This window comes from Nocardiopsis sp. CNS-639 (genome assembly GCF_000381685.1).
Lineage (GTDB): Bacteria > Actinomycetota > Actinomycetes > Streptosporangiales > Streptosporangiaceae > Nocardiopsis > Nocardiopsis dassonvillei.
The window spans coordinates 1-57671 of record NZ_KB906858.1 but is presented as its reverse complement, the minus strand read 5'-3'; the positions used below and the strand labels follow the sequence as shown (position 1 = coordinate 57671).

Annotated in this window: 47 protein-coding genes and 1 other RNA gene (1 of these 48 running past the window's edge); 20 read left to right on the top strand and 28 right to left on the bottom strand. The window is 73.7% G+C overall.

Features of this window, described 5'->3' with window-relative positions; genetic code table 11:
- Together G011_RS0109590 and G011_RS0109585 are read right to left on the bottom strand one after the other, a co-directional pair.
- Positions 1-952 carry the start of a S9 family peptidase gene (locus G011_RS0109590; protein WP_019608271.1) on the bottom strand. 1085 nt of this gene lie to the left of the window's left edge, so the window shows 952 of its 2037 coding nt (coding positions 1-952); its start codon is at positions 950-952; its stop codon lies off the left edge, out of view.
- Between the two features lie 308 nt (positions 953-1260).
- Positions 1261-2280: a ferrochelatase gene (locus G011_RS0109585; RefSeq protein ID WP_019608270.1), complete on the bottom strand. Its 1020-nt coding sequence runs from the start codon at positions 2278-2280 to the stop codon at positions 1261-1263.
- 144 nt (positions 2281-2424) lie between these two features.
- Between G011_RS0109585 and G011_RS0109580 the strand changes: the two genes are divergently transcribed.
- Entirely contained in the window at positions 2425-3723 is a 1299-nt protein-coding gene (locus G011_RS0109580) for a D-arabinono-1,4-lactone oxidase (RefSeq protein WP_026338171.1), read from the top strand.
- 107 nt (positions 3724-3830) lie between these two features.
- Here the strand turns inward: G011_RS0109580 and G011_RS0109570 are convergent, their stop codons facing one another.
- Positions 3831-4919: a hypothetical protein gene (locus G011_RS0109570; RefSeq protein ID WP_019608268.1), complete on the bottom strand. Its 1089-nt coding sequence runs from the start codon at positions 4917-4919 to the stop codon at positions 3831-3833.
- Positions 4920-5490: 571 nt separating this feature from the next.
- On the opposite strand from G011_RS0109570, the gene sepH reads away from it, so the two are divergent.
- Positions 5491-6930, top strand: coding sequence for a septation protein SepH (sepH, locus tag G011_RS0109565; protein WP_019608267.1), 1440 nt, complete (start codon positions 5491-5493; stop codon positions 6928-6930).
- A gap of 55 nt (positions 6931-6985) precedes the next feature.
- Here sepH and G011_RS0109560 read toward each other — a convergent pair whose 3' ends face one another.
- A complete protein-coding gene (locus G011_RS0109560; protein ID WP_019608266.1) occupies positions 6986-8938 on the bottom strand; it encodes a PH domain-containing protein in 1953 nt (650 codons plus the stop codon).
- Positions 8938-9510, bottom strand: a complete 573-nt coding sequence (locus tag G011_RS0109555; RefSeq protein WP_081461781.1) for a PH domain-containing protein — start codon at positions 9508-9510, stop codon at positions 8938-8940. Before G011_RS0109555 ends, G011_RS0109560 begins: the two co-directional genes overlap by 1 nt.
- A gap of 222 nt (positions 9511-9732) precedes the next feature.
- On the opposite strand from G011_RS0109555, the gene G011_RS0109550 reads away from it, so the two are divergent.
- Together G011_RS0109550 and G011_RS0109545 are read left to right on the top strand one after the other, a co-directional pair.
- The gene (locus G011_RS0109550; protein WP_019608265.1) at positions 9733-10707 is read left to right on the top strand and encodes a daunorubicin resistance protein DrrA family ABC transporter ATP-binding protein; all 975 of its coding nucleotides are present in this window, start codon (positions 9733-9735) and stop codon (positions 10705-10707) included.
- Positions 10704-11537, top strand: coding sequence for an ABC transporter permease (locus tag G011_RS0109545; RefSeq protein ID WP_019608264.1), 834 nt, complete (start codon positions 10704-10706; stop codon positions 11535-11537). The genes G011_RS0109550 and G011_RS0109545 overlap by 4 nt, the downstream gene beginning before the upstream one ends.
- 171 nt (positions 11538-11708) lie before the next feature.
- On the opposite strand, the gene G011_RS0109540 is transcribed toward G011_RS0109545, so the two are convergent.
- Positions 11709-14993: a BTAD domain-containing putative transcriptional regulator gene (locus G011_RS0109540; protein ID WP_019608263.1), complete on the bottom strand. Its 3285-nt coding sequence runs from the start codon at positions 14991-14993 to the stop codon at positions 11709-11711.
- A 310-nt stretch (positions 14994-15303) separates the two neighbouring features.
- Here G011_RS0109540 and G011_RS0109535 point away from each other — a divergent pair, with 310 nt between their 5' ends.
- The 3 genes from G011_RS0109535 to G011_RS0109525 all read left to right on the top strand — a co-directional run bounded on the left by G011_RS0109535 (position 15304) and on the right by G011_RS0109525 (position 21222).
- Entirely contained in the window at positions 15304-15960 is a 657-nt protein-coding gene (locus G011_RS0109535; RefSeq protein ID WP_019608262.1) for a YbhB/YbcL family Raf kinase inhibitor-like protein, read from the top strand.
- Between the two features lie 353 nt (positions 15961-16313).
- Positions 16314-18518 (top strand): hypothetical protein, encoded by a 2205-nt coding sequence (locus G011_RS0109530; protein WP_026338169.1) that lies wholly within the window; start codon positions 16314-16316, stop codon positions 18516-18518.
- A 340-nt stretch (positions 18519-18858) separates the two neighbouring features.
- Positions 18859-21222, top strand: a complete 2364-nt coding sequence (locus tag G011_RS0109525; protein WP_019608261.1) for a SulP family inorganic anion transporter — start codon at positions 18859-18861, stop codon at positions 21220-21222.
- Here the strand turns inward: G011_RS0109525 and G011_RS32055 are convergent.
- From G011_RS32055 to G011_RS0109500, 6 genes are all read right to left on the bottom strand, one after another.
- On the bottom strand, positions 21171-21320 hold the full coding sequence (locus G011_RS32055; protein ID WP_013153920.1) for a hypothetical protein: 150 nt from the start codon (positions 21318-21320) through the stop codon (positions 21171-21173). The genes G011_RS0109525 and G011_RS32055 overlap by 52 nt on opposite strands.
- A 372-nt stretch (positions 21321-21692) precedes the next feature.
- Positions 21693-22078: RNase P RNA component class A (gene rnpB, locus G011_RS30565), an RNA gene on the bottom strand.
- Between the two features lie 52 nt (positions 22079-22130).
- Positions 22131-22772, bottom strand: coding sequence for a histidine phosphatase family protein (locus G011_RS0109515; protein ID WP_019608260.1), 642 nt, complete (start codon positions 22770-22772; stop codon positions 22131-22133).
- Positions 22769-23530: a zinc ribbon domain-containing protein gene (locus G011_RS0109510; protein ID WP_019608259.1), complete on the bottom strand. Its 762-nt coding sequence runs from the start codon at positions 23528-23530 to the stop codon at positions 22769-22771. Before G011_RS0109510 ends, G011_RS0109515 begins: the two co-directional genes overlap by 4 nt.
- Positions 23531-23628: 98 nt before the next feature.
- Positions 23629-24492, bottom strand: a complete 864-nt coding sequence (locus tag G011_RS0109505) for a Nif3-like dinuclear metal center hexameric protein (RefSeq protein WP_019608258.1) — start codon at positions 24490-24492, stop codon at positions 23629-23631.
- A 53-nt stretch (positions 24493-24545) separates the two neighbouring features.
- Complete coding sequence (locus tag G011_RS0109500; RefSeq protein ID WP_026338168.1) at positions 24546-25508, bottom strand: YafY family protein; 963 nt, start codon at positions 25506-25508, stop codon at positions 24546-24548.
- Positions 25509-25570: 62 nt separating this feature from the next.
- On the opposite strand from G011_RS0109500, the gene G011_RS32855 reads away from it, so the two are divergent.
- Together G011_RS32855 and G011_RS0109490 are read left to right on the top strand one after the other, a co-directional pair.
- Positions 25571-26983, top strand: coding sequence for an FAD-binding oxidoreductase (locus tag G011_RS32855; RefSeq protein WP_019608256.1), 1413 nt, complete (start codon positions 25571-25573; stop codon positions 26981-26983).
- 173 nt (positions 26984-27156) lie between these two features.
- The gene (locus G011_RS0109490; RefSeq protein ID WP_019608255.1) at positions 27157-28020 is read left to right on the top strand and encodes a deoxyribonuclease IV; all 864 of its coding nucleotides are present in this window, start codon (positions 27157-27159) and stop codon (positions 28018-28020) included.
- Positions 28021-28038: 18 nt separating this feature from the next.
- Here the strand turns inward: G011_RS0109490 and G011_RS0109485 are convergent, their stop codons facing one another.
- Positions 28039-28701 carry a helix-turn-helix domain-containing protein gene (locus G011_RS0109485; RefSeq protein ID WP_019608254.1) on the bottom strand — a complete coding sequence of 221 codons (663 nt, stop codon included), beginning with the start codon at positions 28699-28701 and terminating at the stop codon, positions 28039-28041.
- A gap of 99 nt (positions 28702-28800) precedes the next feature.
- Positions 28801-30111 carry an MFS transporter gene (locus G011_RS0109480; RefSeq protein ID WP_019608253.1) on the bottom strand — a complete coding sequence of 437 codons (1311 nt, stop codon included), beginning with the start codon at positions 30109-30111 and terminating at the stop codon, positions 28801-28803.
- A gap of 230 nt (positions 30112-30341) precedes the next feature.
- Here G011_RS0109480 and G011_RS0109475 point away from each other — a divergent pair, with 230 nt between their 5' ends.
- Both G011_RS0109475 and G011_RS0109470 read left to right on the top strand, forming a co-directional pair.
- Entirely contained in the window at positions 30342-30692 is a 351-nt protein-coding gene (locus G011_RS0109475; RefSeq protein WP_019608252.1) for a hypothetical protein, read from the top strand.
- A 393-nt stretch (positions 30693-31085) separates the two neighbouring features.
- On the top strand, positions 31086-33449 hold the full coding sequence (locus tag G011_RS0109470) for a Tex family protein (protein WP_036552457.1): 2364 nt from the start codon (positions 31086-31088) through the stop codon (positions 33447-33449).
- A gap of 295 nt (positions 33450-33744) precedes the next feature.
- On the opposite strand, the gene G011_RS0109465 is transcribed toward G011_RS0109470, so the two are convergent.
- From G011_RS0109465 to G011_RS0109455, 3 genes are all read right to left on the bottom strand, one after another.
- Positions 33745-35778 (bottom strand): CocE/NonD family hydrolase, encoded by a 2034-nt coding sequence (locus G011_RS0109465; protein WP_019608250.1) that lies wholly within the window; start codon positions 35776-35778, stop codon positions 33745-33747.
- The gene (locus G011_RS0109460; protein WP_019608249.1) at positions 35778-37076 is read right to left on the bottom strand and encodes an acetyl-CoA carboxylase biotin carboxylase subunit family protein; all 1299 of its coding nucleotides are present in this window, start codon (positions 37074-37076) and stop codon (positions 35778-35780) included. The genes G011_RS0109465 and G011_RS0109460 overlap by 1 nt, the downstream gene beginning before the upstream one ends.
- Positions 37077-37285: 209 nt before the next feature.
- Positions 37286-38791, bottom strand: a complete 1506-nt coding sequence (locus tag G011_RS0109455; protein WP_019608248.1) for a carboxylesterase/lipase family protein — start codon at positions 38789-38791, stop codon at positions 37286-37288.
- Between the two features lie 199 nt (positions 38792-38990).
- Between G011_RS0109455 and G011_RS0109450 the strand changes: the two genes are divergently transcribed.
- Positions 38991-39947: an NADPH:quinone oxidoreductase family protein gene (locus tag G011_RS0109450; RefSeq protein ID WP_019608247.1), complete on the top strand. Its 957-nt coding sequence runs from the start codon at positions 38991-38993 to the stop codon at positions 39945-39947.
- 162 nt (positions 39948-40109) lie between these two features.
- Here the strand turns inward: G011_RS0109450 and G011_RS0109445 are convergent, their stop codons facing one another.
- Positions 40110-40403, bottom strand: coding sequence for a GNAT family N-acetyltransferase (locus G011_RS0109445; RefSeq protein WP_019608246.1), 294 nt, complete (start codon positions 40401-40403; stop codon positions 40110-40112).
- 150 nt (positions 40404-40553) lie between these two features.
- Between G011_RS0109445 and G011_RS0109440 the strand changes: the two genes are divergently transcribed.
- The 4 genes from G011_RS0109440 to G011_RS0109425 are packed head-to-tail and all read left to right on the top strand — an operon-like array spanning position 40554 to position 44323.
- Entirely contained in the window at positions 40554-41309 is a 756-nt protein-coding gene (locus G011_RS0109440; protein WP_019608245.1) for an SDR family oxidoreductase, read from the top strand.
- Position 41310: 1 nt separating this feature from the next.
- Positions 41311-42087 (top strand): SDR family oxidoreductase, encoded by a 777-nt coding sequence (locus G011_RS0109435; protein WP_019608244.1) that lies wholly within the window; start codon positions 41311-41313, stop codon positions 42085-42087.
- On the top strand, positions 42084-43109 hold the full coding sequence (locus G011_RS0109430; RefSeq protein ID WP_019608243.1) for a phosphotransferase family protein: 1026 nt from the start codon (positions 42084-42086) through the stop codon (positions 43107-43109). The genes G011_RS0109435 and G011_RS0109430 overlap by 4 nt, the downstream gene beginning before the upstream one ends.
- A 2-nt stretch (positions 43110-43111) precedes the next feature.
- Positions 43112-44323 carry an acyl-CoA dehydrogenase family protein gene (locus G011_RS0109425; RefSeq protein WP_019608242.1) on the top strand — a complete coding sequence of 404 codons (1212 nt, stop codon included), beginning with the start codon at positions 43112-43114 and terminating at the stop codon, positions 44321-44323.
- Positions 44324-44417: 94 nt separating this feature from the next.
- Here G011_RS0109425 and G011_RS0109420 read toward each other — a convergent pair whose 3' ends face one another.
- The 3 genes from G011_RS0109420 to G011_RS0109410 all read right to left on the bottom strand — a co-directional run bounded on the left by G011_RS0109420 (position 44418) and on the right by G011_RS0109410 (position 46364).
- Positions 44418-45032 carry a TetR/AcrR family transcriptional regulator gene (locus tag G011_RS0109420; protein ID WP_019608241.1) on the bottom strand — a complete coding sequence of 205 codons (615 nt, stop codon included), beginning with the start codon at positions 45030-45032 and terminating at the stop codon, positions 44418-44420.
- A gap of 98 nt (positions 45033-45130) precedes the next feature.
- Entirely contained in the window at positions 45131-45886 is a 756-nt protein-coding gene (locus G011_RS32955; RefSeq protein WP_019608240.1) for an HD domain-containing protein, read from the bottom strand.
- Positions 45887-45947: 61 nt separating this feature from the next.
- Positions 45948-46364: a VOC family protein gene (locus tag G011_RS0109410; RefSeq protein WP_013153941.1), complete on the bottom strand. Its 417-nt coding sequence runs from the start codon at positions 46362-46364 to the stop codon at positions 45948-45950.
- 85 nt (positions 46365-46449) lie between these two features.
- Here G011_RS0109410 and G011_RS0109405 point away from each other — a divergent pair, with 85 nt between their 5' ends.
- Both G011_RS0109405 and G011_RS0109400 read left to right on the top strand, forming a co-directional pair.
- Complete coding sequence (locus tag G011_RS0109405; RefSeq protein ID WP_019608238.1) at positions 46450-47046, top strand: TetR/AcrR family transcriptional regulator; 597 nt, start codon at positions 46450-46452, stop codon at positions 47044-47046.
- Between the two features lie 103 nt (positions 47047-47149).
- Positions 47150-47641: a GbsR/MarR family transcriptional regulator gene (locus G011_RS0109400; RefSeq protein ID WP_019608237.1), complete on the top strand. Its 492-nt coding sequence runs from the start codon at positions 47150-47152 to the stop codon at positions 47639-47641.
- A 13-nt stretch (positions 47642-47654) separates the two neighbouring features.
- On the opposite strand, the gene G011_RS0109395 is transcribed toward G011_RS0109400, so the two are convergent.
- From G011_RS0109395 to G011_RS0109380, 4 genes are read right to left on the bottom strand one after another with little or no spacing between them, the layout of a single operon-like run.
- Positions 47655-48437: an ABC transporter ATP-binding protein gene (locus tag G011_RS0109395; protein WP_019608236.1), complete on the bottom strand. Its 783-nt coding sequence runs from the start codon at positions 48435-48437 to the stop codon at positions 47655-47657.
- The gene (locus G011_RS0109390) at positions 48434-49540 is read right to left on the bottom strand and encodes a FecCD family ABC transporter permease (protein ID WP_369757323.1); all 1107 of its coding nucleotides are present in this window, start codon (positions 49538-49540) and stop codon (positions 48434-48436) included. Before G011_RS0109390 ends, G011_RS0109395 begins: the two co-directional genes overlap by 4 nt.
- Positions 49537-50562, bottom strand: coding sequence for an iron ABC transporter permease (locus G011_RS0109385; protein ID WP_036552453.1), 1026 nt, complete (start codon positions 50560-50562; stop codon positions 49537-49539). Before G011_RS0109385 ends, G011_RS0109390 begins: the two co-directional genes overlap by 4 nt.
- A gap of 8 nt (positions 50563-50570) precedes the next feature.
- Positions 50571-51602, bottom strand: coding sequence for an iron-siderophore ABC transporter substrate-binding protein (locus G011_RS0109380; protein WP_026338166.1), 1032 nt, complete (start codon positions 51600-51602; stop codon positions 50571-50573).
- 290 nt (positions 51603-51892) lie between these two features.
- Here G011_RS0109380 and G011_RS0109375 point away from each other — a divergent pair, with 290 nt between their 5' ends.
- Positions 51893-52117: a hypothetical protein gene (locus tag G011_RS0109375; RefSeq protein ID WP_013153948.1), complete on the top strand. Its 225-nt coding sequence runs from the start codon at positions 51893-51895 to the stop codon at positions 52115-52117.
- A 252-nt stretch (positions 52118-52369) separates the two neighbouring features.
- Here G011_RS0109375 and G011_RS0109370 read toward each other — a convergent pair whose 3' ends face one another.
- Positions 52370-54043, bottom strand: a complete 1674-nt coding sequence (locus tag G011_RS0109370; RefSeq protein WP_019608232.1) for an alpha-glucosidase — start codon at positions 54041-54043, stop codon at positions 52370-52372.
- Between the two features lie 248 nt (positions 54044-54291).
- Between G011_RS0109370 and G011_RS0109365 the strand changes: the two genes are divergently transcribed.
- A complete protein-coding gene (locus G011_RS0109365; protein ID WP_019608231.1) occupies positions 54292-55098 on the top strand; it encodes a cyclase family protein in 807 nt (268 codons plus the stop codon).
- Between the two features lie 214 nt (positions 55099-55312).
- On the opposite strand, the gene G011_RS0109360 is transcribed toward G011_RS0109365, so the two are convergent.
- Positions 55313-56533 carry a PP2C family protein-serine/threonine phosphatase gene (locus G011_RS0109360; protein ID WP_019608230.1) on the bottom strand — a complete coding sequence of 407 codons (1221 nt, stop codon included), beginning with the start codon at positions 56531-56533 and terminating at the stop codon, positions 55313-55315.
- A gap of 124 nt (positions 56534-56657) precedes the next feature.
- Positions 56658-57671, bottom strand: a 1014-nt coding sequence (gene clpX, locus G011_RS29645; protein WP_019608229.1) for an ATP-dependent Clp protease ATP-binding subunit ClpX, incomplete at its 5' end; no start/stop codon positions are given.

Here is a 57671-nt window from a genome sequence, read left to right as displayed (position 1 = left end):
ACAGCTCGTGGTCGGCGAGCAGGTCGCGGCCCTGTCCGGTGGCCAGGTCGACCAGCCAGGCGGTCTCGTCCCGGGGTTCGCCGTCGTAGTCGCCCTGGGAGCTGCGCACGAGCAGGACGTGGCGGCCGTCGGGGGAGACGAGCGGGCTGTCGAAGTCGTGGTCGGGGTCGGTGGCCAGGGTGCGGCGCCGGCCCGTGGCGGTGTCGATGGCGACGACGTCGGTGCGCCGGGCGCCCCGGCCGACGGGGACCTGCCACTCGGTGACCAGGGTGGCGCCGTCGGGGGTGAGATCGCCGCTCGCGCCCAGGAGCGCCATCCCCGCGTCGGGGGTCAGGTCGCGCGGGTCGCCGAGCCTGGCGTCCTCGTCCGCGGGCGGTTCGGCGACCAGGTAGCGGGGGTGCCCGGGGCCGATGTCGCTGTCCCAGGAGCGCACGGGCAGCGCCTCGTGCAGGATGGCGGTGACCCCGGCCTCCTCGCGGGCCTTGCGCGCCTCCCTGTCGGCCTCCTCGTCCTCGCTGCGGGGGAGGGTGTCGGCGGTGAGGGCGACCAGGCCGGAGTCGCGGGCGACCGTGAAGGAGCCGATGCCGCCGGGGCGGGAGGCGACCTGGCGGGCCTCGCCGCCGTCGGCGGGCAGGAGCCACAGGGCGGTGCGGGCCTTGGCGTCGGCCTCGGCCTCGGGGTCGGGGCGGCCGGTGGTGAACAGGACCGAGCCGTCGGGGAGGAAGCCGACGCCGCTCTCGCCCTTGGCCGAGCGGGTGAGGCGTCTGGGGGCGCGCCCGCCCTCGGACTCGGGGGCGGTGTCGATCTCCCACAGGGCGCTGCGGAAGGACTTGGCGTCGGGGGCGAGGCCGCTGACGGGCGCGACCAGACGGGTTCCGTCCGGCGAGAGGCGCAGTCCGTTGACACGGCGAAGTCGGACGTACTCCGGCAGTTCATACCAGGAACGGACCAAGACACATACTCCCTGAACGTCGGCGTGGGGTCGGGGCGGACACCGTCGAGCGGGCCGTGGGGCGACTGTGGTCCCCCGCCCCCGCGGGCGGTGTCAGCAGCGTTTACTCACCTTCCCACACGTCCGGGACGGCGGGTCGGGTCGGGGCGCGCATCCCGTGAGAGGCCGCGGGAGGCCCTCCACTCCAGGATGACCCGCCCGGGGCCGTCGCACCAAGCCCTTTCGCCGACCTGTGGACAACCCCGCGCCGAGCCGCGCCGGGACCGCCGGCCGACGGCGGGGACCCGTCGGCCGCGCAGTTCAGCGCCTCAGGCCGGGCACGAGCAGTCGGTGCAGCGCGCGAGCGAGCTCAGGCGCCGGGGCTCGGCCCGTTCGGCGTACTCGCGGACCAGGTCGGTCACCATGGACACGAACGCGGGGTGCGTGCCGGGGCTGAGCGCACGCTCGTAGCCGATGCCGAGCTCCTTGGCGGTGTCGCGGGCCTCCACGTCGAGGTCGAACTTGACCTCCATGTGGTCGGAGACGAAGCCGTGCGGGACCACGACCACGGCGGGCACGCCCTCGGCGGCCAGCTCCCCGATGCGGTCGTTGACGTCGGGCTCCAGCCAGGGCTGGCTGGGCGGGCCGCTGCGGCTCTGGTAGACGACCTCGTACGGGTAGTCGCGGTCGAGCCGCCCGGCCACCAGGCTCGCCACCTCGGCCAGCTGGGCGCCGTAGGCCCCCTCGGGGCCGAAGGCCTGTCCGGGGCCGCCGCTGGCCTCGGCCATCGCCGTGGGGATGGAGTGCGCGGAGAAGAGCAGGTGCGCGCCCTCGCGCTGCTCCGCGGGCAGGGCGTCCAGGGCGGCGCGGGTGTGCTCGACCAGCGGTTCGACGAACCCCGGGTGGTCGTAGAAGGGCCGGATGAGGTCCACCTCGGGGGCGTCCTCGCCCAGCGCGGCGCGGGCGCGGGCGATGTCCTCCTCGTAGGCGGTGCGGCTGGACCAGTTGCAGTACGCGGAGGTGGGCAGCGCCAGGATGCGGCGCACGCCGTCCTCCTTCATCCGGGCGAGGGTGTCGGTGAGCATCGGGGCCCAGAACCGGTTGCCCCAGTAGACGGGCAGGTCGATCCCGTTGGCGGCGAAGTCGGCGGTGACCGCGGCGAGCAGGTCGCGGCACTGCTGGTTGATCGGGCTGACACCGCCGAAGAGGAAGTAGTGCTCGCCGACCTCGGCGAGCCGCTCACGGGGGATGTTGCGGCCCCGGGTGACGTTCTCCAGGAACGGGATGACCTCGTCCTCCCCCTCCGGGCCGCCGAAGGAGATCAGCAAAAACGCGTCGTAGTAGCTCACAGCTCTTATGAAACCAGCTCCGCCGGACCGGCTCGCGCGACCCCCCGGATGCGTGTCCTGTGGTCTTGGCCTCCCCCGCCCGGGGGCCGGGTCCGGGGGAACCCGGCTCTGGCCGCGCGGGTGACCGGTCGGTAATGTCACCGCATGACAGATGTGATGTGGCACACATGGGCGGGCACCCACCAGGCCCGGCCCAGGCGCACGGCGGCTCCGGGGAGCACCGCGGAGGTCGCCGCGGCGGTCTCCTCGGCCGCCGCCGAGGACCTGCGCGTCCGCATGGTCGGCACGGGTCACTCCTTCACCGACGTGGCCGTCACCGACGGCCTCCTCCTCTCCCCCACCTCCCTGACCCGGGTGCGCTCGGTCGATCCCGCCGCGGGCACGGCCACCGTCGAGGCGGGCCTGCCCCTGTGCGACTTCAACGACGTGCTGGCCGGGCACGGGGCAGCCCTGGCCAACATGGGCGACATCGCCGTGCAGACCATGGCGGGCGCGGTGCAGACCGGCACCCACGGCACCGGCCGGGACGCGGGCGGGCTGGCCTCGCAGGTGGTCGGCATGGAGATGGTGCTCGCCGACGGTTCGGTGGTGGAGTGCTCGGCCGAGCGGGAGCCGGAGCTGTTCCAGGCGGCGCGGGTGGGCCTGGGCGCCTTCGGCGTGGTCACCGCGCTGACCATGGCGGTGCGCCCGGCCTTCCTGCTGCACGCGCGCGAGGAGCCGATGCGGTTGGAGGAGGTGCTGGAGCGCCTGCCGGAGCTGCGCGCCGACAACGACCACTTCGAGTTCTACTGGTTCCCCCACACCGGCAACACCAACACCAAGCGCAACAACATCAGCGCGGGGCCGGCCCGACCGCTCTCGCCCTTCCGCGCCTGGCTGGACGACGAGTTCCTGTCCAACACACTCTTCGAGCGCGTCAACCGGGTGTGCCGCCGCTTCCCCCGCGCGGTGCCCGCGGTGAACCGGGTCAGCTCGCGCGCGCTGACGGCGCGCAGCTACACCGACGCCTCGTACCGGGTGTTCGCCTCGGTGCGCGACGTGCGGTTCGTGGAGATGGAGTACGCGATCCCCGCCGAGCACCTGGCCGACGTGCTGCGCGAGGCCGGGTCGATCGTGGACCGGGGCGGCCACCGGGTGAGCTTCCCGGTGGAGGTGCGCTTCGCCCCGGCCGACGACGTGTGGCTGTCCACCGCCTACGGGCGCGACACCGCCTACGTGGCGGTGCACATGTACCAGGGCACCCCCTACGACGCCTACTTCGCCGACCTGGAGTCGCTGTTCACCTCCGTGGGCGGGCGCCCCCACTGGGGCAAGATGCACACGCGCGACCGCTCCTACCTGGAGGGCGTCTACCCGATGCTGGGCCGGGCCCTGGCGGTGCGGGACCGCGTGGACCCCGGGCGCCGGTTCGGCAACGCCTACCTGGAGCGGGTGCTGGAGTAGCCGCGCGGCACGACCGGCCCGGGGCCGCCGTCGACGCGCCGGCCGCCCCGGGCGCCTCGCGGCGGCCGGCCCCGACGGCTGAGGGGCCCGGCCGCCGCGAGGCGCGCTCAGCCGGTCTGGGGCACGGCGGGCGGGGGCGCGGGGACGGCCTCCTCGCCGCCCTGTCCGCCGGTCCCGGGGCCGGGGACCTGCCCGCCCGGGTCCTGGGTCCCGCCGCCGTCCTCCGGCGGTTCGGTGGGCTCGGTGGTCCCGCCGGTGCCGCCGGGGACCTCCTCCTCCGTGCCGCCGCCCTCGCCGGTCCCGTCGTCCTCGGGCGCTCCGGTCTCGGGGGCGGGCTCGGTCGGCTGGCCGGTGCCCGGGACCTGCTCCTGCTCCCCGAACGAGGGGTCGGGGGTGTCGTCGCCGTTCCCCTGGTTCTCGGGCTCGTCCTCCTCGGCCGGGGGCGCGTAGGTGGAGCCGCCGAACAGCGTGGGCGCGCTGGGCTCCTCCGAGCCCTGGGTCCAGGAGGTCAGCGAGCGCCCGGTGAACAGCTCGAACACCAGGATGACCAGCATGGCCAGGGCGAAGACCGCGGCGGCCGGGATGACCAGGGAGCGCCAGCCGCGCCGCCGACCGTCCTCGCGTTCGCCGGCGTCCCCGACTTCGCCGTCGGAGTCGCCGTGATCACCGGAGTCGTCCGCGCCCGGAGGCCACGGGCCGACGGCGGGCATCCGCGCTGTGGCGCCGGGGTCGGCCGGTGTCCGGGTCCGGCCGTCCAGCGCGGGCAGGGCCATGGTGCGGGTGGCGTCGGCGTCCTCCTCACCCCGGGACGGGGGCGCGGTCCCGGTTTCGGAGACCTGCCGGAGCAGGGCGGTCTCGGAGATGCCCTCGGGCGGCGGCGCCACCGGAGCCCCCGGGGCGTTGGGTACCGCAGCGGCGCCCCTGGGACCGGAGGCCCGCCCGGCCAACTGCCTGGCCTGCTCGCCGCCGCGTGAGAACCAGTGCTGCAGCAGCGGGCTGACGAGTGTGCTGAGCGCGGCCATGACGGCGGCGCCGATGACCGTGCCGTACACGTTCAGGTAGGAGGCCGCGGTGGCCGCGGCCAGCGTCGCGGCTCCGGCACCGGCGACCTGGGAGACGCTCAGGTCGAACTTCTTCCTTCCATTGGCGTCCTCCTCCCCTTCTTCCTGGTCGTCGTGGTGTGCGGTCCGACCCATCCGGTCGTCCCCCCTTCGTCGGCCGCGCACGGGCGCGACGGGACTGTCAGCGCGGGATGGGCGTGTGGTGGGGCATACAACCCCACAGACCCCGAACTTCACATTTCGCCCATAGCTTGATAACTCAGGCTAAGGGCGACAGGTTTCCGATAACGCCATGAAATAAGAAGCATCACTCTCTGGTACACATCGGCGTGTCGAGTTGCGTCCCGGAGGGTCCGTGTACCCGTGGAACGGTCCGGGATCGGAGTTTTTCCCAGACCTGGGGTGATTCGGGAGACGCGGGATACCATCACGGCTGAGCCCTCGTGCGGGATCGGCGACATTCCCCCGCGATCGCTCCCGGTCGCGGAAGGGTCAGCGTGCCAAGATTGGCACCGAAGCGACCGTGAGGGCCCCGGGTACCCCCGGGGCGGCTCCCACCGCGGCGACAGCCGCGGATCGGGAGGCGGGCACACAGTTCGGACATGCCGGGCGCGGTACTGGCCGAACAGTTGTCGGCCGACCAGACTTGGAGAACGCGGGGGTGGGTCGCGGGACCTGCCCTCGACGGGACGCGAAAGGGAGGGCGATGCACGAGCTTCGCCTCGTGGCCGTGAGCGAGGACGGCACCTACCTGGTGCTCGCCAGCGCCGGCCGTGGAACCCGTTTCACGCTGCCCGTCGACGACCGCCTCCGCGCCGCAGTACGCGGCCAGTTCTCCCGGCTCGGCCAGTACGAGATCGAAGTGGAGAATCCGTTGCGCCCCAAGGAAATCCAGGCCCGTATCCGGTCCGGCGAGACCGCGGAGGCCATCTCCGAGATCTCCGGTATCCCCATCGAGAGGGTCCGCTGGTTCGAGGGCCCCGTCCTCCAGGAACGCGAGTACATCGCCCAGCAGGCCCAGCGCGCGAGCGTGCGCGCGCACGGCGACGCCGCCCCGGGCCCCTCCCTGGAGGAGCTGGTCACCAAGCGGATCGGCGCGCACCAGTTGGAGACCGGTGACGCGACGTGGGACTCGTGGAAGCGCGAGGACCGGTCCTGGCAGCTCAAGCTCGTGTTCCTGCACGGCGGCGAGGAGCGCGTCGCCCACTGGCTGTACGAGCCCAGACACAACAGCGTGGCCCCCGCCGACGAGGAGGCCGCCCGGTTCTCCTCACCCGACCCCGAACCCGTCTCCTCCCCCGGCGCGACCGTGACGCCCTTCGCCCCGCGCCGCACCGAGACCGCCTCGGACCTGCCCCGGCCCGAGTCCCAGCCGTCCTCCGAACGCGAACGCCCCGCGCCCCTGCGCCCGTCCTCCGCCGCGCACCGGGACGAGCCGCCTCGCCCGGCGCCGCCCGCGCGTCCGGCCGCCGCCGAGCGCCACCCCGCCGAACGCCGTCCCGTCGAGCGGGAGCGGGCCCCGGAGCGGCCCGCCGAGCGCGAGCGGGCCACCGGACGCCAGCCACTGGAGTGGGACCGCTACCCGGAGCCGCAGGCGGAGCGGTACGAACGGCCGCGCAGGGAACAGCCCGTCGAGCGCCCCGCCGCGCGGGCGGAACCCGAGCGGTGGCCCGCGTACGAGCGCGGGGCCGAGCCAGAGCGGCGGACGCGGAGCGAACGCTGGTCCGAGTCCGAGCGGTGGCCCGAGACCGCCGCCCGCGACGAACCCCCGGCACGGGAGCGCCACCGCCCCGAGCGGCGGACCGAACCGGCCGCCTACGACGAGCCCGCGGTCGAGGAACAGCGCCGTCCCGAACGCCGGGCGGACTGGCCGGAGGCCCGTCCCGCCAGGCCGGTCGAGCCCGAGGCCGCCCCGCCCGCCGCGGAGGGCCCCGCCCAGCAGCGTCCGGCCCCGCGCCGCCGCCGCGCCACCATCGACCTCAACGACAACGGCGTCCCCCGCCGCGCCGCCGAACAGCCGCCCGCGGCCGCGGTCCCGGCCGCCGCCAACAGCGTCCCTTCCGCGGCCAAGCGCAAGGGACGCGGCCGACGCGCCTCGGTCCCGTCGTGGGACGAGATCATGTTCGGCTCCAAGAAGGACGAGTAGGGCGCTCCCGCGTCCGCGGGGAGGGGTCGGCCGCACGGTGCGGCCGACCCCTCCCTCACGTCCGCTCCGGTCCGCGCGGGTCCGGCCGCACGCCCCCGCCGTCCGGCCCCGCGTCCCGCGGGTCGACGAGGAAGGGGCGCACCATCTCGGGGGTGACCCGGGCGGCGAAGGCCACCGACTCCTCGAACGAGGCGTCCTGCGCGGTGTAGCCGCCCGCGCCCGCGCCGACCGTGACCTGGAGGTCGGCCAGCGAGGACGGGCGCTGGAAGAGGGTCTGGGTCCAGGTCCAGCCGATCACCGCCGAGTGCTCCACCGTCGCCTGGGAGCGGCGCAGGGAGCCCGAGCGCACGCTCACCCGCTCGCCGTCGTGGCCGTGGCCCAGGGAGCGGTACCGGTCCACGCCCAGGGGCACGCCCAGCACCGCCAGGACTCCGGCCGCCCAGGCCGGCCACGCCGCGTCCACGGCCAGGGCGACCGCCAGGAGCAGCACGAAAGGCCCCGAGGAGCGGGTCAGGCGGCGGTACAGGGCGGCGCGCGGATGCCGGTTCAGGCCGCCCCGGTACCGGGCCAGCGCGCGGTCCACGACGTCCTCGACCACCGCGCGGGGCCCGATCGGCAGCAGCACCGCGCGGTTGGCGGTGTCGCCCAGCCCGGTGACGATGGCCCGCAGGCGCACCGCCCCGCGCAGGCGTTCGAGGGGGTTGTCCAGGAGCTCGTACCCGCGGATGCGGCGCTTCTCCAGCGTCACGCTGCGCCGGGTGAGCAGTCCCCGCTCGGCGACCAGGGAGCCGTCGCGTTCCCTGAGGGTGAAGCCCCAGTGGGTGAGCGCGTAGGAGACCACCGCGAACACCGGCATCAGCAGCACCAGCGCACCGGCGAAGAGGGCCGCGGACAGCAGGATCAGGTTGTGGTCGGAGGTGGTCACCCAGTCCACGAAGTAGTCGGTGGCCAGTTCCCCCGCGGTCTGCTGGACCATCCCGAACAGGGTGGCCAGGACCGCGAACGGGGTGAGCAGGTACCCCAGGCTCAGCGTCCCGTACAGGTACCACGAGCGGGGCATGGCGAAGTGGGTGACGGTGTCGTCGCCCCCGGGGTCCCCGGGCCTCTCCCCGGGTTCCGGGGCGCCCTCGCCCGCGCCGGGCCCGCCCGGCGCGGCGGGTGACGCGACGGCCCCGGTCCCGCGACCGGTGAGCACCGCCCTGCGGTGCAGCAGCACCCGGCGCAGACGGTCGGCCTCGCCCGCCGACACGGCGTCGAGCTTGCCGTCCTCGGTGGCGCCCGCGGAGCCCGCGGCGGCCTCGACGTGGACCACGGCCACGCCCAGCAGCCGGTGCAGCAGGGTGCTGGTGACGTCCACGCCACGCACCCGCTCCAGCGGGATGGTGCGCTGGGAGCGGCGGAGCAGGCCCCGGCGGATCTCCAGCCGGTCCCCGGCGACCTCGTAACGGGTGGTGCGCCAGGTGACGATCCCGCCCACGAGCAGGGCCACGACGGTCGCTCCCGTGGCGGCGAGCACCCAGGCGTTGAACCCGCCGAGCACCAGCCCGGCGATGATCGGCACCAGGAGGCCCCTGAGCTGGTTGATGGGGCCCACGACCACGCTGCGGGGGCTGAGGCGGCGGGCGCGCTCGGCGCCGAAGGCCTCCGCGCCCCCGCCGTCCTGCCCGCCCCACCAGTCGCGGGGGCCGTCGGGACGCTCCCGCGCGGGCTCCGGGGGTGTCTCGGGGCCGGGGCCGGGGAGCGCGTGGGCGCCCGGGCCCTGGAAGGCGTGGGCGCCGGAGCCCGTGGGCGTGTGAACGCCGGGGCCCCACGCTTCGTGCCCGGAGCCCCGGGACCCGTGGGCGCCGGGGCTCCAGGGAGCCCGGGGGTCGGCGGTCGGGCCGCGGTCGGCGGCCTCCTCCGCGCCCCGGTCCGAGTGCGCGGGGCCGCTTCCGGGAGCGACCCAGCCGCCGTGGTCGTCGGGCTCGGCCGGGTCCGGCGGGCCGTGGTGTTCGCCGTGTCCGTCCATCAGGTCGCGTCGTCCCGCAGCGTGCCGGCGCGCACGGCCAGTTCCTCGCTCAGCAGGCGCGCCTCCTCGGCGTCCAGCCCCTCGATCGTGGACGACCCGGCGTAGGAGGCGGTCTGCACCTCCAGCGTCGCCACGCCGAACAGGCGCTCCAGCCACCCCTGCGTGTGGTCCACCGTCTGCAGGCGGTTGACCGGTACCAGCTGCCAGGAGCGGCTGACCCAGCCCGCCCGGGTGTAGATGACGTCCCCGGCCACCTCCCAGCGGTGCACCCGGTACCTCCACGAGGGGACGACGGCGATCCTGACCAGGGCGTAGAGCGCGTAGACCCCCGGCAGCAGCCAGGCGTTGTCCCTCGCCCACGGGGGGATCCACGCCCAGTCCAGCGACGAGGCCGCCCAGGCGACCGCCGACAGCATGAGCAGGACGACCACGCTGGCGAACATCAGACGCAGGGTCCACACACCGATCGCCCGGCCGCTCACGCGGCGCAGCGGCGGACGCAGCCGCGCGGTCGCCTCGTGCCCGGAGGGTCGCGGCGGCTCCTGGGGGCCGGGGGTTGCGGGGGTGTCCATCACGCGCACGAGTCTAGGGCCTCGCCCCGCGCCAGCCCCTTCCACCGCGGGCCGCGGACGCGGCGGCGGCGCCCTCCGCGCGGGCCGCCGACGGAAGGCGCGCGCCCTGACACGCGCTGACGAAGACGTCCGTTTCCTGGAGGTTTCTCCGTCATGCGCTGTCAGCGTTCTGTCAGACCGGTTGGCCAGACTTGACAGCAGACGTTGACACATGGAGGAGAGATGACTGACGCCATCCGCGCGGAGGGCCTGGTCAAGCAGTTCAAGGGCAAACGGGCCCTGGACGGCGTGGACCTGAGGGCCAGGACGGGGGCCGTGCTGGGCGTCCTGGGACCCAACGGCTCCGGGAAGACCACGACGGTGCGCATCCTGGCGACCCTGCTGCGCCCCGACGAGGGGCACGCCGAGGTGGGCGGCTTCGACGTGGCGCGCCAGCCCCACGAGGTGCGCCGCCTGATCGGGCTGACCGGCCAGTACGCGGCGGTCGACGCCGACCTGACCGGAACCCAGAACCTCGTGCTGATCGCCCGGCTGCTGGGCTTCGACCGGGCCGGGGCTCGGGCGCGGTCGGCGGAGCTGATGGAGCGCTTCGAGCTCTCCGACGCCGCCGACCGCCCCGCCAAGACCTACTCGGGCGGCATGCGCCGACGGCTGGACCTGGCCGCGAGCCTGGTCGGCCGCCCGTCGCTGCTGTACCTGGACGAGCCGACTACCGGCCTGGACCCGCACAGCCGCAACGGGCTGTGGGACGTGGTGCGCGGCCTGGTCGACGACGGAGTGACCGTCCTGCTCACCACCCAGTACCTGGAGGAGGCCGACCAGCTGGCCGACGACCTCATGGTGCTCGACCACGGCCGGGTGATCAGCGAGGGCACGCCCGAGGAGCTCAAGAGCCAGGCGGGCAACCAGGTGCTGGAGGTGCGCACCGTCGAGACCGGACAGCTGTCCCTGGCCACCAGGATCATCGAGGCGGTCACCAGCACGCCGGTGTCCTCCGACGGGCTGCTGGCCAGCGTCCCGGTCACCGACTCGGCGGTCCTGCCCGAGGTGGTGCGCCGCCTGGACGAGCAGGGTGTGGCCGTCGCCGAGCTGTCACTGCGCAAGCCCAGCCTGGACGAGGTCTTCCTCGCCCTGACCGGGCACGCCGCCGAGGAGGAGGCCCCCCGGGGAGCCGTTGAAGAAGGGACACCAGCATGAGCGCCGTGACGACCCGGACGCCGTCGGCGCGGCCGGAGGACGCACCGACCACCCCGAAGCGGATCAGTCCGCTGATCACCGTGCGCAACGGCCTTCAGCTGGCCTGGCGCAGCGTACTGAAGATCAAGGCCAACCCCGAAGAGGTCTTCGGGTTGATGTTGCAGCCGGTCATGTTCGTGACCCTGTTCGTCTTCGTCTTCGGACAGGCGATGATGGGCGACTGGCAGTCCTACCGCGACTTCCTGATGCCCGGCATCATCGCCCAGTCGGTCATCTTCGCCACGCTGGGCACCGGCTTCTCCCTCAGCGAGGACGTGGAGAAGGGCATCTTCGACCGGTTCCGGTCGCTGCCCATCGCCCGCTCGGCCCCGCTGACGGGCGCCATCCTCGGCGACCTGGTCCGGTACTCGATCACCGTGGTGATGGTGCTGGTGGTGGGCATGGCCATCGGGTTCCGCCCCGAGGGCGGCGTGGTGGGCGTGGTCGTGGCGGCCACCCTGGTGCTGCTGTTCGCGTTCGCCCTGTGCTGGATGTCGGCCTTCATCGGCATGATCGTGCGCACCCCGATGGCGGTGCAGGCGTTCGGGATGATCCTGATGTTCCCGCTGACCTTCAGCAGCTCGGCGTTCGTCAGCCCCGACGACATGCCCAGCTGGCTGCGGGTGGTGGCCGCCAACAACCCGGTCACCCACGTCGTGGACGCCATGCGCGCCCTGATGCTGGGTTCGGGCGAGGCCACCGGCCCGGTGCTGTGGACCGTGGTGTGGGCCGCGATCATCACCGCGGTCTTCTTCCCGCTGGCGGTGTGGGCCTACCGGCGCCGCACCTGACCGGTTCCCGACCAGGACAGGTCGCGCGGCCGCCCCGGCTCCTCCGGGGCGGCCGCGCGCCGTTCGGCGGCGCCTCCACGGACGGGGAACGGCTTCCGGGCCACCGCCTCCGCCCCGCCGGAGCACGCACACCCCGCCGGGAGGCCGGCCCCGGGCACGGCTGGCCGGGGGTCAGGCGCGCTCCGCGCCACCGGGCGCGCCCTCGGCCAGCCAGGCGTCCACGAGCCCGTGGATCCGGTCGGCGCTCACATCCCGGACCCCGGCGAGGACGAGGTCGTACTCCCGTCCGCCCAGCTCCCGGCGCGCGCTCTCGCGGGCCCGCACCACGAGGGGCGTGGCGGTGTCGGGCATGCCGCGCAGCACCTCGGCGCAGGCCAGCAGCCAGGCGCCGCGCCGCGGGTCGTGTCCGACGGCCATCACGGCGAAGGTGTCCAGGACCTCCGCGCACACCGGGCCCAGGCCGTGGTCGGCCAGCCGCCAGGCGCGCCGGGCGTGTTCCCAGGCCTCCCCGGTGTCACCGGCCCTCCAGGCGACGGTCGTGTACAGGGTCCGCCAGCCCGCCTCCACGTAGACGGGCGAGAACCCGCCCAGGCCCTTGAGGTCCTCGCCCGCCCGGTCCAGGACCGCGCGGGCCGCGTCCGGCTCCCCCGCCTCCCGCAGCCACTGGCCCTCGGCCAGGCGCAGCAGCACCATCTGTTCCTTCTCCACGGGCCGCTCGGAGCCGAGGAGCCCCCGCAGGTCCTCACGCGCGGCCTCCAGGTCACCGAGGTCGGTGAGGACCTGGGCCCGGCGAACGCGGAACATCCAGTCCAGCGCCTCCAGCCCCGCCTCCTCGGCCCTGCGCACGCCGAGGGTGAGCAGGTCGCGGCAGCGGTCGAGGTCCTCGAACCGGTACAGGTCCACGGCCTGGACGAGCGCCTGGCACTCGCCCCAGGTGTCGCCGCACGCGCGGAACTGCTCCAGGGCGGCGTTCGCGCGCTCCATGGACCGCCCGGTGCGCCCGTTGACCGCGTCGAACAGGGACAGCAGCACCCCCACGAGGGCCCGCATCCATGGGTCGGCCTGGTCAGCCGCGACGGCGAGGCGTTCGTGGGCGGCGCCGGTCGTCCCCTCCAGCAGCGCCGTGTAGACCAGGCCGTAGACGAGCATGGGGTGCTCCTCGGCCCGCTGTCCGGCCTCTTCCAGGACGGCCTCGACCTCGCGTATGCGCTCCAGCACCGTCTCGTGGTCGGTGGTCGTGTCGGCCCGCTGGAACAGGCAGCTGGCGTAGGCCACGGCGCGCCCCTCGGGCACCCGGTCGCCGACCATGTCCAGGACGTCCACGGCCCACTGGTGGAGCTGGCGCCAGGAGCCGCACAGGGTCCAGTACCACTGGGTGCACTCGACCAGGTCCAGGGCCAGTCCGGCGTCGCGCCGCTCGACGGCCCAGCGCACGGCGGCGCCGCAGTTGTCGGCCTCCGCGGCCAGCCTGGCGAGCAGCTCCCCCTGGCGCGGGCCGCGCAGCAGCGGGTCGGCCCAGCGCCACAGGTCGCGGACGTGGCGGGCGTGCGCGTCGCGCACGCGCTCCTCCTCGCCGCTGCTCGCCAGGCGTTCGGCGGCGTAGGCACGCACGGTCTCCAGTTGCCGGTAGCGGGGCGGGGTGTCGTCACGGTCGGGGTTCTCGGCGACCACCAGGGACTTGTCGACCAGGGCGAACAGGACGGTCCACGCGTCGTGGCCGCCGATCTCCCCCTCGGTGCCGGGGTCGGCGCAGACCCGTTCGACGGCCTCCAGGGTGGCTCCCCCGGCGAAGATCGACAGGCGGCGCAGCAGGCGGCGCTCGGGTTCGTCGAGCAGGTCCCAGCTCCAGTCGACGACGGCGCGCAGGGTGCGGTGGCGCGGCAGCGTCGACCGGGCGCCTCCGGTGAGGAGCCGGAAGCGGTCGCGGAGCCGGTCGGCGAGCTGGGCGGTGCTCATGGAGCGCAGGCGCGCGGCGGCCAGCTCCAGGGCCAGCGGCAGGCCGTCCAGCTCGCGGACGACGCGGACGACGTGGGCGGCGTTGTCGGGGGTGACGCGAAAGCCCGGACGCACGGCGGCGGCGCGTTCGGCGAACAGGATGACCGAGGAGCAGGCGGCGGCCCGGTCGGCGGAGGCCCCCTCGGGCGGCATGTCCAGGGAGGGGACGGTCAGGAGCTGTTCGCCGGGCACCCCCAGGGGTTCGCGCGAGGTGGCCAGGATCCGCAGGCCGGGGCAGCGGGCCAGCAGCGTCGCCACGGCGGAGGCGACCTCCTCGACGATGTGCTCGCAGTTGTCCAGGACGAGGAGGACGGGGCGGTCACCGACGAAGGAGACCACCCGTTCCAGGAGCGGAACGAGGGTGGCGGGGGCGTTGGGGGCCGCGGAGCGCGCCTGGAGCACGGCGTGCTCGCGCAGCTCCAGCGCGGAGGCCAGTGCCTGGGGGACGTCCGCGGCCGTCCTGGAGGCGAGTTCGACGAACCAGCCGCCGCGGGAGAGCAGGGAGGGAGCCCGCGCGGCCAGCGCGGAGGCGCTCTCGATCGCCAGACGGGTCTTGCCCGCGCCGCCGGGGCCCAGCAGGGTGACCAGGCGTTCGCGGATCAGCAGGTCGACGGCGGTGTCCACCTCGGTGTCGCGCGGCACGAAGCTGGTCAGGGAGGTCGGCAGGCGCAGGGGCGGGGCCGGAGCCGGGGGCGGGGCGGAGGGCTCGGCGGCAGGGGACGCGTCGAGTTCACCGCGCAGCAGCCTCAGGTGCAGGTCGCGCAGTTGGGGCGAGGGGTCCAGGCCCAGCTCGTCGGCCAGGTGGGAGCGGAAGCGCTCGTAGGCGGCCAGGGCGTCGGCCGTGCGGCCGGTGGCGGCCAGCACGCGTACGAGGAGCGCGAGGGGGCCCTCGCGGTGCGGCTCGCTTCGGCACAGGGCCTCCGCCTCGGGCAGGACCTCGGCGTACAGCCCCAGGTCGGCCAGGGCGGTCAGGCGGTCCTCCAGGGCCGCTCGGCGGGTCTCGGCCAGGCGCAGCGCCGTGTCCTCGGCCAGACCGTGCGCGGTCAGGTCCGACAGGGCCGGTCCGCGCCACAGGGCGAGGGCCTCGCCCAGGTCGCGGGCGGCGTCGGCGGCCCTGCCCGCGGCGAGCCCGGCCCGCCCCCGCCTGACCAGGGACTCGAACTCGGCCAGGTCCACCTGGCCGGGCTCGACCGCCAATCGGTACCCCGAGGCGTCCCCGTCGATGCGCGCGCCCTCGCCCAGCGCTCGGCGCAGGCGGGAGACCAGGGCCTGGAGGGCGTTGCCCGCCGCAGCGGGCGGGCTCCCCGCCCAGACGGCGTCGGTGAGCTCGTCGTTGGCGATCCGCTGGCCGGGCCGGAGCAGGAGGAGGGTGAGCAGCGTGCGCAGGCGCGCACCGCCGATGGCGACGGGTCGCCCGGTCGCGTCGTGGACCGCTAAGGGCCCGAGGATGGAGAACCGCACCGACCCATGATCACCGATCGTACGGACGAACGCTCTCCGTGAGGAGCCGTTCCCGTCCCGTTCCCGCCGGGCCGCGACCGGCGGGGGCGCGGCCGGGGTCGCGGGCCTTCGCGTCCCGCGCGGGAGCGCACGGGCGCGGACGGGAGACCGAACGCCCGCCTGACCGCAGTAGGGTTCGCTGGGGAACGTGTCGTCGGCGCCCGCCCGCGGAGCCGCCCGTTCCCCGCCGGTCCGGCGCCGGGTCTCCTCCGAGCGCCGCACCCGCGTCACCGAGATGTTCGCCTCCACGGCCCGAAAAGCAGGAGTCCCATTGTTCCCGGCCCTCCCCTTCCCCCGGACCACCGGTGCGCCGAGTGCGGCCCGCCCGTCCCCCGGTACGCGCGCCGGCGCGGTGGCGGCCGGGGCCGTCGTGGCCCTGACCACGGGCTGCGGGATCCTCTCGCCCGCGCAGAACGGCGACATGCCCGACGACATCAACGTCACCAGCCCGCTGATGCAGGAGGGCGAACCGCTTCCCGCGGCCTACTCCTGCGAGGGCGCGGCCGAGACCACCGCGGAGGGCGAGGGCGACACGGGCGGCTCCGAGGACCCCGAGGAGGCCCAGCAGGCGTACTCGCCGCCGCTGAGCTGGTCGGGGCTTCCCGACGAGGCCGGGTCGATCGCCCTGGTGGTGGACGATCCGCAGGTGGCGCAGGTGTTCTGGGTGGTCTACGACCTGGACCCCGAACTCGTCGAGCTGCGCCAGAACACCGTTCCGGCCGACGCCAAGCAGGGGCAGAACAGCATCGGCGAGTCCGCCTACGACCCGCCCTGCCCCGAGCCCGACGAGGCCTACGAGTACCGGTTCACCGTGTACGCCCTCCAGGGCCCGCTGGACCTGCCCGAGGGCGCGACGCTGAGCGCCTCGCTGGAGGCGATCGCGGACCAGGCCGTCGCACGCGGTTCACTGGTCACGCGCAGCGAGTGACATAGTTCACCGCGGGCGTTACCTCCGGATCGGCCCCGGACGACCCGACGGATCCGGGGTCACGGTGATTCCTGGAGGAAGCTCCCGTAGCCCTCTGCACACGGAGCACGACAACGCATACAGTGGGTCTGTGCCCCCCGCCCCATTTCAGATGACCGATACTCGTCCACTCGCCGCGCGGCGCCCTGACCCGAAACCGCACCGGACCGCCTGCGTCCCCCCGCGAGCGCAGGCCGAACCCACCGGATCACCGCGGTCCCCGGAGGTCACCGCCTCCCCTCGACCGGCCTCCTCTCGGCCGGTCACCGGTGCGACCCGGGCGCGGCCGACCTCCCCAAGGTAGTGCGTACACCATGACCGTCACCGTCATCATCATCATCGCCGTCATCGTCGTGCTCGCCGTGCTCGTGCTCCTGCTGCTGGGCATGCGCGCGCTGAGCTCCGGCTCCCGCGAGGACGACTACGACGACGAGTACGAGCACGAGGACGCCGAGGGCGACGACCGCGACGAGGAACGGCCGCGCGGTCGCGGACGCGGCCGGGAGCGGGCCCGCGACGGGGGCCGGGGACGCGGCGGGACCCGGGGGCGCGACCTCGACGAGGACGAGGACGACGGGGAGCCGGAGCCGCGCGGACGCAGCCGCAGGTCCCGTCAGGGCGACGGCGCCAAGGCGGAGCGGCGGCCCCGGGGCAGGCGCAAGCTCGACGCGGACTGGGACGACGATGACGACTCCCTGTCCGACAACGACTTCTGGTCGAGCCTGGGCGAGGACGGCCCCGCGCAGCGGCCCTCCGGTGCGCGGGACGGGCGCGGTGACCGGGACTCCGCCGTCACCGTGACCGCCCACGAGTACGAGGACGACGACTACGACGACGGGTACGGGGACTACGAGGACGAGGAGGCCTCCGGACCCCCCGGAGCCACCACGGTCATGCCCGCCGCGGGAGGCCGCGGGAGCGGCGACCCCTCCGCCGACCTGGCCGTGCTGGCCAGCCTGGGCCAGGGCAGCGGGCCCCAGCCGGCGGAGGAGGACGGGGAGGAGCCGTCGCGGGGCCGGGGCCGCAGGCGGCGCGGGGCCGAACCGGTCGGCGAGGACGAGCGCGCCCTGCCGCCGGGGGCTCCGCCGCGTTCCGCGCTTCCCCCCGCGCGGGAGGCCACGCCCCCGCAGGGCGTCCCCCAGCCCTCCCAGCCCGCCGCACCGGCCGCCTCGGTCTCAGACGACCCCCTGGGCACCGGTTCGTGGTCTCCCCGTTCCTCCTATTCACCCTCCTCGACCGATCCGCTGGGATCCTCATCCGGCACACGCGACCCGCTGGGGACCCCGGCCGGCACGCACGACCCGCTGGGGACCCCGGCCAGCACGCACGACCCGCTGGGGACCGCCTCGGGGCGCGACCCGCTCGGCGGATCCGGTTCCGTCCCGTCCGCGGGGGACCCGTTCCAGGGCCGCTCGTCCTACGACAGCGGGTCGATGAGCCGCTCGGACTACCCGGGAACGGCCGGTGCGCGGAGCGCGCCCCCCGCCGACCCGCTCGACCCGGCCTTCCAGCGCCCGACCCCGGGCACCGGCACGAGTTCGCCGATATGGTCCAGCATGGACACCGGCGCGCACCAGCGCTCCGAGCTCGGTTTCGGCGGCGGGCAGGGCGGCGCGGGCACGGGCCAGACCTCCCCGGGCGGCGCGGTCGATCCGGCCGACCCCCTGAGCGGTGGTTACCGGTCGCGGCCGGAGACGTCCCACACCACGGGGACCCACCAGCGCTCGGCCTACGACACGGGGTCCCACCAGCGTTCGTCCTACGACACCGGAGCGCACCAGCGGTCCTCCTACGACACGGGCGCCCACAGCCACGCCGACTACGGCATGTCCGGCACCGGACGACCCGAGTACGACACCGGCAACCACACCCGCCCCTCCTACGACACCGACTCCTTCAACCGCAACGACTACGACACCGGCACCCACCACCGCTCCCCCTACGACACCGGCGCCCACAGCCGCCCGGCCCAGCCGGACCCCAACCCCCCGCTGTGGGGTCCGCAGGAGGACGGCGGCGCCTTCGGGGCCCCGGGCGTCCACGGCGGTCCCGGCGCGGCGGGCTTCCCGGGCGGAAGCGCGGTCACCGGGGCCCCGGAGCCTCCGGCGCCGTTCGACCAGGGGTCGGTCGGCCAGCCCGCCTACCCGTCCGCGTTCCCGGGTGAGGCTCCCGGGTACCCGCAGGGCGGTTACCCGACGGGCGGCTATCCGGTGGACCAGGTGCGCGGGGACGCCCCGGCGGGCTACGGCGCACAGGCCCCGTTCGGCTATCCGGCCGGGGGCACCGGCGGCTACCCCGGTGTCCCGGGCGGCTACCCGTCCGGCGGACAGCCCCAACAGCCCCAGCAGCCGCAGCAGCCCGGCTACGGCGGCTTCCCGCCCGCGTCGGACTGGCAGGCCGGCGACGAGGAGCGGCACCCCGGCGGGCCGCAGGCGCCGGAACCGTACCCGTCCGACCCCCGCGACCCGCACGGCCGCAACCGCTACGAGGGCGGGTACGAGGACGGCCGCTTCATCTGATCTTCCGGACGTCCGCAACACGCGGTAACGACCCTTTTCCGGCCCCCGGGCTGCACGAGAGGTACATCACTTCACACCCCGAGGCGGTGGGCGAGGCCACCACCTCGGGGTTTTCTCTGTCCTGATTTGTCCCCAGGACATGTGAAGACAGGAAAATGGTTACCAAAGGAGCAACAGTCCGTAACACTCCGTGGCGGATACTGGCTACAGTTGGTAGCGCGAAGGACACCCTCAGGGACATTCTCTCATCCCGTGTCTCCACGCACGCCCCCCGACCCGAACACCGCAGTCCCCGTGCGCCCACGCATCACTTGCCTGGTCCAACCCGAATGGAGTAACCATGCGCAACGACGCCCAGGGAGTCACGCCCGAGAGGCCGCCCACGGCCTCACCCGGGCAACGTTTCGACCGCCACAGGGGGATCGCCGCCGACGTCGGCGCCTCACTGGTGGTCTTCCTGGTCGCCGTCCCCCTGTCCCTGGGGATCGCCGTCGCCTCCGGCGCCCCCCTCATCGCCGGGATCATCGCCGCCGTGGTCGGCGGGATCGTCGCCGGACTCGTCGGCGGGTCCGTGGTCCAGGTCAGCGGCCCCGCCGCCGGCCTGACCATCATCGTCGCCGACCTGGTCATGACCTACGGCTGGCGGGTGACCTGCCTGATCACCCTGCTGGCCGGGCTGGTCCAGCTCGCCCTCGGCGCCTTCCGCATCGCCCGGGCCGCCCTGGCCGTCTCCCCCGCCGTGGTGCACGGCATGCTCGCCGGGGTGGGCGTCACCATCGCCCTGGCCCAGCTGCACGTGGTCCTGGGCGGGGAACCGCAGAGCTCGGCGGTGGCCAACATCGCCGACCTGCCCCACCAGATCGCCAACAACCACACCCCGGCCGTCGCGGTCGGCGTCATCACCATCGCGATCATGTTCACCTGGAACAAGCTGCCCTCCCTCGGGCGGCTGCGGCCCGCCGTGGTGCCCGCCGCGCTGGTCGCCGTGGCCACTGCGACCCTCATCTCCACCACGAGCGGCTGGCAGGTGCAGACCGTCGTCCTGCCCGGCTCCTTCGCCGACGCCTGGAACGGCCCGATGCTGCCCGAGGCCGGGCAGTGGGACGGCATCGCCCTGAGCGTGGCCGCCGTGGCCATGGTCGCCAGCGTCGAGTCCCTGCTCGCCGCGATCGCCGTGGACCGCATGCACAGCGGCCGCCGGGTGATGCTCAACCGCGAGCTGTGCGGCCAGGGCGCGGCCAACACCATCAGCGGCGCCCTGGGCGGGCTGCCGGTGGCCGGTGTGATCGTGCGCAGCACCACCAACGTGCGCGCCGGGGCGCGCAGCCCGCTCTCGACCATCCTGCACGGCGTGTGGATCCTGCTGTTCGTCGCCCTGTTCGCGCACGTGGTCGAGCTGATCCCGATGCCCGCGCTCGCGGCGCTGCTGGTGTTCATCGGCGTGCAGATGGTCTCGATCGCCCACCTGCGCGACCTGCGCCGCCACCACGAGGCCAGCGTCTACCTGGTGACCCTGTTCGGCGTGGTGTTCCTGGGGCTCCTGGAGGGCGTGTTCATCGGCTTCGGGCTGGCCATGATCGTCTCCCTGCGCAGGCTCACCAAGCTGACCGTGACCACCGAGGAACGCGACGACCGGGTGCACATCACCGTGCACGGCTCGCTCACCTTCCTGGGCGTGCCCCGGCTCGCGCACGTGCTGCGCACCGTTCCCTCGGGCTCACGGGTGGACCTGGACCTGCACGTGGACTTCATGGACCACGCCGCCTTCGAGGCCATCCACGCCTGGCGGGTGGACCACGAGCGCACCGGCGGCAGCGTCGACATCGACGAGGTGCACGAGAAGTGGTACACGCGCAGTTCCACCCGGTCGGCGCCCGCCGCCAAGACCGCGCCCGGCGGCCTGGCCCGCTGGTGGGCCCCCTGGGAGATGCGCGGTGACGGCGACCGCGGGGTGAACGCGCTGGGCCTGCTGGCGGCCGGTGCCCGCGAGTACCACGCCAGCACCACCGACCGGATGCGGTCGGTGATGAGCCGCCTGTCGCACGGCCAGAACCCGACCGCGCTGTTCGTCACCTGCGCCGACTCGCGCGTGGTGCCCAACCTCATCACCGCGAGCGGGCCCGGCGACCTGTTCACCGTGCGCAACCTCGGCAACCTGGTGCCGCCGCGGGAGGCACCCGACAACGGTTCGACGGGCGCGGCGATCGAGTACGCGGTGAACGTGCTGCGGGTGCCCTCGATCGTGGTGTGCGGCCACTCGCACTGCGGGGCGATGCAGGCCCTGCTGGAGAAGGCCCACCTGGAGACGGACGAGCAGGCGTCGCACATGCGCCGCTGGCTGTCCCACGGCTCGGAGAGCCTGGCGCGGGTGGGCGAGGAGTCGGGTGCCCTGTCGGGCCTGCCCACGGCTGAGGCGCTGCGCCGCCTGGCCCAGGCCAACGTGGAGGCGCAGATCGGCAACCTCGCGAGCTACCCGGTGGTCCGCGAACGGGTGGAGGCGGGCGAGCTGACTCTGACGGGGATGTACTACGACCTGGAGACGGCGAGGGTGCACCTCCTGGACGCCGAGACGGGGGAGTTCGTCCCCGTGCAGGACGTCCAGGACGTGAACGACCCCGTGCCCCACCCGAGGACGGATGCGGACCACGGGGATCAGCTGGTGGAGGAGTCCTCGTCGGGCGCGTCGTCGCGTCCGTCCTGCTGAACGCCTGAGGCCTGATAGGAGGCGAGCAGGACGATCACCACGATGGCCACGACAGGCAGACCGAAGAGAGCCACCCAGAAGGCGGTGGAGTCGAACAAGATGCACCCATTCCCGTGAACGCGGATGCCCGCTGGGTCCGACCCCGGACGTCGGCCCACGGGCGTACGCGCTCCGGAGCTCGCCCGGGGTAGGGAGCGCAGGGGCCAATCTATCGGTGCGCGCGGGCAGCGGGCCATCACCGGCGGGCTGTAGGACTGTACCCGTGCACCGGGAGTGGCCCTCCGACCCGCCGCCCGGGGGCCGCGCCCGCCGGAACACCACGGGTGGGACCGCGCCAGCCCGCCTCAGGCGGGGAGAATCCGGACGCGGAGCGATCGGCCCGCTCCCGCTCTCCGGCTGGTCCACCGTCCGGGACAGAACCGGAACACGGCCGTCTCCCCCGCGCCGCGCGCCCGGTCAGGAGGGTGTGTGAGGGGAGTCGGCCGGTAAGCCGGATTCTGTCGGTTCCGAGGAACCGGGCGGCCATCCATCTGGGACCGCCGTTGCCGACGGCCTCGGTGCGGTCTACCCGCGGACTCGGGCGGGCCGCCCTCGAACATCCGCGCGGGAACCCGCAGGTTCCCTTTTTGACCTTGCTCCGGGTGGGGTTTACCGAGCCGACCGGATCACTCCGGCCGCTGGTGGTCTCTTACACCACCGTTTCACCCTTACCACCGCGAGCGGTGGCGGTCTGCTTTCTGTGGCACTGTCCCGCGGGTCACCCCGGGTCGGTGTTGCCGACCACCCTGCCCTGTGGAGTCCGGACTTTCCTCGAACACGCGCACCAGGCGCGGTCCGCGACCGCCTGGCCGACTCCCCTCGCCGCCCATTCTACGCCCGCCGCCGCGGCCCCGTTCCCCCTCGGCCCCTCACTCCAGGTGGGCGGTGTCGTTGAGGGAGCGCACCACCATGGGCCCGTCGGCGAACACGTCCACCTCGGTCAGGCACGCGGTGTCCAAGTGCATCCGGTACAGCGCCTCCAGCGGGGCGAGCAGGGCCTGCTGCACCAGCGCCTTGATGGGGGTCACGTGGGTGACCACCAGGACGGTGCGCCCCCGGTGCCGCTCGACCAGGGCCCGGCGGGCGGCGTCCACCCTGCGGGAGGCCGCGGCGAAGCTCTCCCCGCCGGGCGGCGCCGTCTCCGGGTCGGCCAGCCACCGGTCCACCGCGACCGGGGCCCGCGCCCGCGCCTCGGCGAACGTCATCCCCTCCCAGTCGCCGAAGTCGGTCTCGACGAACCCCTCGTCGATCTCCACCGGCAGCCCAAGCGCCTCGGCGGCGTGGGCCGCGGTGTCCCTGGTGCGGCGCAGCGGGGAGGACACCACCGCGTCGAACGGCCGCGGGGCCAGGCGGCGCGCGGCCGCCCTGGCCTGTGCGTGCCCGTCCTCGGTCAGCGGGATGTCGCCCCGTCCCGCGAAACGGCGCTCCACCGACAGCGGCGTCTGCCCGTGCCGCAGCAGGACGAGCCGGGTCGGCGCGGTGTCGGGCGGTGCCCCCCAGCCGGTGCTCACTGCTCGGTCCGGCCGCCCAGACCCGACTCCTCGGTGCGGACCAGGATGCGGCGGCAGTCCTCGCAGCGCACGACCTCGTCGGCGGCCTGGGCGCGGATCTCGTTGAGCTCGACGGTGCTCAGCGCGAGCTTGCAGCCCCCGCAGCGGCCGTAGCGCAGCGGCGCCGCGCCCACACCGCCGTACTGGGCGCGCATCTTGTCGTAGAGGGCGAGCAGGTCGGCGGGGATCTCCTCGGCCACGCGCTCGCGGTCCTGGGTGGTCCGGGTGCGGTCCCACTGGATCTCGGCGGCGGCGGTGTCGCGGCGGGCCACGACCTCGGTGTGCTCGGCCACGAGGCGCTCGCGCTCGGCGGTCAGGCGGGCCACCGTGGCGTTGAGCTCCTCGGCGCGCTCCATCACCTCCAGGACGATCTCCTCCAGCTCGGCCTGGCGGCGGCCCAGCGAGGTGATCTCCGACTGGAGGTTCTGGAGTTCCTTGGCGTTGGTGATCTGCCCGGACTCCAGACGCTTGGCGTCCCGGTCGGCGCGCGTGCGCACCTGGTCGACGTCGCTCTCGGCCTTGCGCTGCTGGCGTTCGACGTCGGAGACCCCGGTCTGCGCGGTGATCAGCTCGCTGTCGATCTGGTCGACCCGCTCCTTGAGCCGGGCCGCCTCGGCGACCTCGGGCAGGGTTCGCGCCCGGTGGTCCAGGCGCTGGAGGTCGGTGTCCAGGTCCTGGAGGGTGAGGAGTCTGGCCTGTGCGGCGGGTTCGGCTTTCACGTGTGACGTCTCCTGTGATGGCTGGGGAGGGCGAGTACGCCGCCCGCGCTCTACTCTGTGCAGTTTGGTCGGCGACCCCGCGGGGCCCGTGGTCTCTCTCAGACGTGTGAGACGGCCTGTGACCAGGCGTCCGTGACCGTCGTCGAGACGCGGACCTCCACGTTAGCCCCATCCGGGCCGCCCGCGCGCCCGAGTGCGTCGACCAGGTGGCGCGCACCGTCGGCCAGCCAGGGCCACTCGCTGGCGAAGTGGGCGGTGTCGACCAGGGCGGGGCCGCCCGGGTTCTCCACGAACTCCGAGGCGGGATGGTGGCGCAGGTCGGAGGTGACGAACACGTCCACGTCCGCGGCCCGGGCCGCACCGAGCAGGGAGTCCCCCGCTCCCCCGGACACCGCGACGGTGTTCACGATGCGGTCCGGGTCCCCCGCGACGCGGATCCCGGCCGCGGTGGCGGGCAGCCCGCGGGCGACCTGCTCGGCGAACTCGCGCAGGAGCACCGGCCTGTCCAGGGCGCCGATCCGGCCGATGCCGCGGCGCCCCTCGGGGTCGGTGGCGTCGGGGTCCAGGGGCCGCAGCGGCCCGGTGAGGCCGACCGCGCGGGCCAGCGCGTCGGACACGCCGGGCGAGGCGGTGTCGGCGTTGGTGTGCGCGGTGTACAGGGCGGTCCCCGACCGGATGAGCCGGTGCACGATCCGACCCTTGGGGGTGTTGGCGGCCACGCTGGTGACACCGCGCAGCATCAGCGGGTGGTGGGTGATGATCAGGTCTGCGCCCCAGGTCAGGGCCTCGTCGACGACCGCGTCGACCGGGTCGACGGCGAACAGCACCCGCGCGACCCGTTGCGCGGGGTCGCCCGCCACCAGCCCGACCGCGTCCCAGGATGCGGCCCACACGGGCGGATAGACCCGCTCGAAGGCGGCGGTCACGTCGGACAGGGTCGGGTGCGCGGAATCGGTGTTCACGGCCCCGACCCTAGCGCTCCCGCGGCCGGTCGCGGGCCATCGGCGGTCGCGGTTCAGGGAGGGGCCAGGCGAGCGCCGACCTCCCGCAGGCGCTCGACGACCCCGGGCGGGGCGTCCAGCGTGAAGGGGACGCCGAGGGCCAGGGCCGCCGCCGTGTACTGGCACACCAGGTCGAGGGAGTCGGCGCTGATCCGGATGCGGCAGCGGTGGTCGTCCAGCGGTTCGACACGGCCGGGCAGGGGGCCGTAAAAGCGGCTGTGGAAGTCCTCGGCGGACAGCTCCAGGGTCAGGTGCGCGGTGTGTCTGTAGACGCCCGCGGCGAAGAGCCGGGTGAGGAAGGCCGCCGGGTCGGGCGCGGGCAGCGGCCTCGGCTCGAACCGCCGGTGGGTGGGCCGCGGGCCGCTGACCCGGTCCACCCGGAAGGTGCGCCAGTCGTCGCGGTCGGTGTCGTGCGCGATCAGGTACCAGTGCCCGCCGTGGGAGACCAGGTGGTGCGGCTCGACCCGGCGACCGCGGGCGTTGCCCTCCCGGTCGCGGTAGTCGAAGTCGGTGACGGCCAGGTCGCGGCAGGAGGAGGCCAGCGACCCCAGGACGGCGGGGTCCACACCGGGGACGTCGGGGTGGGGCACCGCGCTGGTGGCGCCGCCCACGGCGGCCAGCCGAGGGCGCAGGCGGGCGGGCAGGACGCGTTCGAGCTTGGCCAGGGCGCGCAGCGCGCTGTCCTGGAACCCGGTGGCGGTGGCCAGCCCCAGGGCGATCGCGACGGCCTCCTCGTCCTCCAGCAGCAGCGGGGGCAGGTCGCGTCCCGAGGCCAGGCGGTAGCCGCCCGCCACCCCGGGCGTGCCCTCCACCTGGTAGTCGAGCCCGCGCAGCCGTTCGACGTCGCGGCGCAGGGTGCGGGCGCTGACGCCGAGCCGCTCGGTGAGCTCCGCGCCGCTCCACTCGCGCCGGACCTGGAGCAGGGACAGCAGCCGCAGCAGCCGCTGCGGCATCTCCCCGCGTACGGATCGGCCCATGAACGCAGCCTGCCAGAGATCGCGGTCATGTTGTGACCGCATGGGTTTCTACGGTGGCCCACATGAACGAGAACAACGAGAACACGGGCACCGAGAGCACGACGAGCGACACGGACACCCTGCGGGACCTGACCCGACGGGTGAGCGGACCGGTGCACGCGCCCGGGACCGACGCCTACGAGGGGGCCCGCACGGGAATGCAGCTGCTGGACCGGCACAGTCCCGACGCCGTGGTGGAGCCGGTCGACGCCCAGGACGTGCGCGCCGCCGTGGCCTGGGCCTCGGAACGGGGGCTGCGGGTGTCGGCCCATCTCACCGGGCACGGGCTCGGCGCGGGTATGGCGGGCGGTGTCCTCCTCGCCACCCACCGCATGGACGGGGTACGGGTGGACCCCGACCGCGGCACGGCGTGGGTGGAGGCCGGGGCCACCTGGCAGACGGTGGTCGACGCGGCCGCCGAACACGGGTTGGCGCCCCTGTCGGGCAGTTCCCCCGCCGTGGGCGCGGTCTCCTACACGCTCGGCGGCGGCGTGGGGCTGCTGGCCCGCCGGTACGGGTTCGCCGCCGACCACGTGCGGCGCGTGGACCTGGTCACCGCCGACGGCCGCCTGCGGCAGGTCACCGGGGACGACGACCCCGACCTGTTCTGGGCGGTGCGCGGCGGCGGCGCGGGCGCGTTCGGCGTGGTCACCGGGATGGAGATCGCCCTGTTCCCGGTCCCGCGGATCTACGGCGGAAGCCTGCTCCTGGACGCCGGAGCCGAACCGGGGGTGCTGGAGGCCTGGCGGCGGTGGGCCGAGTCGGTGCCCGAGGAGATGACCTCGGGGGCCTCCGTGATGGTCTACCCGGACATGGAGGGCGTGCCCGAGCCGATGCGCGGCCGCCAGGTGGCCCAGGTGTCGGTGGCCTGGTCGGGCCCGGTGGAGGAGGGGGCGAAGGTGGTGGAGCCGCTGCGCTCGGCCGCCCCGGTGCTGGGGGACACCCTGCGCGAGATGCCCTACGACGAGTCGGGCGCGGTCTTCGACGAGCACCAGGACCAGGCGGGGTTCCGCGGCCGCAGCGTGCTGGTGGACCGGCTGGACGGAAAGGCGCTGGCCGAGCTGACCCGGATGACGGGCGAGGCGCCGTTCTTCTGCGTGGTCTGGCTGCGCCACCTGGGCGGGGCGCTGGCCCGGGAGCCGCGGGTCGCCAACGCCGTCGGGCACCGGGACGCCGCCTACGCGCTGACGGTGCTGACCTTCGCCGAGACCGGGGACACCGGGGCGATGCGCGACCTGCGCGAGCGGGCCGCGGCGCTGTTCGGGCCGCACGCGGTGGGCCGCTCGTCCACGCTGGGCTTCGGGCCGATGGAGGAGGCCGAGGTCCGCGAGGTCTTCGACGAGGACGACCGCGCGCGGCTCGCCCACGTCAAGGCCGCGTACGACCCGCGCGGGGTGTTCCACTCCAACCGGCCGATCCCGCCCGGGGGCTGGTGACCGGAGCGCGACCCGCGCAGGACCCGCCGCCGGGAGCGCACACCGCTTCCGGCGGCCCCGGCACGCCCCGCCCGCGACCGGGCTGGACGGCGGCCGCCCCCGCCTCCCCGGTCGGGCGGTGTGAGCACCGGCACGGACCGACGGCTCCGACCGGCCTCTAGGCTTGTTGGGCTATGGAGAAGAGCGAGCAGCAGCGGCCCCCGTCCCCGGTCGGCGCACACGTCCCGGTCGCGGGCGGCATGGCCGACAAGGGCCTGGCCTACGCCGGGGAGATCGGCGCGGAGGCGGTCCAGGTCTTCGTGTCCAATCCGCGCGGGTGGGCGACCAACGGGGGCGACCCCGCGCAGGACGCGCGGATGCGCGAGCGCACCGACCTGCCCGTGTTCGTACACGCCCCCTACCTGATCAACCTGGGCACCCCCGGCGAGGAGACCGCCGAGAAGTCGGTGCGCTCCCTGGAGCACGCGCTGCGCCGCTCGGCCCAGATCGACGCGCTGGGGGTGGTCGTGCACACCGGCTCGGCCGTCTCCGGCGGACGCGAGGTGGGCCTGTCGCGCACCCGCGAACGGCTGATGCCGCTGCTGGAGAGGCTGGGCGAGGACGTCCCGCCGGTGCTGCTGGAGCCGATGGCCGGTCAGGGCCAGGTGCTGTGCGCGACCATCGACGACCTGGCCGCCTACTTGGAGGTGCTGGAGTGGCACCCGCGCGTGGGCGTGTGCCTGGACACCGCGCACATGTTCGCCGCCGGGCACGACATCTCCACGGTGGAGGGCATGCGCGCGGCCCTGGACCGCTTCGGCGCGGTGGTCGGCGCCGACCGGTTGAAGGTCGTGCACTGCAACGACTCCAAGGCCGCGTGCGGCAGTTGCAAGGACCGGCACGAGAACATCGGCGCCGGGCACATCGGCGCGGAGCCGTTCGGTGAGCTGTTCCGCCACCCGGTGAGCGCCGGGGTGCCGCTGATCCTGGAGACCCCGGGCCCGGCCGGTCCGCACGCCGCCGACGTGGCCGCGCTCAAGAAGCTGCGCGAGGCCTGAGGGGCGGCCGTCGGGCGGTCAGTCCCGCTCGGCGGCGGTTCCGTCCGACCTGCCCTCGGCCTCGGGCAGGACCGGGAAGAGGGCGGTGTCCACCTGGACGACGTCGGTGTCGGGGTGGCTCTCGGGGGTCCGCCCCTGGAAGCGTCTCCCCCAGGAGCTGAGGAAGTCGTGGAGCGCGTCGGCGAACTCGGCCGCCTCCTCCGGGGTCATCCTGGCGTGGCTGGTGGAGTCGTTCGCGGCGTCCTTCCACCTGCGCACCGCGGGCAGGTCGGGACTGTCGGAGACCAGTGCGGTCCAGTCCGCGAACCGCCTCCGCCTCTGCTGGTAGAGGCGGTCCAGGACGGCCTGGGCGATGATCCTGGTCTCGGGGTTGCTCAGGAACTCGTGCCCGGACATGCTCCAGCCGCCGGGGCGCATCCGCCACCAGCGCTCGCGTCCGCCCGTGCGCCCCGGTTCGTTGTCGATGAACCCGTAGCGCGACAGTTGGCGCAGGTGGTAGCTGGTGGCGCCGCTGCTCTCCCCCAGGCGCCGGCCCAGGATGGTGGCGGTGGCCGGGCCGTTGAGCCTGAGCTCGTCCAGCAGGCGGGCGCGTAGCGGGTGGGCCAGGCCCCGCAGGGCTTGGGCGCTGACCCGCATCCGCTGGTCGGAGTCGGCGGGGACGTCGGGGTCGTCGTCGGTCATGGCCCTCACCGTACTGCGGCGACCCTTCCGCAAACAGTCCGCTGCAAAGCTTTCTTGGTGCCGCTGGCACATGTGTCGTCCTCCTGGAGCGCGGCGGGGTCAGCGCTCGTCGGCGGCGGAGGCCACGGCCTCGTCGGACAGCCGCGCGCACTCGGCGACGGCCCCGCGGAAGACCAGCGGCGTGGCCACCATGACCAGTCCGCCGACCAGGAAGGGCAGGGCGAGGTCGATCCGGCCCAGCAGGCCGCCCAGCAGCGCGCCGACCGGGGACAGCCCCCACCCGACCATGCGGAAGGCGGCGGCCGCCCGGGCGCGCACGTGGGAGGGGACCACGGCCTGGAAGAACAGCGAACCGGACACGTTGGTCACCGTCAGGCACAGGCCCATCAGCCCCCAGGCGAGGGCGGCGAACCAGGCGTTGGGCACCAGGCCCACCGTCAGCAGGCACGCCCCCATCCCCAGGTAACCGCCCATCATGACCGCCCTGCGGCCGAGGCCCGCGACGAGCCGGGAGGCCAGCACCGCCCCCAGGACGCCTCCGACCGCGATCGACGCCAGGAAGAGCCCGTACAGGGCCGCGGGAACGCCCAGCACCTCCTGGGCGTAGAGGACCAGCACCGAGGTGGCCATCTGGATGCCGATCATGGACCCGGCGTTGTTGAACGCCAGGCCCCGCGTCAGCGGCTGGCCGAAGACGTGGGCGAAGCCCTCCCGCAGGGAGCGCAGGACGCCCTGGCCGGACCCCGCGCCCTCACCGCTCTCCGCGCTCCCGTTGGACTCGGTGGGCTCGGCCGGGGCGGGAACGCGCCGCAGCATGAGGGCGACGGTCACCACGAGCACGGCGCACAGGGCGTAGGTCAGGGCCGTTCCGGCCACGGGCAGGGCGGCGGCGACCGCGAAGAGCACACCGGCGACGGGGGTGGCCACACAGTCCTGGGCGACCAGGCGGCCGCCCTCCAGCCTGCTGTTGGCCCGGTCCAGCAGGCGGCCGGGCACGATCCGCGCCACGGTGATCCGGGTGACGGGGTCGGTGACCGTCTCGCAGCAGACCACCACGAAGATCGTGGCGTACAGGGCCCACAGGGTGGCGCCGCCGGTGGCGATCAGCACGGCCAGGGCCGTGACGGCGATCGCGGCGACCGTGCTGGAGACCGTCATGGCGCGGAGGCGGTCGACCCGGTCCAGCAGCACGCCCGCGAACGGCGCGACGAGCAGCCAGGGAAGGAAGCGCGCCACCACCAGCCCCGAGACGGCGAGCGGGTCGTGGGTGAGGGTGGCGGCGATCAGCGGCAGGGCGGTGGCCAGCATGCCGTCGCCGAGGTTGGTGAGGGTTCCGGCCGCCCAGAAGCGGTGGAAGACCCCGCCGAGGCGTTCGGTGCGCGGCGGTGCGGCGGGGAATTCGGTGGCCATGGAGGTCCTCCTGGGTTCGGGGGTGCCACCACCGTAAAACAAAGGTTTCTTTGCAAAGAGATACGTGCATAGATTTCTTTGCATTACTTTCGGGCGTACCGCCGTCACCCGTTGACAGGAGCGCGGGGAAGGAACCTCCCCGCCACGGGAAGCCCGTTATGGGCGACAATGGAGGACGTACGCCCCGGGCTCCGGGGCGGGTTCCGGCTCAAGGAATGAGGTGTCGCCGGATGGATCCGGTCTCCATGGTCTTCGGAGCCACGATCGCTCTCGGCGGGTTCCTGTTCGGCCGCCTGCTGACCAAACGCCAGGCGCGGGAGGCGCTCGACCAGCAGCGCAGGCAGGAACAGGCCCGCGCCCTGGGCACACCGCAAAGCCCCCAGCCCCTCTGCGGATGCGGCCACCACCTGGTCTTCCACGACCAGCAGAACAAGAGGTGCCAGACCCAGGTGGTCATCCCCGGCCGCTGGACCGGGCAGGCCAGCTCCACCTACCGCCAGTGCATGTGCCAGGGCTACCGGGGCCCGCTCCCCCTCGACGAGTACTACGCCCCCGACTACCTCAACGAGACCGACGGCTGACCCGGCGCGGGTGCGTCCCCGGTGGGAGGGTGCGGCGCGGTCGTCCACAGGCGGTGACGGGGGCTGGCGCGGACCGGCCCCTTCCGCTTTCCTGGAAGCGGGGAATCCGGGCACCGCCACCCCCGGGTTCCTCCCTCCCGACCGCCTCCGACCGCCTCCCTCACCTCCGACCGCACGGACCGGCCCCGCGCACGGAGGCCGCCCCGCCCCGTTCTTTGCGCAACCGCCCCGGCGAGGGCCCCGCGCCGCGTCCGCCGCTCCCCGCACGGGAAACCGGGCGAGACCACCGCCACAGTGCGCGAACCTGGGACACGGGGCAGACGGGATGACAATGTCGCTCCCCGCCACCAGAATGTCCCCGCACCGAACAGCCAGAGAGTGGACGTTTAACCAGTGACGACGCCTGTGACACCCACGATCGACCAGCGCATCGCCGAGGAACTCGGAGTGGGCGCACACCAGGTCACCGCCGCCGTCGACCTGCTCGACAGCGGATCGACCGTGCCCTTCATCGCCCGCTACCGCAAGGAGGCCACCGGAGCGCTGGACGACGCCCAGCTGCGCGCCCTGGAGGAGCGCCTGCGCTACCTGCGTGAGCTGGCCGAGCGCCGGACAGCGATCCTGGAGTCCATCCGTTCCCAGGGCAAGCTGGACGAGGCGCTGGAGGCCAGCATCCACGCGGCCGACTCCAAGGCCCGGCTGGAGGACATCTACCTCCCCTACAAGCCCAAGCGGCGTACCAAGGCCCAGATCGCCCGCGAGGCGGGGCTCGAACCCCTGGCCGAGGGGCTGCTGGCCGACCCCACCCAGGACCCCCAGGAGGCGGCCGCGGCCTACGTCGACCCCGACAAGGAGGTGGCCGACGTCAAGGCCGCCCTGGACGGGGCCCGCGCCATCCTGGTGGAGCGCTTCGCCGAGGACGCCGACCTCACCGGCGTCCTGCGCGAGCGGCTGTGGGAGAGGGGCCGGCTGGGCTCGGCCGTGCGCGAGGGCAAGGAGGAGGTCGGCGCCAAGTTCGCCGACTACTTCGCGTTCTCCGAACCGCTCACCCAACTGCCCTCACACCGCGTGCTGGCCATGTACCGGGGCGAGAAGGAGGAGATCCTCACCCTCACCCTGGAGCCGGAGGACGCCCCGGCCGAGAACGCCGACGGCACCACGCCCCGCAGCACCTACGAGAACGCCATCGCCCACCACTTCGGGATCGTGGACCGCGGCCGCCCCGCCGACCGCTGGCTCCAGGACACCGTGCGCTGGGGTTGGCGCACCCGCATCCTGGTGCGGCTGGACATCGACGTGCGCATGCGGCTGTGGCAGCGGGCCGAGGACGACGGCGTGAACGTGTTCGCCGCCAACCTGCGCGACCTGCTGCTGGCGGCCCCCGCCGGAAGCCGCGCCACCCTGGGCCTGGACCCGGGCCTGCGCACCGGGGTCAAGGTCGCGGTCACCGACGCCACCGGCAAGGTCGTGGCCACCGACACGGTCTTCCCGCACGCGCCCCGCCGCGACTGGGACGGCGCCATCCACAGCCTGGCCAGGCTGTGCGCCGCCCACGGCGTGGAACTGGTCGCGATCGGCAACGGCACCGCCTCCCGCGAGACCGACAAACTCGCCGCCGACCTGATCAAGCGCCACCCCGAACTCAACCTCACCAAGGTGATGGTGTCGGAGGCGGGCGCGTCGGTGTACTCGGCCTCGGCCTACGCCTCCGAGGAGCTGCCGGACCTGGACGTGTCGCTGCGCGGCGCCGCCTCCATCGCCCGCCGCCTCCAGGACCCGCTGGCCGAGCTGGTCAAGATCGACCCCAAGTCGATCGGGGTCGGCCAGTACCAGCACGACCTGGCCGAGACCAAGCTGTCGCGCTCCCTGGACGCGGTGGTCGAGGACTGTGTGAACGGCGTGGGCGTGGACGTCAACACCGCGTCGGTGCCGCTGCTGACCCGCGTGTCGGGCGTGACCTCCACCCTGGCGCGCAACATCGTCGCGCACCGCGACGCCAACGGCCCCTTCCGCACCCGCGAGGCGCTGCGCTCGGTGCCGCGCCTGGGCCCCAAGGCCTTCGAGCAGTGCGCGGGCTTCCTGCGCGTGTCCGGCGGCGACGACCCGCTGGACGCCTCGGCGGTGCACCCCGAGGCCTACCCGGTGGTGCGGCGCATCCTGGACCGGGTGGGGACCGACCTGCCCTCGCTCATCGGCAACAAGGACCTGCTGTCGCGGGTGCGCCCCGAGGATTTCGTGGACGACACCTTCGGTCTGCCCACGGTCACCGACATCCTCGCCGAGCTGGACAAGCCCGGCCGGGACCCGCGCCCGGCCTTCACCACCGCCACCTTCAAGGAGGGCGTGGAGAAGCTCCAGGACCTGACCCCGGGCATGCTCCTGGAGGGCGTGGTCACCAACGTGGCGGCCTTCGGCGCGTTCGTGGACGTGGGCGTGCACCAGGACGGCCTGGTGCACGTGTCGGCGCTGTCGTACAAGTTCGTGGAGGACCCGCGCGACGTGGTCAAGCCGGGCGACATCGTGAAGGTCAAGGTCCAGGACGTCGACATCCCGCGCAAGCGCATCTCCCTGACCATGCGCCTGGACGACGAGGCGCCCGCCCGCGGCGGCCGGGGCGGCCGCGAGGAGCGCGGCGACCGCGGCGGCAACGACCGACGCCGGGGCAACGGCGGCGGACGCGGCCGCGACAACAGCGGGGGCGCCGCCCCTCAGGGCGCGATGGCCGAGGCGCTGCGCCGCGCCGGTCTGGGCAAGTAACGCCCCTCGCCGCCGACGGGTGCGGGGAGGGTGCGACCGCCCTCCCCGCACCCGCGCCGCAACCGAGGGCCGGCACGGGCGTCACGAGCACCCCGGCCTGGCGGGCGTCCGGGCCCTGCGGCCCCTCGGTCCCTCGGGCGTCAGCCCCCCAGGCGAGGGCGCCCCGCATCGCAGCGCGTCGCCGGGTGCCCGCCCGCCGCCCCGGGCCCCGCGGCCCCTCGGGCGCGCGGGAGTCAGCTCCTCCCCGTACCCGCGGTGGCGGAGGCCGGTCGCCCCCGACCGGGCCCCGCCCGGGTCAGACGTGGTCCCGCGGGATCACCGAGGTGTAGATCTTGGTGGCCACGCGCCGCGTGCCCTCGTAGGCGTCCAACGTCGCGTGCAGGTGGAAGTCGGTCGCCGTGGACGTGAGCACCGTGTGGGTCCTGGTCCGCACGGACCAGTCACCGCGGGCGAAGCCCATCGTCCAAACCGCCTCACCACGGACCGAGTCGTGGTCATCGCCGACCCTGCTGTAGCGCTCCTCCGCCCGACGGGTCACCTCCAGGTCGATGTCGTCGAAGCGCACCGTCCCCAGGTCCTTGACCACCTCCAGCGCCGCCCCGTAGCGCACGAGGTCCTGGGTCAGGTCCCACCGCTCCTCGCCCGGAGCGACCCGGCTCGTCGCGATCGGGACGGTGCCCTCGGGCTCGCCGAAAGCGGCCACGCCCCGCCCGTCACCACCGCCCTCGACCGGACGCACCGGAAGCAGCACGCGGGTGTGCTCCCCCTGGAACACCGAGAGGGTCACCGGCTCGGGCGAGGGCCACACCAGCGGCCAGTAGGAGGTGGAGACCGAGACCCGCACCCGGTGCCCGGCCGGGAAGGCCTGGGCCACACCGTTGAGGGGGACCGACACGCGGTACCGGCGCCCGGGCACGAGCTTGCGCGGCCTCTCGTGGCCGTCGGCGTGGGTGAGGTTGAGCAGCCCGTAGGTCACCCGCGTGGCCTGCCCCTTGGGCGTGACGTCGCACAACCGCACCGCGACCATCGCGTCGGGCCGGTCCACCGCCAGTTCGAGTTCGACCACCGCGGAGCCCAGGATCTCCAACCTCCGGGGAAGCGGCACGCTGTCGAAGACGATGGACCCGCCGTCGTCCTCGCGCTGGTCGTAGGGCAGGTCCGGAGGGGCGTTGTACGAACACCACTTGCCCGCGTGCTGTCCGGTGGACAGCGGGGAGGACAGGGTCAGCACGTCCTCCCGCCCCGAGGGCTCCCCCTCCGCGAGCACCCGGCCCGCGCCCAGGTCGCGCGGTACCAGCGCGACGTCCGGCGAGGGCCACTCGCGCTCACCGACCCAGCGCCCCGGCCGGGCCTCGTAGGAGGTGGAGGGCGCCACGCTCTCCTGCATCCAGGCCCGCAGGACGGGCGCGTCCATCACGTCGTTGTCCACGCCCTTGAGCCAGCGGTCCCACCAGCGCACCACCTCCTGGAGGAAGCCGATGGCGGGGCCGGGCTGGCCCAGGTGCGGGTACTTGTGCGACCAGGGGCCCAACAGGCCCAGACGGGGGACGCTCAACCCCTCCAGCAGCCGGAAGACCGAGTTGGAGTAACCGTCGGCCCACCCGCTGACGGCCATGACGGGCACCCGGATCGCGTCCAGGTCCTCGGCCACCGAACCGTGCCTCCAGTACGCGTCCCGGTGCTGGTGGCGCAGCCAGGTGTCGAGCCACAGGCCGCTGTGCTCCAGCCGCTCGTGCCACATGTCGCGCCAGCGCTCACCGACCAGCTCCGGATCGGGCGGGCAGGAGTTGTAGGCGAACATCGTGGAGGCCCACGACAGGTTGTCCCCCAGCAGGCACCCGCCCATGTAGTGCACGTCGTCGGAGTAGCGGTCGTCGGTGGAGCAGGCGGTCACGATCGCCCGCAGGCTCTCCGGCCGCCGCGCGGCGACCTGGAGGGCGTTGAACCCGCCCCAGGAGATACCCATCATCCCGGTGCGGCCGTCGCACCAGGGCTGCTCGGCGAGCCAGGCCAGCACCTCCTCCGCGTCCAGGAGCTCGCGTTCCAGGTACTCGTCGGTGAGCACCCCCTCGGAGTCGCCGCTGCCGCGCAGGTCCACGCGGGCGCACGCGTACCCGTGCCCGGCCATGTAGGGGTGGTGCACCGAGTCGCGCTGCGCGGTCAGGTCGCGCCTGCGGTACGGGATGAACTCCAGGACCGCCGGCACCGGGGCCTCCTCGCTCCCCACCGGACGCCAGATCCGCGCGGCCAGCCGGACCCCATCACTGATCGGGATCAGGACGTACTCGTCCTCACGGACCTCGTGGGGCAGGTCGCTGACGGTCCTCATCACCGGACCCCCTCCTGTCGGACGTCGTCGGTGTCATGGATCGTGAAGGGCAGTTCCGCCACGCAGGCCCGGTACCTGCGCTCGCACTCCTCGCTGTCCCCGCCGCCCACGAACACCTGGGCCAGCTCGAAGCTGTAGCTGTCCTGGAGGGGCAGGTCGGAGAGCCACTGGCCCTGGCGCGCGACGATCTCCACCTTCGTACCCGGCGCCGTCTTCTCCGCACGCGCGACGTCCTCGGCGGTGGGCACCGCCGCGACGAAGCCGTCGCGGAAGCGGCGCAGGAACCACTTGGCGGCCACCGCGTACCGCCCGTCGCGTTCCAGCTCGGGTTCCTCCCCCAGCGCGACCCTCAGACAGATCTCGTGGTTGGACACCCCGCGCACGAGCTCGAACAACCTGGCGTGCGACTGGGAGTGGCGCGGGTTGATCTCCAGGAGCCGGACGTCGCCGCTGCGCGGATCGTGGAAGTACTCGATGTTGAAGGTGACGTCGTCCAGGCCGATCCGGGAGATCACCCGTTCGGACAGCTCGGTCAGGCGCGCGCCGACCTCTTCGGGCACCTTGGACGGGTACTCGTAGCGCAGGAAACTGGACGTGCCCGGGTAGCGGTGGGAGTCGACGATCCCGTAGACGTGGGGAACGCCCCGGCGGACGTAGCCCTCGACGGTGAGCTGGTCGCCCGTGGCCTCCTCCTCGGCCAGCGCGGCCGTGCCCCCGCACCCGGCCACCTCCGGGGGCAGCCGCAGCAGGTCCATCACCCACTGGAAGGACGTGCCGAAGCGCCCGGCGCCCGCCCTGATCCGGTCCATCGCCGCACGGAACTCGGCGTCGTCGGCGGCGCGGAAGGCCAGTTCGGAGGAGCACGACTTCACCGGCTTGACCCACAGCGGGTAGGACAGCCCCTCCGGTCTGGCCGTGGCGTCGAGGCCGACCTCGGCGAACCGGGGAACGGCCTCGGGGATGACGGCGCGCTGCTCCAGGCGGCTCCAGTACTTGTGCTCGCACCGGACGACGGCTTCCAGGGGCGCGCACGACAGCCCCCGGTCCCGGCACAGCAGCGGCACCAGCGAGCTGACCGGGAAGTCCCAGAAACCGATGACCGCGTCGACCCCCTCCCCGAAGGAGTCGAGCCTCCCGGCGGCCAGGGCCAGGACCGCGGGCAGGTCCACCGGCCTGTCCTGACCGATCTCGTCGAGGTCGAGCAGTTGGAGGAAGCGGTAGCCGCGTTCGGCGGGCAGCGAGCGCAGGACCTCCCGGTTCTGGTCGTCGAGCCCCAGGACGAAGACGTTCGTGGTCATCGGGCACCTCCGGCGGGGTGGTGCCAGTCGGCGGCCACGCCCCCGCACCGCGGACCCGGTGCGCCCCGGCCACCGACGCCACCCACTCCTACCTGTGAGGATGCCCCTCTCCCCCACCCGCCCCGACCGGACCGCGAGGCGTTTTCCCAACCTTTACCGGCCGCGGGTCGAAGCGGGACGGCGCCCCGGCCGCCGCACGGGGAACCCGCCTACCTCGGAGCGAGTGTCACCCCGGCCCACAGCCCGCGCACCGGCGAGGAGTCACTGGCGTGCAGCAGGTCGTCGGCGTCCCACACCTTGACCGCGGTGGCCCCGGCCGTCACCGCGGGCCAGCCCGGGTCCCCCGTGGCGGCGAAGTCGCGCCAGGCCGCGACCATCCGCCCCGACAGCGCCCGGTGCGCCTCGCTGGGCTCGCCGCCGAGCAGGAACCGCCCGAAGTCGGTGTCCAGGTTGCCGAACGCGAACGGCAGGTCGAAGGCGTGGCAGGCCCCCAGGCGCCCCTCCATGGCCGGGCTCTCCGCGGCCAGCCGGAAGAAGTGGGCGCGGCCCCCGGCCGCGGCGTGCGCCTCGGCGAAACGCACCGTGTACTCGCAGAACAGCGCGTCGCCCTGGATCGCGGCGAACAGCTCGCGCAGCGTGGCCCCTGGGTGCACCGACCGGTAGGCGGCCACCGCGTCCTCCCCCAGCCCCAGGCGGGAGGCGGTCACCGCCAGGGCGGACTCGTCGTCGATCTCCACGCTCTGCCCCAGCTCGGTGAACAGCCGGTACTCGTGGGCGTTGTGGCCGACCAGCAGGTCCACCCCCGAGGCGGCGCCGCGCGCGACCGCCTCCAGCGGGGCCTCGGGCAGGTCGGGCCCGCCGACCACGGGAGCGAAGCAGGTGAAGGGCTTGGTGCGCACGCCCCCCGAGCCCCCGGAGGGGGCGGAGTCGAGCACCGCGTCGGTGGCCTCCAGCAGCTTCTCCGGTGCCAGCGCGGCCAGGGCCTCCGCATCCAGCGGCACACCCGCGGCCGCGGCGATCCGCTCGGAGACCAGCCGCGCGGTGTCCGCGGTGAGCATGTCCCCCGGCACGCTGTGCGCGATCGCGCGCCGGAAGAGGCCCCGGGCCCGCGGCGAGGCCATCAGGCACGCGACCGAACCGGCCCCGGCGGACTCCCCCGCCACCGTCACGTTGTCGGGGTCTCCCCCGAAGGCGGAGACGTTCTCCCGCACCCACCGCAGGGCGGCGGCCTGGTCGAGCAGACCGCGGTTGTCGGGGCGGCCGGGCACGTGGCCGAAGCCCTCGAAGCCCAGGCGGTAGTTGATCCCCACCACGACCAGGCCGCTCTCGGCGAGCCGGGTGCCGTCGTAGGTGATCTCGGAGGCCGCTCCGACGATGTAGGCGCCCCCGTGGATCCACACCAGCACGGGGGCGCGGTCGCCCTCGCGGGCGGCGGTCCACACGTTGAGCGACAGGCAGTCCAGGGACGTCCCCGGGGTCCAGGGCGCCGCGCCCAGGAGCTGGTTCCCCTGCGGGGGCGGAGGGCCGAAGGAGGTGCAGTCGCGGACGCCGTCCCAGGGGGCGGCGGGCGCGGGGGCGGCGAAGCGGTACTCCCCGAAGGGGGCGGCGGCGTAGGGCACGCCCCGGTAGACGGCGACCCCGCCGCTCTCGGAGCGAGGCGAGGCGGTGCCCCGGACCCGTCCGGCTGCTGTCGTCACTGTGTACTCGGCGTCCACGTGCGTCCTCCCCATCGGTGCGCGGCACCCCACACCTAACAACGTTAGGCAGACCGGCGCAAGCCCCCGGGAGCGCCCCTGCGACACCACCTCCGCCCGCGACACCCGTCCGAACGGCCGGGACACGGCGGGTGCCCCGACCCGACCGGCCGGTAACATACCACCTGGTCGGTATGAACAGACGAAGGAGGAGTCGCCCATGCGCGCCATCCAGATCACCGAGTTCGGCGGACCCGAGGTCCTGCGCCTCACCGAACTGCCCGACCCCGAGGCGGGCCCCGGCGAGGTCCTCGTCGACGTCACCCGCGCCGGGGTCAACTTCGCCGACACCCACCAGGCCGAGAACAGCTACCTGGCCCCCGCCACGCTTCCACTGGTCCCGGGCATGGAGATCGCCGGACGCACCGCCGACGGCCGCCGCGTGGTCGCCCTGACCACCAGCGGCGGCTACGCCGAGAAGGCCACCGCCGCCACCGGCACGGCCTTCGACGTCCCCGACGGGGTCTCCGACGAGGACGCGCTCGCCCTGATCGTGCAGGGCGCCACCGCCTGGGTGCTGCTGCGCAGGTCCGTGCGGATGGACCCGGGCGAGACGGTCGTGGTGCACGCGGCGGCGGGCGGCGTGGGCACGCTCGCCGTCCAGCTGGCCAAGCGGTTCGGCGCCGGGCGGGTCGTCGCCGTGGCCAGCAGTGAGGACAAGCGCGCGCTGGCCGTGGAGCTGGGCGCGGACGCCGTCGTGGACTCAGCGGCCCCCGACATGACCGAGGCGCTGATCGAGGCCAACGGCGGCCAGCGCGTGGACGCCGTCCTGGACATGGTGGGCGGCCGGGTCACCGACCGGAGCGTGCGGGCACTGGCGCCGTTCGGACGCCTGGCCTTCTACGGAATGGCCTCGCGCGAACTGCCCAGCCCGGTGCAGCCGGCCAACCTCATGCGCTTCTCCACCAGCGTGAGCGGCATGTGGCTGCCGCACGTGTGGACGCTGCCGGGCGACGTGATGAGCCGGGCGATGGCCGAGCTGTTCACGCTGGTGGCGGAGGGGCACCTGAGGCCCGTCCTGGGCGGCTCCTACCCCCTGGGCGAGGCCGCGCGGGCGCACGAGGCGCTGCGCTCCCGGGGAACCGTCGGCAAACTCACCCTCGACACCACTGCCTGAGGAAGCGCCACCTTTACCACGTAGATCACCAAATGTCCGACGTGTCGGATTTCGACGGCCCGGAGGCGGACCGGCGCGAACGCGGTGAGCGCCGCGCCGGTCCGCCGCGCCGGACGGACACCGCCACGGGGAGCCCGGGGGGAGCCCTCCGCACGGTCGGCCCTACTCGGCGGCGCTGCGGTAGACCAGGTCGGTGTAGTCGGGGTGGCGCTGGATCCACCCCTTGACGAAGGGGCACAGGGGCAGCACCATCAGGCCCCGCGGGCGCACGTCGTCCAGGGCCCCTCTGACCAGGGTCCCGCCCAGGCCCCGCCCCTCGTGGGCGGGGTCGATCTCGGTGTGGGTGAAGGTCACCATGTCGTCGGTGAGGATGTACTCGGCGAACCCGGCCACCTCCCCGTCAACCCTGATCTCGTAGCGTTTCCTGTCCCGTACATCGACCACGTCGGTCGTCATGGAAGCCCTCACTCTCCGGTCCGCGGGGGGACGTCGTCGGCCCGCGCCGCCATTGTCCCGCTTCGGCGGTCCTTTCGCCTCTTGCGGCACGCACCTCCCCCGGCATAGAGTCGCCCTGACATACCGACCAGTCGGTCTAAGGAGAGCGGAATGACATCCCGGTTCGGCGGGCGGACCGCCATCGTCACCGGCGCGAGCCGGGGCATCGGCCTGGCCGTCGCCCAGCGGCTCGTCGACGAGGGCGCGCGCGTGTGCGTCACGGCGCGCAGGCCCGAGCCCCTGGAGGAGGCCGTCAAGACCCTGGGCGGACCCGAGCACGCCATCGGCGTCCCCGGCCGGGCCGACGACCCCGAGCACCAGGACGCGGCCGTGGCCGCCACCCTGGAGGCCTTCGGCAGCATCGACATGTTCGTCAACAACACCGGCATCAACCCGGTCTACGGGCGGATGATCGACCTGAACCTGGACGCGGCCCGCAAGATCTTCGAGGTCAACGTGCTGTCCGCGATCTCGTGGACGCAGAAGGCCTACCACGCCTGGATGGCCGAGCACGGCGGCGCCGTCGTCAACGTCTCCTCCGTGGCCGGGACCAGGCCCGCCCCCGGCATCGGCTTCTACGGCGCCACCAAGGCGACGCTCATCCACGTCACCGAGGAGCTGGCCGTCGAACTGGGCCCGGGGGTCCGCGTGAACGGCGTCGCCCCGGCCGTGGTCAAGACCCGGTTCGCCGCCGCCCTCTACGAGGGGCGCGAGGAGAAGGTCGCCGCCCAGTACCCCCTGGGGCGCCTGGGCGAGCCCGAGGACGTGGCGGGCGCGGTGGCCTTCCTGCTCTCCGACGACGCCTCCTGGATCACCGGCCGCACCCTCGTCCTGGACGGCGGCCTCACCCTCACCGGAGGTGTGTGACGTGGACCTGACCGACACCGGGGCCGTGGTCACCGGCGCGGGCAACGGCATCGGCGCCGCGATCGCGCGCAGACTCGCCGGAGCCGGGGCGCGCGTGGTGGTCAACGACCTGGACGCGGGCGCGGCCGAGGCCGTGGCCGCCGAGATCGGCGGGGTGGCCGTCCCCGGAGACGCCGCCGGCGAGGCGGGCGTCACCGCGCTCGTGGCCGAGGCCGGGGCGCACCTGGGCGGCATCGACCTGTACGTGGCCAACGCGGGCGTGGGCGTGGGCGGCGGCCCCGAGGCCCCGGAGGCCGACTGGGACCTGGCCTGGCAGGTCAACGTGATGGCCCACGTGCGCGCCGCCCGCGAGCTGGTGCCCGGCTGGCTGGAGCGCGGACGGGGCCGCTTCCTGACCACGGTGTCGGCCGCGGGCCTGCTCACGATGCTGGGCAGCGCGCCGTACTCGGTGACCAAGCACGCCGCTCTGGCCTTCGGCGAGTGGATGTCGGCCACCTACGGCGACCGCGGGATCACCGTGCAGTGCGTGTGCCCGATGGGCGTGCGCACCAACCTGCTGGAGAGCAGCGGCGACACCGGCAGGGCCATCCTGTCCCCGGAGGCGATCACCCCCGAGGAGGTCGCCGACGCGGTGATGGTCGGCCTGGCCGACGGGCGCTTCCTGATCCTGCCGCACCCCCAGGTCGCCGACCACTACGCGGCCCGGGCCGACGACACCGACCGCTGGCTCGCGGGGATGCGCCGCCTCCAGGCCAGGGTCTTCGAGGAGCGGGCATGAGCGGCGAACACACGGACGCGCTCCCGGGCCTGGACCTGGCCGGCCTGCGCGCCTACCTGGACGCGACCGTGCCCGGCCTGGTCTCGGGCCCCCTGGAGGGCCGGGTGGTCGCGGGCGGCAAGTCCAACCTGACCTACGTGGTCACCGACGGCGCGGGCAGCTGGGTGGTGCGCCGCCCGCCGCTGGGCCACGTGCTGGCCACCGCGCACGACATGCCCCGCGAGTACCGGGTGATGAGCGCGCTGCGCGACACCGCCGTGCCCGTCCCCCGCACACACGTCCTGTGCGAGGACGCCGAGGTGCTGGGCGCGCCGTTCTACGTCATGGAACACGTGGCGGGCACCCCCTTCCGCACCCGCGACGAGATCGCCCCGCTGGGCGCCGAGGGCGTCCGCGGCCTGGCCGAGGCGCTGATCGCCACCCTGGGCGAGCTGCACGCGGTGGAGCCCGAGGAGGTCGGGCTGGGCGACTTCGGCCGCCCGCGGGGGTTCCTGGAGCGCCAGGTCCGCCGCTGGGGCAAGCAGCTGGAGGCCTCCCGCAGCCGGGACATCCCCGGCATCGACGAGCTGCACGAGAGGCTCGCCGCGACCCTGCCCGAGCAGTCGGCGCCCGCGATCGTGCACGGCGACTACCGCCTGGACAACGTGCTGGTCACCTCCGAGGGCCGCATCAACGCGGTCCTGGACTGGGAGATGGCCACGCTCGGCGACCCGCTCGTGGACCTGGGCCTGATGCTCGTCTACCAGGCGCAGCCCGTGGGCGTGGGCGCCGTGCCCGCCACCTCCGCCGAGGGCTACCCCTCCCCCGAGGAGCTGGTGGGCATGTACGCCGCCGCGACCGGCCGCGACGTGTCCCGGCTGGGCTGGTACGTGGCCCTGGGCTGCTTCAAGCTCGCGGTGATCGCCGAGGGCATCCACTTCCGCCACAGCCGGGGACTGACCGTCGGAACGGGCTTCGACCGGATCGGCGAGGTGGTCGCGCCCCTGGTGAAGCGCGCCCACACCATGCTCGAGGAGGACTGAATATGGACTTCGCCCACGACAGCGAGACCGAGGAACTGCGCGAACGGCTGCTCGCCTTCATGGACGAGCGCGTCTACCCGGCCGAGGCGGTGCTGGAGGAGCAGCTGGCCGCGCGCGAGGACCACTGGTCCACCGCGCCGGTGGTGCGCGAACTCCAGGCCGAGGCGCGCGAGCGCGGGCTGTGGAACCTGTTCCTGGCGGGCCACCCCGAACACGGCGGCCTGCCCAACCTGCGGTACGCGCCGCTGGCGGAGATCACCGGGCGCAGTCCGCGCCTGGCCCCGATCGCGCTCAACTGCGCCGCGCCCGACACCGGGAACATGGAGGTGCTGACGATGTTCGGCACCCCCGAGCAGCGCGAGCGCTGGTTGGAGCCCCTGCTCGACGCCCGGATCCGGTCGGCGTTCGCGATGACCGAGCCCGCGGTGGCCTCCTCCGACGCCACTAACATCACCACCAGCATCGTCCGCGACGGCGACGAGTACGTGGTCAACGGACGCAAGTGGTACATCACCGGGGCCCTCAACCCCGAGTGCGCCGTGTTCATCGTGATGGGCAAGACCGACCCCGAAGCCGAGCGGCACAGGCAGCAGAGCATGGTGCTGGTGCCGCGCGACACCCCCGGGCTGACGGTCAGGCGGGGCATGACGGTGTACGGCTACGACGACAGCGACCACGGCGGCCACGCCGAGGTCGTGTTCGAGGACGTGCGGGTGCCCGCCTCGAACCTGGTCGGCGGCGAGGGCGAGGGGTTCGCCATCGCCCAGGCCCGGCTGGGGCCGGGCCGCATCCACCACTGCATGCGCGGTATCGGCATGGCCGAGCGTGCCCTGGAGCTCACCTGCCGCCGGGTGCTGGACCGCGTGGCCTTCGGGAGGCCGCTGGCCGAACAGGGCGTGGTCCGCGAGTGGATCGCCGAGGCGCGCGTGGCCATCGAGCAGCTGCGGCTGCTGGTGCTCAAGACCGCGTACCTGATGGACACCGTGGGCAACAAGGGCGCGCACACCGAGATCCAGGCGATCAAGATCGCCACCCCGCGCACGGTGGAGTGGATCCTGGACAAGGCGATCCAGGCGCACGGCGCGGCCGGGGTCAGCCAGGACCTGCCCCTGGCCGGATGGCTGGCGGGGGTGCGGTCGCTGCGGCTGGCCGACGGGCCCGACGAGGTGCACCTGCGCTCGCTGGGCCGCGCGGAGCTGCGCAAGTACCGCTAGCGGCGCGTGCGCACCCCGGGGAGCGCACGAGGGGGCCGGACGCGACGCGTCCGGCCCCCTCGTCCTCGGCCCCTCGCCGTCGGGTCCCCCGCGCTCAGGCCCCGGGGCGCAGCCCCGCCACGAGCAGGTCGGCGAAGTGGCGCCCCACGTCCTCGCCGCTGAGCGCGCCGCCCGGGTGGTACCAGGTGCTCAGGTGGTGCACCGAGCCGAAGAAGTAGTTCACCACCAGGTCGGCGGAGACGTCGGTGCGAAAGACCCCCTCGTCCTGCCCCTGGGCGACCATGTCCCGGAAGATCTCGTGGTAGCGGCGGCGCTCGGCGCGCACGGCGCGCTGCTTGTCATCGCTCAGCTGGTGCATGGAGCGGAAGAAGATGACGGTGTCGTCGAGGTTGGCGACGCTGGTGACGATGACGTCGGCCGCGGCGGCGTGCACGCGGTCGGCCACCGGCTCGTCCCGCGAGGCGATCCGCACCAGGTGCTCGGTCTGCATGCGCAGCACGCGGGCGTAGACCTCGTAGAGCAGATCGTCCTTGGAGCCGAAGTAGTGGTACATCGCGCCCTTGGTGACGCCCGCCGCGGCCACGACCTCCTGCACGGAGGTGCCCTCGTAGCCGTTGGAGGCGAACAGGCGCGTCGCCGCCCCCAGGAGGCGCTCGGGTACCGATCTGGTCGGTGTGTCGGCCTCGGCCGTCTGCTGTCCTCGCGCCATGTGCTGCCCCACCTCGTGCCCCGTCAGTCCCGGAAATACCGGCCGGGACAGCATACCGACCGGCTGGTACCCGACGCCACGCACACGGATGCCGTCGCTCACACCACCCTCAGGTCGACCTTGCGCCCGTCGGGGTCGGTGAGCACGCGGCGCCCCGGCTCCAGGGGCGGGACGGCGCGGTCCCCGCGCACGGTGAACCCGAGGCGCACCGCGCCCGTGGAGCGCTCGGCGGTGGCCGGGTAGATCTCGACGACCATGCCGCCGTCCAGTCCGGCCGCGTGGTGTTCGGGCCCCGAGCCGTGGCGCTCGCGGACGAAGCCCAGACCGAGCCCGGTGTAGAAGGCGCGGCACTCCTCGACCCGGTCGGTGTAGAGGACCAGGAGCGTGGCACGCGGGAGCGCCGCTTCGGGGAGCCCGTCCTCCTGCGGGCCCTCCTCCAGGATCCGCCGGGCGCGGGCGTACTTGGCGCGCAGCCGCCGCGCCTGTTCGTCGGGCAGCAGGACCAGGCGGCGCTCGTCGGAGTTGTGGGCGTTGTCGGCGAGCTTGACCAGCCTGCCCAGCGGGTCGGCGGCGGCGCGGCGCACCATCTCCTCGTAGGGCTCCCCCGGGCGCCGGGTCACCGACTCCACCGCGCGCACGACCTCCTCCGGGCAGCCCCGCGCGCGCAGGTCGTCGGCGGTGAGCGGGGTGTCCTCCAGCACGTCGTGCAGCACCCCGGCCGTCTGGGCGCGCTCTCCGTGCCCGGCGAGCAGGTCGCGCACCGCGAACACGTGCTCGGTGTAGGGCCGACCGGCCCGGTCGACCTGCCCGGCGTGGGCCTCCTCCGCCAGGCGCGAGGCCTGTTCCAGCGTCATCGCCACCGCCTCCACCCCCCGTCACGCCGACGGTACCGGGCAGGCGGGGACGGGACGGCCCTCACCCCCGCACGAAGTTGTCCCCGTACTCCTCCGAGGGCGCCACGGGCGTGATGACGTCGACCAGCACCCCTCCGGGGTCGGCCACGATGAAGTGCCGCTGGCCGAACGCCTCGGTGCGGATCCCCAGTTCGGGCCGCAGGCCGCCGCGCACCACCAGGCGCTCCCACTCGGCGTCCACGTCCTCCACCTCGAAGTTGAGCAGCAGGCCCTGGACGGGCCTGCGGTAGCCCTCGGGGACGGTGGGATGCCCCGGGTCGAGCAGGGCCAGCTCGTACTCGGGCGGGCCGGGCCTGCGCAGGCTCACGTACCAGTCGGCGGCGAAGGTCTCCTCGAAGCCGAACAGACCGACGTAGAAGTCGCGGCACTCGGCCAGACGGGGCGTGCCGAGCACCGGATAGAAGCTGCTGAGCCGCATGGACTCCACCTTTCACGTACCTTCGGTATGTGAAGATACGCTATTGGCATACCTTCGGTATGTCAACAAGGGGGAGGTCGGGTACATGGCCGCGGAACCGGGCAGCCGCGCGCGGCAGCGCGAGCACACCAGACGCGTCCTGCTGGGCGAGGCCCGCAGGCTGTTCGCCGCGCACGGGTACGGCGGGGTGGGACTGGCCCGGATCGTGGCGGACTCCGCGGTCACCAAGGGCGCCCTGTACCACCACTTCGAGGGCAAGCCGGACCTGTTCCGCGCGGTCCTGGAGGAGGTGCAGTCCGAGGTCGGCGACGCCGTGGCGCGGGCGGCGGACGCGCACGCCGACCCGTGGGACCGGCTGACCGCCGGGTGCCGGGCCTTCCTCACCGCCAGCACCGCGCCGGACGTGCGGCGGATCATGCTGGTGGACGGGCCCGCCGTCCTGGGCTGGAGCACCTGGCGGGCCCTGGACGAGGCCGCCTCGGCCCGCCACCTGGCCGAGGCGCTCTCCGCGCTGGTCGAGGCGGGCGTCCTGGAGCCGCGGCCGGTCGCGCCCGTGGCCCACCTGCTCTCGGGGGCGATGAACGAGGCCGCGCTGTGGCTGGCCGACAGCGACGACCCCGAAGACCTGGAGCGGGTGTGGGAGGCGCTGTCGCGCATGCTGGAGTCCCTGCGCCGCGCCTGAACCGGGTCCGCTCCCGTCCGGCGCCGGACGGGAGCGGGCGGGGGCGGGCGGAGCCCTCGGTCAGCGCCCGGAACGCCCCGTGTCAGGCGCTATCGTGGCCCCCATGGCGGAGAGCAGGCGGACGGACGAGGACACGCGGTTCCGCGACGACTTCGTCGGGCGCTTCTCCGAGTACTGGCAGTCGCAGGGCCGCCCCCGCGCCGAGGGCCGCATCGTGGGCTACCTGCTCGTCGCCGACCGCGAGGCGGTGAGCGCCGAGGAGATCGCCGACGGCGCCCGGGTCAGCCGGGGATCGGTGTCGCAGTCGGTGCGCCGCCTGCGCGAGATGGGCTTCGTGGAACTGGTCCCCTCCCCCGGGAGCCGCTCGCGGCTGGTGGCCATGGACGAGGACGTCTGGGGCGGGTTCCTGCGCAACGAGCGCTCCTACCTGCGGCGGCAGAGGGAACTCGCGGCGTCGGCGCTGGAGCGCCTGCCCGGCCTGAGTCCGCCCGCGCGCACCCGGCTGCGCAACATGCACGACTACATGACCTGGCTGGACGAGTACCACGACACCCTGCTCTCCTCCTGGGAGGAGTACAAGGCCCGGCGGGACTGAGGGCGCTGAGGGCTCAGACGCGCTCGTGCGGGATGACCAGCGGCGTGCGGGTGCGCGGGTCGGGCACCACGTCGCAGGGCAGCCCGAACACCTCCTCCACCAGACGGGCGGTCACGACCTCCTCCGGAGGGCCGTCGGCGACCACCCTGCCCGCGTCCATCAGCACCAGGCGGGTGGCGAACCGGGCGGCCTGGGCCAGGTCGTGCAGGACCGCGACCACCGTGCGCCCCCGGCGGTGCAGGTCGGCGAACAGCTCCAGCAGGTCGTACTGGTGGGCGATGTCCAGGTAGGTGGTGGGCTCGTCCAGCAGCAGGACGCCGGTGTCCTGGGCCAGGACCATCGCCACCCAGGCGCGCTGGCGCTGGCCGCCCGAGAGAGAGCCCACCTGGGTGTCGGCGAGATCGGTCAGCCCGGTCAGCTCCAGCGCGCGGCCGATCGCCGTCTCGTCCTGGGGGCTCCACTGGCGCACCAGCGTGTGGTACGGGAAGCGGCCGCGGGCGGCCAGTGCCCGCACGGTGATGCCCTCGGGGGCGGTCGGGCTCTGCGGCAGCAGCGCCATCTGGCGCGCGACCGCCTTGGCGCGCTGGCCGCGCACGTCACTGCCGTGCAGCAGCACCCGCCCCGACATCGGCTTGTTCACCCGCCCCAGGGCCTTGAGCAGTGTGGACTTGCCGCAGCCGTTGGGGCCGACGATGACGGTGAACTCGCCCTCGGCCACCCCCAGGTCGAGGTCGCGCACGACCGGTTCGGCCCCGTACCCCAGGGTCAGGCCCTCCGCGGACAGCACCAGACTCACAGCACACCCTTTCGCCATTCACGAATCAGCAGGTAGCCCAGGTAGACGCCGCCGAGCCCCATGGTGAAGACGCCGACCGGCAGCCCGTCCCCGACCGGGGACTGCTGGACGGCCAGATCCGCCGCCACCAGCAGCAGGGCCCCGACCAGGGCCGACAGCACCATGTTGGGGCCCGGCACGGCGGAGAGCCGGCGCGCGATCTGCGGCGCGGTCAGGGACACGAACGCGATCGGACCGGCCACGCTCACCGCGGCCGCGGACAGCACCACCGACAGGCAGACGGCGGCGGTGCGCGTGGTGGAGGCCCGCGCACCGAGGGAGTCGGCGAGCTCGTCGCCCATCTCGTTGAGGGAGACCGGTCCGGCCAGCGCCGCCACGAACGGCAGCGCCAGCAGCAGGACCGCCCAGATGGTGGTGGCGTGCTCCCAGGACCGGGCGCCCAGACTGCCGTTGACGTAGGCGGACAGGACGCTGGCCTGGTCGCGGGCCATCACGGACACGACGAAGTGGGTGAAGGCCTGCGCCATGGCGGCCACCCCGATGCCCGCCACGATCAGGCGGCCGGGGTGGCGCAATCCGGTGCCGGTCACCGTGGCCACGACGACCATGGCCAGGGCGGCACCGGCGAGGGCGCCCAGCGGCACGGGGAGCACACCGGGCAGGACGAGGGCGGCGAAGGCCGCGCCCGCCCCGGCACCGGCGCCGAGGCCGATGACGTCGGGGCTGCCCAGGGGGTTGCGGGTGACGGACTGGAAGAGCGCGCCCGCCAGGCCCAGGGCGGCACCCGTGCCCGCGGCCACCACCAGCCGGGGACCGCGCAGCCGTTCGAGCACGAAGGTCTCGGTGGCCTCGCCCCCGCCCGTCAGGACGGCGGGCAGCCGGGTCAGGGGCACGCCGAGCCGCCCGAGGGCGAGCGTGGCGGCCGCGGCGGCGACCAGCAGGAGCAGGAGTCCGGCCGCCCACAGCAGCGAGCGCCGGTGGACGGGCAGCGCGACCGGGCCCAGCCTCAGCACCGGAGGGGACGCCTTCGGGGGTCGGGCACGGCCGTGCTCCGGCCGGGCCGGGCCCGCCGGGGCCGGGGACGTGCGGGTGGTTCGGGTCATGGGGTACTCCGCATCCTGCGGACCGCGTACAACAGGACGGGCGCACCGACGAACGCGGTGACGACGCCCACCATGAGTTCGGTGGGGCGCACGATGGTACGGCCGACGACGTCGGCGAGCAGCAGCAGGGTCGGGCCCACCAGCAGCGCGAAGGGCACCTGCACGCGGAAGTCGACACCGACCAGGGCGCGCACCACGTGCGGCACGGCCAGGCCGACGAAGGCGATGGGCCCGGCGGCGGCGGTGGCCCCGGCGGCGAGCAGGGTTCCCGCGACGAGCCCGGCCGAGCGGGTCCACACCGTGTTGGCGCCGGTGGCGATCGCGGCCTCCTCCCCCAGGGCCAGGGCGTTGAGGCCGCCGCAGACCGCGAGGGCGAGCAGGACGCCGACGCCGATGACCGGCAGCACGGACACGATGACGTCGTAGCCGCGCCCGGCCAGGGAACCGACCACCCAGTAGCGGTAGCTGTCGAAGGTCTCGGGCAGGCTCAGGGCCACCGCCTGGACGTAGGCGGTGAGCACGGCGGAGACCACCGCGCCCGCCAGGACCAGGCGCACCATGCCGCCGTCGCCGCCGCGACTGCCCACCGTGTAGGCGGCCAACCCCGCGACCAGGGCCCCGGGCAGCGCCCACCAGACCGTCGCGGTGACCGAGGCGGGGCCGAACAGCGCGGTGGCCGTGACCACCGCGGCGGCGGCCCCGGCGTTGACGCCCAGCAGGCCGGGGTCGGCGAGGGGGTTGCGGGTGACGCCCTGCATGAGGGTGCCCGCCAGGGCCAGGGCGGCCCCGGCCACCACTCCCAGGACGGTGCGCGGGTAGCGGCTCTCCACCACCGTGGTGGTGAAGGAGTCCGCCCCGCCGGTGATCGCCGCCCACACGTCGGCGACCGGTGTGGGCCTGCTGCCCATGACGAGGCTGAGCAGGACCGCACCCGCCAGCGCGGCGACGCCCGCACCGAGCATGAGCGCGGTGCGGGCGGGACGCGCGCGGGGCGCGGCCACGGGTGTCTTCGCCCTGACCATGGAGGTGCTTAGCTCTCGATGTTCTGGACGGCCTCTTCGATCATGGGCACGTAGCGGTCGATGACCCAGGGGACGGTCAGCGGGTTGATGATCGAGGAGGCGGTGACGAAGGAGTTGTCCTCGGAGGCGACCACGGCGCCGCTCTCGACGGCGGGGATGGCCGCGTACAGCTCCTGGGCCTCGATCTCGGCGCGGGTCTCGGGGTCGCTGTAGAACGTGAAGAGCAGGTCGCTCTCGGAGAGCTGGTCGGCGTTCTCCAGGCCGATGATGGCCGAGTCGGTGCCCTCGGTCTCGGGGAAGGTCTCCACGACCGGGTCGACGGTCAGGCCCAGCCCGCGGACCATGGCCACGCGCTGCTCGTCGGGCAGGAACACGCCGAGCGTGCCGGGGCCGTCGGTGTAGACGTAGGAGAAGGTCAGGTCGGCGAACTGCTCGTTGGCCGCCGCGGCCTCGTCGAACTGCGTCTCGATGTCCTGGATGAGGCCCTGGGCCTCCTCGGGCTGGCCGAGCGCCTCGCCGATGATCTCGATCTGCTGGTCCCAGTCGGTGCTCCAGGGCAGCTCGGGGTAGGCGACCGTGGGGGCGATGTCGCTCAGGATGTCGTACTGCTCCTGGGTGACGCCGGACCAGGGGGCGAGGATGACGTCGGGCTCCAGCTCGATGATGGCCTCGAAGTCGATGTCGTCGGCGCCGGTGAACTGGGTGGGCAGCTCCTCGCCCGCCTCGGTGACCGCCTCGTGGATCCACGGCAGGTAGCCGGTGTCGTCGCTGCCCCACTCGTAGCTCTCGACACCGACGGGCACGACGCCGAGGGCGATGGCGGTCTCCGCGGAGCCCTGGCCGAGGGTGACCACGCGCTCGGGCTGCTCGGGGATCTCGGCGGTGCCCAGGGCGCTGTCGATGCTGACCGGGAACTGGCCGCCGGCGGTGTCGCCGCCGCTCTCACCGGTGCCCTCCTCCGCGCTGCCGCACGAGGTGAGGCCGACGGCGAGGAGGGTGGTGAAGGCGATGCCGCTGACACGGCGAAGGGTGGAGGCCATGCTCACACTGCTTTCTTCGTCATGGGGAGTGGCCGCGCCGTGTTCGGGCGGGCCGTTTCCGCGCATGGGGCGTCCCGAGGGGAAACACGGAGGACAGAACGGGAGGATCCCGGCGAAACCAAGGTTAGTCTAACCTCACTCGGTTCGGATTTCAAAAGTTCTGAACTCCGGACGCGGGCCCCGCCCGACTCTCCCTGCCCCCGCCTGACGCAGCCTTGACCTGCCATGGAGCTTGTCCGGGACCTCCTCGGGAAGTGCCTCTAGAGGCAACCACCAACGCGAGGAGCACCATGATCGCCAAACTGTCCCAGATGGGCGTCACGTCCGAGATGGCCTACGGAGCCGGGCTCGCCTCCATCGGACTCAGCTTCCTGAGCTGGGCCACCTCCCTGAAGAAGGAGGAGGGTACCGGGCTGGCCCGCGCCGACCGGTGGGGAATCTTCATCGGTGAGTGGGCGCCCACCTTCTTCGCGATCGGCGTCGCGCTTCGGCTGGAGGAGTCCACGAAGAAGTAGGGCCGCGCCGCGGCGTCCGGGGACCCGGACGCGACGCGGGCGGACGGGTCGCGCGCCCGGTCGGAGCCGCTCCGACCGGGCGCGACGCGTGTGCGGCGCCGACCGGGGCCTGGAGCGCCTCCGAGCTGGTGGGGACGGTCCGCCGTACCGGTGGGGACGGCCCGCGTACCGCTTCCCCGCCCCTCGCGCTCCCCCATACCGCGACCGGGCCCGGTTCCGGCGTCCCGGGGAGGGTCCGGCGCCCGCCCCCGCTCAGCGGCCTCCCAGGTGGACGCGGGCCTCCCAGGGCCGCAGCGGCGCGAAGGCGCCCTCGTCGGGGTGGTTGCCGATCAGGCGGACCGGGTCGCGCCCGGCGGCGGAGGGGTCCAGCTCCAGCGGCACCGTCCGCGCGCTCCAGTTGGCCACCACCAGCAGCACCCGGTCGTCGAGGACCCTCCGGTAGGCGTAGACCGCCGGGTCGTCCTCCAGCAGCGGCTCGAAACGGCCGTGCACGACCACCGGGTGCTCCCGGCGCAGCGCGATGAGCCGCCGGTAGTAGTGGAAGACCGAGTCCGGGTCGGCCACGGCGGCCTCGGCGTTGATCTCGGTGTGGTTGGGGTTGATCGCGATCCACGGGGTGCCGGTGGTGAAACCGGCGCCCGGCGAGGCGTCCCACTGCATGGGCGTACGCGCGTTGTCGCGGCTCATCCGGGCGATGGCCGCCATCGCCTCCCCCGGGTCGGCCCTGCCCGTGTCCACCACCGCGCGGTGGTGGTTGAGCGTCTCCACGTCGCGGTAGTCGGCGATGTCGCCCATGTGGGCGTTGGTCATGCCCAGTTCCTCGCCCTGGTAGACGTAGGGCGTGCCCCGCATCATGTGCAGGGTCGTGGCCAGCGCCGTGGCCGACGCCACCCGGTGGTCCTCGTCGCCGAAGCGCGACACCACCCGGGGCTGGTCGTGGTTGTTCCAGTACAGGCTGTTCCACCCGCGCTCGCCCATGCCGGTCTGCCACCGGTTGAGGGACTCCCTCAGGCGGCGCAGGTCCGGGGGCCGGGGGTCGAACTTGCCGCCGGGCCCGTGGTCCAGGTCCATGTGCTCGAACTGGAAGACCATCGACAGCTCGCGCCGCTCAGGCATGGTGTGCAGCAGGGCCTGCTCCACGTCCACTCCGGGCATCTCGCCCACGGTGAGCACGTCGCGGCCCTCGAACACCTCCCGGTGCATCTCGTGCAGGAACTCGTGCAGGCGGGGGCCGTTGACGGCGTGGTCGGCGAAGATCCCGTGGTCCCCCGCCAGGGGGCCGTCGGGCATCTCGGGGGTCTTGGAGACGAAGTTGATGACGTCCATGCGGAAGCCGTCGGCACCGCGGTCCAGCCACCAGCGCGCCACGTCGTGCACCGCCGAGCGGACCCTGGGGTTCTCCCAGTTCAGGTCGGGCTGGCGGCGGGTGAACAGGTGCAGGTAGTACTCGCCGCTGGTCTCGTCGCGGGTCCAGGCGGGTCCCGAGAAGACCGACCCCCAGTTGTTGGGCGGGCCGCCGTCGCGTCCGGGCCGCCAGAAGTAGAAGTCGCGGTGTTCGGGGTCCCCCTCACGGGAGGCGGTGAACCAGGGGTGCTCGTCACTGGTGTGGTTGACGACCAGGTCCATCACCAGGCGCATGCCGCGCCCGTGCAGTTCGTCGCGCAGGCGGTCCCAGTCGGCCAGGGTGCCGAACCGGGGGTGGATGTCCAGGTAGTCGCTGATGTCGTACCCGTTGTCGTCCCAGGGCGACGGGTAGACGGGCGACAGCCACACCACGTCCACGCCCAGCAGCTGGAGGTAGTCGAGTCTGTCGATGACGCCGGGCAGGTCGCCCACGCCGTCGCCGTCGCTGTCGTTGAAGCTGCTCGGATAGATCTGGTAGACGACGCTGGACTTCCACCAGTCGGGGCTGCTCTCCAGGGGCATGGGCGTCCTCGGGTGCGTAGGGGGCGGGGTGGCGGGCCCCGGCGGTCGTCGGGTGCGGGGACCCGGTACCGGCAGTACCCGGCGCGGGGGCGGCCGACACCAGCGGTCGCCCGGTTGTGGACGGGCGGCTTCGCCCCTCGCGTGGACCGGGGCCGCGGCGCGGAGCCGTCCACAGGGGGTCGAGGACGGGTTGGCGGGCGCCGCCGACCGGGCATACGGGAAGCGACGCACACGACGAGGGAGAGCCCATGTGCCTGAACGGAACCGGTGAGACCGTCCGCTCGCGGAGCGGTGAGGCCGGGTCGAAGCCCGCCGGACCGCCCGGTTCGCCGGGCCGCCCGCGCCCGTGGCCCACGGGCTTTCGCAGGGTGGCCGACCTCAGCCACGTGCTCTCCCCGACGATGCCCTCCTGGGGGGAGGACAAGCCCCGGCGCGAGAGCCTGGGCGATCCGGTACCCGAGGGCGGGTTCGGCTTCTACCTGCAGCAGTGGACGCTGAGCGAGCACTCGGGCACGCACCTGGACGCGCCGGGGCACGTGATCGGCGGCGGGCGGCTGGTCCCCGACATCCGGCCGGACGAACTCCTCGCCCCGGCGGCGGTGATCGACATCCGCGCCCGGGCGGCGGAGGACCCCGACACCACGGTGACGGTGGACGACGTGCTGGCCTTCGAGCGCGAGCACGGGCGGATCCCGGCGGGGGCGGCGGTGCTGATGCACTCGGGGTGGAGCGCCCGGTGGGCGCAGGGCGACGAGGCGGTGCGCGGGGTGGCCGCGGACGGCTCCTGGCACTTCCCGGGGTTCGGCCCCGAGGCCTGCGAGTTCCTGATCGAGCGGCGCGGGGTGGTCGGGGTGGGAGTGGACACGCTGAGCACCGATCCGGGCGACTCCACCGACTTCCCCGCGCACGAGGTGGTGGGCAGAGCCGACCGCTGGGGGCTGGAGTCCCTGACCGGGCTGGAGCAGCTGCCGCCGAGCGGGGCGCTGATCAGCGTGGGGGTCATGCCCGGCCTGGACGCCTCCGGAGGGCCCAGCCGGGTTCTGGCCATGTGGTGAGGAAGCACCGTGGTGAGGAAGCACCGTGGTGAAGGGGCATCGTGGTGAGGCGGCAGGGCTGTGAAGGGGGTGCGGAGGGGCGGCACGGTGGCGGAGGAGCACTGGGAGCAGGGGAGGGACGTGACGGGTCAGGCCCGTAGTGGTCCGGCCCCGGCGCGGAGCGGTGACCTGCCCCGGAGCCCCGGACACGGGGCGGGACTCGGGGCCGGGGAGGTCAGCAGCCCTCGACCCGGGGCATCGCCCCGCCGTCAGGGCGCCACTCCAGCAGCATGATGGTGGCGTCGTCGGTGAAGCTGCCGCGCTGGTGGTCGTGGATGGCGTGGACCAGGCGCCGCAGCGTCTCCGGGGCGGGTTCGTCGGCGGCGGTGGCGCGGATGATGAAGTCGGCGAACCGTTCTAGGCCGAACATCCGCCCCTTGCTGTCGTGCGCCTCGGTCACCCCGTCGGTGTAGAGCAGGATCCGGTCGCCGGGTTCGAGCAGGACCCGGTGCACGGTGCGCGGTTCGGCCTCGCCGAGCACACCGCCGAGCCCGAGCGGCACCTCGGGGGTCCGCTCCAGGGCGTCCTCCAGCAGGAGCCCGCGCCGCAGGAGCAGGGGTGCGGGGTGGGCGCAGTTGACCCAGGCGAACTCCCCGGTGGACAGGTTCAGGGAGGTGAAGACGGCGGTGCAGAAGCGCTCGGGGAGCCAGGAGGTGAGCGCGCCCTCCACGCTGTCGGTGAGTTCGGCGAGGTCGGCGCCGTTGCGCCGGGCGTTGCGGATCCCGGCCATGGCCACGGACGCGGTCAGTCCGGAGGCCAGGTCGTGCCCCATCGCGTCGAGGATGGCGGCGTGCAGGGTCTCCTTGGTGATCGAGTGGTCGAAGGCGTCGCCGCCCAGATGGTAGGCGGGTTCGAGGACGGCGGTGGACACGCCCCGCGAGGTGCCCAGGGTGCGGGGCGGCAGGAAGGCCCGCAGCATCTCGGTGCGCAGGTCCATCGCCTGGGTGCGGGTGTGGCGGACGTAGGTGTCGCTGTAGGCGCGTTTGGAGGTCACGACCAGGGCCAGCAGCGAGGCGAGCGCGTGGCAGCGGCGCAGGGTGGACTCGTCGAGCACGGGAGCGCTGATGTGCACGACCCCCATGCGGTCGGCGCCGTCGCGCAAAGGCAGCCACAGGCCCAGCTCGCCGTCGCCGCCCTCGACCAGCCGCAGCGTCTCGGAGCGGTAGGCCTCCCCCGCCACGCTGGAGTCGACCTTGAGCGCCGGGCCGCCGAGCAGCGGGACGAGGAGGCGCTGCTGCAGGTCGACCAGGTACACGCAGATGCCGCTGAGTCCGATCCGCTCGCCGTAGCGGCCGGCGGCTTCGAGGACCTCGATCGGGGCGCACCCGTGCACGGACCTGACCAGTTCCTCGAACAGCTGCGCGGCCTCGGCGGCCGGAACGGTCGCGTCGTCCATCTGCCCACCTCCCCCAGCAGTCTCACACCGCGGGCTCGGGCGAGGGGGGCGCGGCGGCCGCGTGTCCCGTGGCGGGGCCGGTCTTTACCCGGGGTCGGGCCGAGGGGCCGGTCCTGACCCGGGGTCAGGCGGAGCGGTCGCGGCGTTCGCCGTCCCGGTCGGAGCGGATGCGGGGAACGATGGTGGGGTTGACGTTGTCGATCACGGTCTCCCGCGTAATGATCACCTGACCCACATCCTCACGAGAAGGCACCTCATACATCACCGACAACAACACCTCCTCGATAATCGCCCGCAAACCACGCGCACCCGTACCCCGAATAATCCCCTGCTCAGCAATCGCGTTCAAAGCATCCGGCGTGAACTCCAACTCCACACCATCCAACTCGAACAACCGCTGATACTGCTTCACCAACGCATTCCGCGGCTCCGTCAAAATCCGGATCAACGCCTCACGATCCAGATCATGCACACTCGTGATCACCGGCAACCGACCCACGAACTCCGGAATCATCCCGAACTTCAACAGATCCTCCGGCATCACCTCACCGAACAACGCCGAACCACCCAGCTCACCCTTGGGACGCAACACCGCGTTGAACCCCATCCCCTGCTGACCCGTCCGCGACTCAATCAACTTCTCCAACCCCGCGAACGCACCACCACAGATGAACAACACATTCGTCGTGTCGATCTGAATGAACTCCTGATGCGGATGCTTCCGACCCCCCTGCGGAGGCACACTCGCCGTCGTCCCCTCCAAGATCTTCAACAACGCCTGCTGCACCCCCTCACCCGACACATCCCGAGTGATCGAGGGATTCTCACTCTTACGCGCGACCTTGTCGACCTCGTCGATGTAGATGATCCCCGTCTCGGCCTTCTTCACGTCATAGTCAGCCGCCTGGATCAACTTGAGCAGGATGTTCTCCACATCCTCCCCCACATACCCCGCCTCCGTCAGCGCCGTCGCGTCCGCGATCGCGAACGGCACGTTCAGAATCCGCGCCAGAGTCTGCGCCAACAACGTCTTGCCCGACCCCGTCGGCCCCAGCAGCAAGATGTTGGACTTGGCGATCTCCACATCCTCCTCGCCCGGACGATCCCCCTCCGAACGCACCCGCTTGTAGTGGTTGTA

Coding starts and splice junctions, on each gene's coding strand:
- G011_RS32855 (WP_019608256.1), top strand. CDS start 25,571: ATGAACGAGAACAACGAGAACACGGGCACCGAGAGCACGACGAGCGAC.
- G011_RS0109360 (WP_019608230.1), bottom strand. CDS start 56,533: ATGGACGACGCGACCGTTCCGGCCGCCGAGGCCGCGCAGCTGTTCGAG.
- G011_RS0109375 (WP_013153948.1), top strand. CDS start 51,893: ATGATCGCCAAACTGTCCCAGATGGGCGTCACGTCCGAGATGGCCTAC.
- G011_RS0109550 (WP_019608265.1), top strand. CDS start 9,733: ATGACTGACGCCATCCGCGCGGAGGGCCTGGTCAAGCAGTTCAAGGGC.
- G011_RS0109530 (WP_026338169.1), top strand. CDS start 16,314: ATGACCGTCACCGTCATCATCATCATCGCCGTCATCGTCGTGCTCGCC.
- G011_RS0109480 (WP_019608253.1), bottom strand. CDS start 30,111: ATGGCCACCGAATTCCCCGCCGCACCGCCGCGCACCGAACGCCTCGGC.
- G011_RS0109475 (WP_019608252.1), top strand. CDS start 30,342: ATGGATCCGGTCTCCATGGTCTTCGGAGCCACGATCGCTCTCGGCGGG.
- G011_RS0109425 (WP_019608242.1), top strand. CDS start 43,112: ATGGACTTCGCCCACGACAGCGAGACCGAGGAACTGCGCGAACGGCTG.
- G011_RS0109450 (WP_019608247.1), top strand. CDS start 38,991: ATGCGCGCCATCCAGATCACCGAGTTCGGCGGACCCGAGGTCCTGCGC.
- G011_RS0109570 (WP_019608268.1), bottom strand. CDS start 4,919: ATGGGTCGGACCGCACACCACGACGACCAGGAAGAAGGGGAGGAGGAC.
- G011_RS0109390 (WP_369757323.1), bottom strand. CDS start 49,540: ATGACCCGAACCACCCGCACGTCCCCGGCCCCGGCGGGCCCGGCCCGG.
- G011_RS0109460 (WP_019608249.1), bottom strand. CDS start 37,076: ATGACCACGAACGTCTTCGTCCTGGGGCTCGACGACCAGAACCGGGAG.
- G011_RS0109490 (WP_019608255.1), top strand. CDS start 27,157: ATGGAGAAGAGCGAGCAGCAGCGGCCCCCGTCCCCGGTCGGCGCACAC.
- G011_RS0109440 (WP_019608245.1), top strand. CDS start 40,554: ATGACATCCCGGTTCGGCGGGCGGACCGCCATCGTCACCGGCGCGAGC.
- G011_RS0109485 (WP_019608254.1), bottom strand. CDS start 28,701: ATGACCGACGACGACCCCGACGTCCCCGCCGACTCCGACCAGCGGATG.
- G011_RS0109545 (WP_019608264.1), top strand. CDS start 10,704: ATGAGCGCCGTGACGACCCGGACGCCGTCGGCGCGGCCGGAGGACGCA.
- G011_RS32955 (WP_019608240.1), bottom strand. CDS start 45,886: ATGACGCTGGAACAGGCCTCGCGCCTGGCGGAGGAGGCCCACGCCGGG.
- G011_RS0109380 (WP_026338166.1), bottom strand. CDS start 51,602: ATGGCCTCCACCCTTCGCCGTGTCAGCGGCATCGCCTTCACCACCCTC.
- G011_RS0109580 (WP_026338171.1), top strand. CDS start 2,425: ATGACAGATGTGATGTGGCACACATGGGCGGGCACCCACCAGGCCCGG.
- G011_RS0109525 (WP_019608261.1), top strand. CDS start 18,859: ATGCGCAACGACGCCCAGGGAGTCACGCCCGAGAGGCCGCCCACGGCC.
- G011_RS0109465 (WP_019608250.1), bottom strand. CDS start 35,778: ATGAGGACCGTCAGCGACCTGCCCCACGAGGTCCGTGAGGACGAGTAC.
- G011_RS0109365 (WP_019608231.1), top strand. CDS start 54,292: ATGTGCCTGAACGGAACCGGTGAGACCGTCCGCTCGCGGAGCGGTGAG.
- G011_RS0109420 (WP_019608241.1), bottom strand. CDS start 45,032: ATGGCGCGAGGACAGCAGACGGCCGAGGCCGACACACCGACCAGATCG.
- G011_RS0109430 (WP_019608243.1), top strand. CDS start 42,084: ATGAGCGGCGAACACACGGACGCGCTCCCGGGCCTGGACCTGGCCGGC.
- G011_RS0109405 (WP_019608238.1), top strand. CDS start 46,450: ATGGCCGCGGAACCGGGCAGCCGCGCGCGGCAGCGCGAGCACACCAGA.
- G011_RS0109410 (WP_013153941.1), bottom strand. CDS start 46,364: ATGCGGCTCAGCAGCTTCTATCCGGTGCTCGGCACGCCCCGTCTGGCC.
- G011_RS0109555 (WP_081461781.1), bottom strand. CDS start 9,510: ATGGACACCCCCGCAACCCCCGGCCCCCAGGAGCCGCCGCGACCCTCC.
- G011_RS0109370 (WP_019608232.1), bottom strand. CDS start 54,043: ATGCCCCTGGAGAGCAGCCCCGACTGGTGGAAGTCCAGCGTCGTCTAC.
- G011_RS0109385 (WP_036552453.1), bottom strand. CDS start 50,562: ATGGTCAGGGCGAAGACACCCGTGGCCGCGCCCCGCGCGCGTCCCGCC.
- sepH (WP_019608267.1), top strand. CDS start 5,491: ATGCACGAGCTTCGCCTCGTGGCCGTGAGCGAGGACGGCACCTACCTG.
- G011_RS0109445 (WP_019608246.1), bottom strand. CDS start 40,403: ATGACGACCGACGTGGTCGATGTACGGGACAGGAAACGCTACGAGATC.
- G011_RS0109500 (WP_026338168.1), bottom strand. CDS start 25,508: ATGGGCCGATCCGTACGCGGGGAGATGCCGCAGCGGCTGCTGCGGCTG.
- G011_RS0109560 (WP_019608266.1), bottom strand. CDS start 8,938: ATGGACGGACACGGCGAACACCACGGCCCGCCGGACCCGGCCGAGCCC.
- G011_RS0109400 (WP_019608237.1), top strand. CDS start 47,150: ATGGCGGAGAGCAGGCGGACGGACGAGGACACGCGGTTCCGCGACGAC.